This is a genomic window from Saccharospirillum sp. (assembly GCF_039982735.1).
Taxonomy (GTDB): domain Bacteria; phylum Pseudomonadota; class Gammaproteobacteria; order Pseudomonadales; family Natronospirillaceae; genus Saccharospirillum.
In genome coordinates, this window is record NZ_JBDWXV010000022.1 from 1 (window position 1) to 56523 (window position 56523).

52 protein-coding genes, 1 tRNA gene and 1 rRNA gene (1 of these 54 only partly in view) are annotated in these 56523 nt (G+C 57.2%); 31 read left to right on the plus strand and 23 right to left on the minus strand.

Annotated elements, in window-relative coordinates; genetic code table 11:
* Window positions 1–14 precede the first annotated feature (14 nt).
* Window positions 15–130 (plus strand): 5S ribosomal RNA (rrf, locus tag ABJT94_RS18430).
* A 205-nt stretch (window positions 131–335) separates the two neighbouring features.
* Here rrf and ABJT94_RS18435 read toward each other — a convergent pair.
* The 6 genes from ABJT94_RS18435 to ABJT94_RS18460 form a co-directional block, all read right to left on the minus strand.
* A complete protein-coding gene (locus ABJT94_RS18435) occupies window positions 336–2507 on the minus strand; it encodes a LemA family protein (RefSeq protein ID WP_348477824.1) in 2172 nt (723 codons plus the stop codon).
* A 137-nt stretch (window positions 2508–2644) separates the two neighbouring features.
* Complete coding sequence (locus ABJT94_RS18440; protein ID WP_348477825.1) at window positions 2645–3862, minus strand: extracellular solute-binding protein; 1218 nt, start codon at window positions 3860–3862, stop codon at window positions 2645–2647.
* Window positions 3863–4005: 143 nt separating this feature from the next.
* Entirely contained in the window at window positions 4006–6111 is a 2106-nt protein-coding gene (locus tag ABJT94_RS18445; RefSeq protein ID WP_348477826.1) for an alpha-galactosidase, read from the minus strand.
* 2 nt (window positions 6112–6113) lie between these two features.
* On the minus strand, window positions 6114–6965 hold the full coding sequence (locus ABJT94_RS18450) for a carbohydrate ABC transporter permease (protein ID WP_127554786.1): 852 nt from the start codon (window positions 6963–6965) through the stop codon (window positions 6114–6116).
* A gap of 3 nt (window positions 6966–6968) precedes the next feature.
* Window positions 6969–7796, minus strand: coding sequence for a sugar ABC transporter permease (locus ABJT94_RS18455; RefSeq protein ID WP_127556194.1), 828 nt, complete (start codon window positions 7794–7796; stop codon window positions 6969–6971).
* Between the two features lie 492 nt (window positions 7797–8288).
* Window positions 8289–8741, minus strand: a complete 453-nt coding sequence (locus ABJT94_RS18460) for a deaminase (RefSeq protein ID WP_213678511.1) — start codon at window positions 8739–8741, stop codon at window positions 8289–8291.
* Window positions 8742–8891: 150 nt separating this feature from the next.
* Between ABJT94_RS18460 and ABJT94_RS18465 the strand changes: the two genes are divergently transcribed.
* Window positions 8892–9911, plus strand: coding sequence for an asparaginase (locus tag ABJT94_RS18465; protein WP_348477827.1), 1020 nt, complete (start codon window positions 8892–8894; stop codon window positions 9909–9911).
* Between the two features lie 5 nt (window positions 9912–9916).
* Here ABJT94_RS18465 and ABJT94_RS18470 read toward each other — a convergent pair whose 3' ends face one another.
* Together ABJT94_RS18470 and ABJT94_RS18475 are read right to left on the minus strand one after the other, a co-directional pair.
* On the minus strand, window positions 9917–10528 hold the full coding sequence (locus tag ABJT94_RS18470) for an HAD-IA family hydrolase (RefSeq protein WP_348477828.1): 612 nt from the start codon (window positions 10526–10528) through the stop codon (window positions 9917–9919).
* Between the two features lie 90 nt (window positions 10529–10618).
* Window positions 10619–11506, minus strand: coding sequence for a TIGR01777 family oxidoreductase (locus ABJT94_RS18475; protein WP_348477829.1), 888 nt, complete (start codon window positions 11504–11506; stop codon window positions 10619–10621).
* Window positions 11507–11673: 167 nt separating this feature from the next.
* Between ABJT94_RS18475 and ABJT94_RS18480 the strand changes: the two genes are divergently transcribed.
* From ABJT94_RS18480 to queF, 3 genes are read left to right on the plus strand one after another with little or no spacing between them, the layout of a single operon-like run.
* Window positions 11674–12606, plus strand: a complete 933-nt coding sequence (locus ABJT94_RS18480; protein WP_348477830.1) for an ABC transporter ATP-binding protein — start codon at window positions 11674–11676, stop codon at window positions 12604–12606.
* The gene (locus ABJT94_RS18485; RefSeq protein WP_348477831.1) at window positions 12603–13373 is read left to right on the plus strand and encodes an ABC transporter permease; all 771 of its coding nucleotides are present in this window, start codon (window positions 12603–12605) and stop codon (window positions 13371–13373) included. Before ABJT94_RS18480 ends, ABJT94_RS18485 begins: the two co-directional genes overlap by 4 nt.
* 24 nt (window positions 13374–13397) lie before the next feature.
* Window positions 13398–14228 carry an NADPH-dependent 7-cyano-7-deazaguanine reductase QueF gene (gene queF, locus ABJT94_RS18490; RefSeq protein ID WP_348477832.1) on the plus strand — a complete coding sequence of 277 codons (831 nt, stop codon included), beginning with the start codon at window positions 13398–13400 and terminating at the stop codon, window positions 14226–14228.
* Between the two features lie 378 nt (window positions 14229–14606).
* Here the strand turns inward: queF and ABJT94_RS18495 are convergent.
* Together ABJT94_RS18495 and ABJT94_RS18500 are read right to left on the minus strand one after the other, a co-directional pair.
* A tRNA-Ser gene (locus tag ABJT94_RS18495) sits at window positions 14607–14694 on the minus strand.
* A gap of 137 nt (window positions 14695–14831) precedes the next feature.
* Window positions 14832–15425: a nitroreductase gene (locus ABJT94_RS18500; protein WP_348477833.1), complete on the minus strand. Its 594-nt coding sequence runs from the start codon at window positions 15423–15425 to the stop codon at window positions 14832–14834.
* Window positions 15426–15532: 107 nt separating this feature from the next.
* Here ABJT94_RS18500 and ABJT94_RS18505 point away from each other — a divergent pair, with 107 nt between their 5' ends.
* Together ABJT94_RS18505 and ABJT94_RS18510 are read left to right on the plus strand one after the other, a co-directional pair.
* Window positions 15533–17029: an adenylate/guanylate cyclase domain-containing protein gene (locus ABJT94_RS18505; protein ID WP_348477834.1), complete on the plus strand. Its 1497-nt coding sequence runs from the start codon at window positions 15533–15535 to the stop codon at window positions 17027–17029.
* 49 nt (window positions 17030–17078) lie between these two features.
* The gene (locus ABJT94_RS18510) at window positions 17079–18410 is read left to right on the plus strand and encodes an amidase family protein (protein WP_348477835.1); all 1332 of its coding nucleotides are present in this window, start codon (window positions 17079–17081) and stop codon (window positions 18408–18410) included.
* Window positions 18411–18425: 15 nt separating this feature from the next.
* Here the strand turns inward: ABJT94_RS18510 and ABJT94_RS18515 are convergent, their stop codons facing one another.
* Window positions 18426–19466: a GGDEF domain-containing protein gene (locus ABJT94_RS18515; protein WP_348477836.1), complete on the minus strand. Its 1041-nt coding sequence runs from the start codon at window positions 19464–19466 to the stop codon at window positions 18426–18428.
* 228 nt (window positions 19467–19694) lie between these two features.
* Between ABJT94_RS18515 and ABJT94_RS18520 the strand changes: the two genes are divergently transcribed.
* The gene (locus ABJT94_RS18520) at window positions 19695–20663 is read left to right on the plus strand and encodes a DnaJ C-terminal domain-containing protein (RefSeq protein WP_348477837.1); all 969 of its coding nucleotides are present in this window, start codon (window positions 19695–19697) and stop codon (window positions 20661–20663) included.
* The gene (locus ABJT94_RS18525; protein WP_348477838.1) at window positions 20660–20995 is read left to right on the plus strand and encodes a chaperone modulator CbpM; all 336 of its coding nucleotides are present in this window, start codon (window positions 20660–20662) and stop codon (window positions 20993–20995) included. Before ABJT94_RS18520 ends, ABJT94_RS18525 begins: the two co-directional genes overlap by 4 nt.
* A gap of 5 nt (window positions 20996–21000) precedes the next feature.
* On the opposite strand, the gene ABJT94_RS18530 is transcribed toward ABJT94_RS18525, so the two are convergent.
* Window positions 21001–22239 (minus strand): MFS transporter, encoded by a 1239-nt coding sequence (locus ABJT94_RS18530; protein WP_348477839.1) that lies wholly within the window; start codon window positions 22237–22239, stop codon window positions 21001–21003.
* Window positions 22240–22549: 310 nt separating this feature from the next.
* Between ABJT94_RS18530 and ABJT94_RS18535 the strand changes: the two genes are divergently transcribed.
* Window positions 22550–23995 carry a diguanylate cyclase gene (locus tag ABJT94_RS18535; RefSeq protein WP_348477840.1) on the plus strand — a complete coding sequence of 482 codons (1446 nt, stop codon included), beginning with the start codon at window positions 22550–22552 and terminating at the stop codon, window positions 23993–23995.
* 4 nt (window positions 23996–23999) lie between these two features.
* Here ABJT94_RS18535 and ABJT94_RS18540 read toward each other — a convergent pair whose 3' ends face one another.
* Window positions 24000–24662 (minus strand): hypothetical protein, encoded by a 663-nt coding sequence (locus ABJT94_RS18540; protein ID WP_348477841.1) that lies wholly within the window; start codon window positions 24660–24662, stop codon window positions 24000–24002.
* A 199-nt stretch (window positions 24663–24861) separates the two neighbouring features.
* Here ABJT94_RS18540 and ABJT94_RS18545 point away from each other — a divergent pair, with 199 nt between their 5' ends.
* The 5 genes from ABJT94_RS18545 to ABJT94_RS18565 all read left to right on the plus strand — a co-directional run bounded on the left by ABJT94_RS18545 (window position 24862) and on the right by ABJT94_RS18565 (window position 30219).
* The gene (locus tag ABJT94_RS18545) at window positions 24862–25521 is read left to right on the plus strand and encodes a GntR family transcriptional regulator (RefSeq protein ID WP_348477842.1); all 660 of its coding nucleotides are present in this window, start codon (window positions 24862–24864) and stop codon (window positions 25519–25521) included.
* Window positions 25518–26408 (plus strand): methylisocitrate lyase, encoded by an 891-nt coding sequence (gene prpB, locus ABJT94_RS18550; RefSeq protein WP_348477843.1) that lies wholly within the window; start codon window positions 25518–25520, stop codon window positions 26406–26408. The genes ABJT94_RS18545 and prpB overlap by 4 nt, the downstream gene beginning before the upstream one ends.
* 102 nt (window positions 26409–26510) lie before the next feature.
* Window positions 26511–27635 (plus strand): 2-methylcitrate synthase, encoded by a 1125-nt coding sequence (gene prpC, locus ABJT94_RS18555; protein WP_348477844.1) that lies wholly within the window; start codon window positions 26511–26513, stop codon window positions 27633–27635.
* Window positions 27636–27709: 74 nt separating this feature from the next.
* Window positions 27710–29194, plus strand: coding sequence for a 2-methylcitrate dehydratase (gene prpD, locus ABJT94_RS18560; protein ID WP_348477845.1), 1485 nt, complete (start codon window positions 27710–27712; stop codon window positions 29192–29194).
* A 161-nt stretch (window positions 29195–29355) separates the two neighbouring features.
* Complete coding sequence (locus ABJT94_RS18565; RefSeq protein ID WP_348477846.1) at window positions 29356–30219, plus strand: alpha/beta hydrolase; 864 nt, start codon at window positions 29356–29358, stop codon at window positions 30217–30219.
* Between the two features lie 25 nt (window positions 30220–30244).
* Here ABJT94_RS18565 and ABJT94_RS18570 read toward each other — a convergent pair whose 3' ends face one another.
* Window positions 30245–31006, minus strand: a complete 762-nt coding sequence (locus tag ABJT94_RS18570; protein WP_348477847.1) for a sulfite exporter TauE/SafE family protein — start codon at window positions 31004–31006, stop codon at window positions 30245–30247.
* Between the two features lie 197 nt (window positions 31007–31203).
* Between ABJT94_RS18570 and ABJT94_RS18575 the strand changes: the two genes are divergently transcribed.
* Genes ABJT94_RS18575 through ABJT94_RS18585 form a run of 3 tightly spaced genes read left to right on the plus strand, consistent with a single transcriptional unit; the run spans window position 31204 to window position 33092 of the window.
* Window positions 31204–31902 carry an ABC transporter ATP-binding protein gene (locus ABJT94_RS18575; RefSeq protein ID WP_348477848.1) on the plus strand — a complete coding sequence of 233 codons (699 nt, stop codon included), beginning with the start codon at window positions 31204–31206 and terminating at the stop codon, window positions 31900–31902.
* Window positions 31899–32531, plus strand: a complete 633-nt coding sequence (locus ABJT94_RS18580) for an energy-coupling factor transporter transmembrane protein EcfT (RefSeq protein WP_348477849.1) — start codon at window positions 31899–31901, stop codon at window positions 32529–32531. The genes ABJT94_RS18575 and ABJT94_RS18580 overlap by 4 nt, the downstream gene beginning before the upstream one ends.
* 9 nt (window positions 32532–32540) lie before the next feature.
* Window positions 32541–33092: a biotin transporter BioY gene (locus tag ABJT94_RS18585; protein WP_348477850.1), complete on the plus strand. Its 552-nt coding sequence runs from the start codon at window positions 32541–32543 to the stop codon at window positions 33090–33092.
* Window positions 33093–33325: 233 nt separating this feature from the next.
* Here the strand turns inward: ABJT94_RS18585 and glp are convergent, their stop codons facing one another.
* The 3 genes from glp to ABJT94_RS18600 all read right to left on the minus strand — a co-directional run bounded on the left by glp (window position 33326) and on the right by ABJT94_RS18600 (window position 36102).
* Complete coding sequence (gene glp / locus ABJT94_RS18590) at window positions 33326–34558, minus strand: gephyrin-like molybdotransferase Glp (RefSeq protein ID WP_348477851.1); 1233 nt, start codon at window positions 34556–34558, stop codon at window positions 33326–33328.
* 81 nt (window positions 34559–34639) lie between these two features.
* Complete coding sequence (locus ABJT94_RS18595) at window positions 34640–35071, minus strand: YchJ family metal-binding protein (protein WP_348477852.1); 432 nt, start codon at window positions 35069–35071, stop codon at window positions 34640–34642.
* On the minus strand, window positions 35068–36102 hold the full coding sequence (locus ABJT94_RS18600; protein WP_348477853.1) for a DUF3549 family protein: 1035 nt from the start codon (window positions 36100–36102) through the stop codon (window positions 35068–35070). Before ABJT94_RS18600 ends, ABJT94_RS18595 begins: the two co-directional genes overlap by 4 nt.
* 432 nt (window positions 36103–36534) lie before the next feature.
* Here ABJT94_RS18600 and ABJT94_RS18605 point away from each other — a divergent pair, with 432 nt between their 5' ends.
* Complete coding sequence (locus tag ABJT94_RS18605; RefSeq protein ID WP_348477854.1) at window positions 36535–36849, plus strand: YqcC family protein; 315 nt, start codon at window positions 36535–36537, stop codon at window positions 36847–36849.
* An 82-nt stretch (window positions 36850–36931) separates the two neighbouring features.
* On the opposite strand, the gene ABJT94_RS18610 is transcribed toward ABJT94_RS18605, so the two are convergent.
* Window positions 36932–37513, minus strand: a complete 582-nt coding sequence (locus tag ABJT94_RS18610; protein WP_348477855.1) for a Fe-Mn family superoxide dismutase — start codon at window positions 37511–37513, stop codon at window positions 36932–36934.
* A gap of 198 nt (window positions 37514–37711) precedes the next feature.
* On the opposite strand from ABJT94_RS18610, the gene ABJT94_RS18615 reads away from it, so the two are divergent.
* Entirely contained in the window at window positions 37712–38602 is an 891-nt protein-coding gene (locus ABJT94_RS18615) for a hypothetical protein (protein WP_348477856.1), read from the plus strand.
* 6 nt (window positions 38603–38608) lie between these two features.
* Window positions 38609–39397 carry a DeoR/GlpR family transcriptional regulator gene (locus ABJT94_RS18620; RefSeq protein ID WP_348477857.1) on the plus strand — a complete coding sequence of 263 codons (789 nt, stop codon included), beginning with the start codon at window positions 38609–38611 and terminating at the stop codon, window positions 39395–39397.
* 107 nt (window positions 39398–39504) lie between these two features.
* Here the strand turns inward: ABJT94_RS18620 and dapD are convergent, their stop codons facing one another.
* From dapD to map, 5 genes are all read right to left on the minus strand, one after another.
* The gene (dapD, locus tag ABJT94_RS18625) at window positions 39505–40536 is read right to left on the minus strand and encodes a 2,3,4,5-tetrahydropyridine-2,6-dicarboxylate N-succinyltransferase (RefSeq protein ID WP_348477858.1); all 1032 of its coding nucleotides are present in this window, start codon (window positions 40534–40536) and stop codon (window positions 39505–39507) included.
* Window positions 40537–40575: 39 nt separating this feature from the next.
* On the minus strand, window positions 40576–40929 hold the full coding sequence (locus ABJT94_RS18630) for an arsenate reductase (RefSeq protein ID WP_348477859.1): 354 nt from the start codon (window positions 40927–40929) through the stop codon (window positions 40576–40578).
* Window positions 40930–40970: 41 nt separating this feature from the next.
* On the minus strand, window positions 40971–42158 hold the full coding sequence (gene dapC / locus ABJT94_RS18635; protein WP_348477860.1) for a succinyldiaminopimelate transaminase: 1188 nt from the start codon (window positions 42156–42158) through the stop codon (window positions 40971–40973).
* Entirely contained in the window at window positions 42155–44836 is a 2682-nt protein-coding gene (glnD, locus tag ABJT94_RS18640; RefSeq protein WP_348477861.1) for a [protein-PII] uridylyltransferase, read from the minus strand. Before glnD ends, dapC begins: the two co-directional genes overlap by 4 nt.
* Window positions 44837–44912: 76 nt before the next feature.
* Window positions 44913–45689 carry a type I methionyl aminopeptidase gene (gene map / locus ABJT94_RS18645; protein WP_348477862.1) on the minus strand — a complete coding sequence of 259 codons (777 nt, stop codon included), beginning with the start codon at window positions 45687–45689 and terminating at the stop codon, window positions 44913–44915.
* 352 nt (window positions 45690–46041) lie between these two features.
* On the opposite strand from map, the gene rpsB reads away from it, so the two are divergent.
* From rpsB to ABJT94_RS18695, 10 genes are all read left to right on the plus strand, one after another.
* Window positions 46042–46788 (plus strand): 30S ribosomal protein S2, encoded by a 747-nt coding sequence (rpsB, locus tag ABJT94_RS18650; RefSeq protein WP_028670173.1) that lies wholly within the window; start codon window positions 46042–46044, stop codon window positions 46786–46788.
* 169 nt (window positions 46789–46957) lie between these two features.
* Entirely contained in the window at window positions 46958–47824 is an 867-nt protein-coding gene (gene tsf, locus ABJT94_RS18655) for a translation elongation factor Ts (RefSeq protein WP_348477863.1), read from the plus strand.
* A 207-nt stretch (window positions 47825–48031) separates the two neighbouring features.
* Window positions 48032–48772: a UMP kinase gene (pyrH, locus tag ABJT94_RS18660; RefSeq protein ID WP_181952696.1), complete on the plus strand. Its 741-nt coding sequence runs from the start codon at window positions 48032–48034 to the stop codon at window positions 48770–48772.
* Window positions 48769–49326, plus strand: a complete 558-nt coding sequence (gene frr, locus ABJT94_RS18665) for a ribosome recycling factor (protein WP_348477864.1) — start codon at window positions 48769–48771, stop codon at window positions 49324–49326. The genes pyrH and frr overlap by 4 nt, the downstream gene beginning before the upstream one ends.
* Window positions 49327–49507: 181 nt before the next feature.
* On the plus strand, window positions 49508–50263 hold the full coding sequence (gene uppS / locus ABJT94_RS18670; protein ID WP_213678422.1) for a polyprenyl diphosphate synthase: 756 nt from the start codon (window positions 49508–49510) through the stop codon (window positions 50261–50263).
* Between the two features lie 2 nt (window positions 50264–50265).
* On the plus strand, window positions 50266–51090 hold the full coding sequence (locus tag ABJT94_RS18675; RefSeq protein ID WP_348477865.1) for a phosphatidate cytidylyltransferase: 825 nt from the start codon (window positions 50266–50268) through the stop codon (window positions 51088–51090).
* Between the two features lie 2 nt (window positions 51091–51092).
* Complete coding sequence (gene ispC, locus ABJT94_RS18680; RefSeq protein WP_348477866.1) at window positions 51093–52295, plus strand: 1-deoxy-D-xylulose-5-phosphate reductoisomerase; 1203 nt, start codon at window positions 51093–51095, stop codon at window positions 52293–52295.
* The gene (gene rseP / locus ABJT94_RS18685) at window positions 52292–53641 is read left to right on the plus strand and encodes an RIP metalloprotease RseP (RefSeq protein WP_348477867.1); all 1350 of its coding nucleotides are present in this window, start codon (window positions 52292–52294) and stop codon (window positions 53639–53641) included. The genes ispC and rseP overlap by 4 nt, the downstream gene beginning before the upstream one ends.
* Window positions 53642–53715: 74 nt before the next feature.
* Window positions 53716–56058, plus strand: a complete 2343-nt coding sequence (bamA, locus tag ABJT94_RS18690) for an outer membrane protein assembly factor BamA (protein WP_348477868.1) — start codon at window positions 53716–53718, stop codon at window positions 56056–56058.
* A 122-nt stretch (window positions 56059–56180) separates the two neighbouring features.
* On the plus strand, window positions 56181–56523 hold the 5' portion of the coding sequence (locus ABJT94_RS18695; protein ID WP_348477869.1) for an OmpH family outer membrane protein. The gene runs 230 nt beyond the window's last position; the window shows 343 of its 573 coding nt (coding positions 1–343); it begins with the start codon at window positions 56181–56183; the stop codon falls past the right edge of the window.

Consider the following 56523-nt stretch of genomic DNA (forward strand, 5'->3'; position numbering starts at 1 on the left):
GACCAACCAGTTTGCTTGACGACGATAGAGCTGTGGAACCACCTGATCCCTTGCCGAACTCAGAAGTGAAACGCAGCCTCGCCGATGGTAGTGTGGGGTCTCCCCATGTGAGAGTAGGTCATCGTCAAGCTTTTAATACCACCCCAGGCCAGCAATGGTCTGGGGTTTTTTATGCGTGTAGCTTTGGTTCGACAGACGATAGCCGACTCTCATGAGAGCACCGGTGCGTAGCGGGGGCGCGGAACGCGTCGCGCAGCGATGACGGGCACTGCTCGGCACCCCGAGTAGGTCATCCCAACCACCGAATAATCCTCTCTAACTATCCCAGACCATAGTTACTGCCTAAACAAAGCCTTCTCCTCAAACCCAAATGCCTTGGCCAATAAGAGGTCGGGAAAAGAATGAATTTGTGTGTTGTAGAGCTCAACGGCATCGTTATAGCCATTACGCAGCAACGCCAGATAATTCTCGGTGGTTTCGACCTGCTCCATAAACTCTGCTACCAGGGTGTTGGCCTTTAACTCCGGATACGCTTCCGACCGGACAATCAGCTGTAGATTGAGTGCCTTTACCTGATCGTTGTATTGATCAATCTGATCAGGGCTGTCACCTATCTCGGGGTTAGCTGTTCGAAGGTTTGCGAGTGCGGTCTGCAATTCCTGTTCATGCTTCATATAACCCTGCAAAACCTGATTAAGGCGTGGTATCAAATCGTGTCTTTTCTGCAGAACGGTGCGAATGTCTGCTTTCGTTTTGTCGCATCGATTGCGCAGAAAGATCAGGTCGTTGTAGTGAAGTACCAGGATATACAGGAACACAAACACCGGAATGAGCAAGGCGGTCAGCAGCAGGTCGGCTGGCGTCAGCGAGCCAGCGTACGCCAGTAGTATCAGGAACGCACTGAGCAGCAGGCCAAGACTGACGGAGGTAAACAGAAAGCCCTGGGCGCCTTTGCGTTGGATGAGGCGTTGCTCATCGAGTGTACTCACAATATAAGGTTGTTCGTTTTCATGCTGCAACGCCAGTCGGTCTGACCGGTTTGCATCGAGCCCGGCAAAACCCAGACAATAGAGCCTGGCATCGGGCGGTAACCAGGATTCTTTGTAACGGCGTCTGCCCTGGCGGCGAGTTACCGTATCCGAATAATGCATGGTGGCTTTTTCAGGGTATACCCAGACGCTGCCCGATTCATCGGTCAGCTCAAAGGGTAGGCGACGGTCAATCTCTTCCAGAGTGACCCAGCGGGACTTTTTGCCCGAGCCGCGTTTCTCTTCTTCCAGGTAGTGGAAGGCAACACAGGGGTTTTCGGTCAGTTTCGACGTTAGTGGTTCTGCCTGCAGGTCGACCTTCCCTTTAAGTTCTGCCAGCCCATAGCTCAGCCCCGTGGTAGCAGCGGTAGGCAAATGCTCAATTAGGCGCTTAAGCCTGATGCGCCTGATACCCAGCCACAGCAGTAAGATTGAAAAGCCTGCGCCGCCAATACTGGCTAGCAGAGTCACCCAGCCATTGTCGAAATGATTGCCTGGATAATTCGCCATGCGCTCTGCAACAGCCTGTCGCCGGGTTGAATCCAGACCCTCCGGCGCTGGAAAATAATCGGACGCCAGTTGTTGGAAGAACAGCCGGTCTGGCCAGGGTTCGGCGCCACGGGCTATTAACAATCGCATCGCCAGCAGGTCTGTTCGTTGTTCCAGGGTGGGTGATGAGCCGAGTGCCGTCATGCGGGTCTGGTACAGAGAGGCGGCGCGTTGCCAGTCCTGTTCGAGCTGATACAGGCCCTGGCCCCAGAGATAGACGATCATGATCACGGTCATGGCGCTGACGTAGAGAATAAAGCGGTGAACGCCCAGGCCGATCAGTACCAGGGCGATGCCGACAGATACCAGGCCGGCAGCCAGAGAGATGATCAGGGCCGCACGCAACAGGCTTTGCCCACCGGCAGCTTGCAAGCTGGAGTCGGTAATGGTCGCGGGCAAGTTAAAATTTAGAGTGTTGAATACCAGAGTCTGGTTCGAAGGCTGGAAGCGACCCAGCAGTTCGACTTGTTGCCCTTCGCTCAGGGTCCATTCCGAGTAGATCAGGTCGCCCTGGCGTTCTCGGTAGGTTCGTTGCACTGCCCAGTTGATGTTGCCGGTCGACAAGGTCGGGTCGATGCTCACATTGCCGCTATCGTCCGCCAACCTGAAACGGGTACTGCGTTGCCCAATATCGAGGGTTCGGGTGCGCAGGTCTCCGTCTGAATCCCGGTATTCTTCTTCCAGCAAGTACCGGACATACAAGACAGTTTGCCCGGAGTAGGGCGCCGTCAAGACGTTCGATTCGCGTTCTGTGCGACCGGCCACGGCGTAGGGGCCGTTGGCAAGAACAGCAATGGGTGACTGTGGTAGTCGCTCCATCTGCCGTGATTCGCTGAGAGTGGTAAAGCCCCAGTTGAAGCAGAGTGTTGCCAATAGCAGGCTGAGTGCACCCAGTACCAGTGCCAGCAAGCGTTTTAGCCAATAACCCATAGTCCATCCCTGTGATTCTCTGTTTCAGAATCATGGTAAAACAAGTGTTACTGATTATACACCGCTGCCTGCCGCGGAAAATCCGGGCATAAAAAAGGCGACCCGCAGGTCGCCTAATTGTGTGACAGTGAACGAACTTAGCGGAAGACGCGCTGACGAACCCGTTCCAGGTTGGTCAGAATGGCGTCCAGACGATCCGGGTTAACCATAAATTCCTGGAACCCTTTCATACCTTCAGCGGCCATGGCCGGATCGGTATCACGATCGTAGAACTGTGCCGTACCATCTGCTTCTGACAGCATTTCCAAACCCTGCTGCAGGAAGGTGTTGTCACCGGCTTCAGCGCTGGCATTAGGCGGCAGCTGGTTCAGACCCAGGTTGAGCTTGGTTTGCACGTCTGCCTGCGCAACGTAAGCCAGAAAACGCTTGGCGTCTTCCTTGTTACTCGCACGAGCAGGAATGTGCACGGTATCGGTCGGTGCATCTTCAAACATGCCGACGCTTGGATCGATCTGCGGGAACTGGAAGAAGTCGAAGTTAGAACCTTCCGGGAAGCTCGGCGTCAGGAAGTTACCCATCAGGTACATGCCCGCTTCGCCATTAAGCAGGGGAGCTTGCGCTTCCTGCCAGCTATAAGAAGCGTGGTTTTCCAGGAAGTAGCCCGCATCAATCAGTTGGCGCCAGTTTTCGAAGGTCGCACGGACACGCTCATCGGTGTAGGGGATTTTTCCGTCCATCAGGTCGATGTGGAAATCCAGACCGTTGGTGCGCAGGTTCAGGTAGTCAAACCAGCCGGCGGCCGTCCACAGAAATTTGGTGCCGATGGTGATTGGGGTGTAGCCGTTGTCCTTGAGCGTCTGGTTGACGTTCATGAACTCGTCCCAGGTTTGCGGTTCGCTGAGGCCCAGTTCATCAAAAATATCGGCGTTGTAGTAAATGCCCCATTGATAGTAGGTGGCCGGAACACCGTATTGCTCGCCTTCAACGCTCATGGATGCCCGAGTGGAGGCAAAAGTGCGATCCATGTTGTTGTCGGCCCAGACGTCTGAAACAGGTTCAAACAGACCACGGTCGACAAAATACTTCATCCGGTTGCCGGCGAACCAGAACACGATATCCGGTGGGGAGGTTACCAGCCAGTTGCGAATCGCGCTTTTGTAGCCCTCGTGGTCGTATTCGTTTAGCCGCACCTCGATATCCGGGTTGGCGGCTTCGAAATCGGCAATGATTTCTCCCCAGGCGGCCTTGGGCGCCGGGTCAGACTGGTTGGAGTTGATGACTAGCGTACCAGCACTGGCCTGGGTCATGAATAAGGCCCCGATGGCACTGGCTGTCAGTAAGGTTTTCAGTTTCATAGCCTCGTCCTTCTTTTTTGTTGTGATACATCTGGGGCGAGCCCCATTTCAATGTGTCACCGGTATGCCGGTGACACGGTTCTTCGCGCTTAAGCGCTTTCTTTTGCGTCGCTGGCCGGGGCCAGCGCATCAAATCGAGTTAACTAATCTTCAGTCAGAGCCAGCACCAGCAAACTGTCGGGGTCCATAACTGGCAATGGCAGTCCCACTTTCATCAGGCTCTCACCGTTTATCCTTACTTTATCGTGGGTCATCCAGGCTGGGCGTGTTTTCATCAAGTGGCCTGTTTTTACGGACTGAAGGATGATCGAGAGTCGATAATGTTTTTCGGGCTGTAGTTCTAAAAGTTGCAGTGATCCCGGAACCGACAACTCGGGCATGTCTTGCTGAAACACACTGATCAGGTGATGCGGTGCAGCAGCGGCCTGAAAGGCGATCTGATTCGGATCTACAGGCTGCAGGGAACGGCGAATTCCGCTGTGGATAACCGGTCGCCATTCCTTGTGCAGGGCAATGGCATTTGTCAGTGCTTGTCGGTCTGCATCGTTGAGATGACGAACATCCCATTCGATGCCCATGTGTCCGAACAGGGCGGTACCCGCTCGAACTTCTGTCGTGTGCTGACGGCCGGTGGTGTGGCTGTGCGGTGGACCAATGTGGCTGCCGAGCACTTCGGCCGGAAAAAACAGGGCGGCCCATTGCTGCATGCGTTGCCGCTCGTGCGCGTCGTTGCAGTCGCTCAGCCAGAATCGATGAGTATGCTGCAGAATGCCGTAATCCATTCGGGCACCGCCGGACGCACAGGATTCAATTTCGACGTCCGGATGCGCATTACGCAATTTTGCGAGCAAGGCATAGAGGGCTTCTGTCTGGCGGAAGGTCGCAGCCTGGCCCCGAGCATCAGCTGCCTGTACCAGGTCGCGATTCATGTCCCACTTAAGGTAGGTAATGGGGTATTCGCTGAGCAAAGCGCTCAGGTGTTCAAACAGGTAGGTTTGAACCTCCGCCCGAGTCAGATCCAATACCCGCTGCTGACGCGCCAGAGGCTGATGCTGACCATTGATGGCGAGCACCCATTCCGGGTGATTGCGATACAGGTTGGAATCCGGATTTACCATTTCAGGCTCAACCCAGAGACCGAACTCAAGACCGGTGCGTTGCAGGGTTGCTGCAAGAGGGTGCAGTTTTTCCGGGTAGATGCTTTCGTCGACCGTCCAGTCGCCAAGCCCCGACGTATCGTCGCGACGCCCCTGAAACCAGCCATCGTCGAGTACGTAACGCTCAGCACCAACGGCAGCGGCGGTCTCGGCCAGGTCATCCAGCGCCTGCTGGGTATGATCGAAGTAAATCGCTTCCCAGGTATTGATATGAACCGGGCGTGGACCGTTGCCGGGCCAGTTCAGGAGGTTACTGCGTACAAATTGCTGGAAATTAGCAGCGATACCATTGAAGCCGGATGACGATCGGGTGGCGTAGAGTACCGGCGCGGTAAAGTGCGCGCCGGGCTCGAGCCGCATTTCACCGGGCAGCAAGTGCGCTCCGGCCTGAAACTGGGTGTGGCCTTGCTGATTTCGTTCAACGCGTAGGCGGTGGTTGCCGCTCCAGCCCAGGTGAAATGCACAGACGTCGCCCTGTTCCGACGTAAACCCCGGAGTCCCGGTGAGCAGACCTGGAAAGTGGTCGTGCGAGGTACGGCCTTTGAGGTTGGTCAGTTCCAGTGCGCCAATGGGCAGTGCTTGACGGCGCGGCTGAAATTCGTTGACCCAGCGGCCTGTAAACGACAGAACGTCGTTGTGCTCACGAGGCAGTGGCCAGGTGGTTAGCCACTGCTCCAGGGCGAGCTCGGCATCGCTCTGGTTGGTCAGGGTAGTATGGATAGACAGTACATCGGTCGCTGTATCCAGGGTGACCTTCCAGTTGAGCCGGACCAGGCCTGAACGACTGACGAGCACGAAGGCCAGTTCAGCATCTGTTGCCTGAGTGGCGGTCAATTGCCACTGCTCGGCCCAGCCCCGGCCATGCTGATGCGAACGCAATGCGGGTTCCAGAAAGGTACCGTCGGCCAATGTCGGCGCGATACTCAGTGGCCGGACTTCATCCAAACCAGCCTGGGGCAGCGCCGGTTGCCACAATACAGGATCCGGCGACTGATGCAGTCGGGCGCCCCAGTAGCGAACGACAGGCGCATCGTCAGGCTGTGCCTCGATCAGCAGGGTAGACCGCTCTGAATGCAGTACGTGAACCGTCATGTTTACCCCTTGGTTGCGCCCAGCGTCAGGCCGGCAATGAAGTGGCGTTGCATGGCGAAAAACAGAATTACTGGTGGCAGTGCAGCCACAATGGAGCCCGCTGAAATCAGTTGCCAGGAAGCCAGCCATTGGCCTCGCAACGCACTGATGCCTGCGGTTATTGGCCTGACCTCATCGCTTTGAACCAGCACCAGCGCCCAGAAGTAGTCGTTCCAGATGAAGGTGAAAATCAGCACCGAGAGGGCCGCCAGTGCTGGCCGAACCAGCGGCAACACGATCTTGGTGAAAATCTGCCATTCACTGGCGCCCTCAAGGCGGCAGGATTCAAACAATTCATCCGGTAAGCCGACGATAAAATTACGCATAAACAGCGTGCAAAAGCCGGTCTGGAATGCGGTGTGGAAGATAATCAGTGCCCAGATGGTGTCGTACAGGCCGGTTTGAATGGTGAGGTCGCGAACCGGGATCATCAGAATCTGGAACGGAACAAAGTTCCCCCCGATAAAGACGGCAAAGATGGCGATGCGCCCCCGGAATTTGTACTTGGCCAGGGCAAAGCCAGCCATGGTGGCCAGACCGACCGAAAAGATCATGACTGGTACTGTGATCAGCACGCTGTTCAGCAGGTAGCGACCCATGTTGGTCCGGGCGAAGACTTCGGTGTAGTTCTCGATCAGCATCCACTGCTCGGGCCAGCCCCAGTAGTTGCCGGCATTGATGTCGGCAATGGAGCGCACCGAGGTCATCATGATGGCGGCCAGTGGCAGCAGCCAGATCAGTATGGTCAGCGGCAGTGCGACCTTGTAGCTGATCTGGGTAAAGCGGGACGTTTGTTGTATGGGAGTCGGAAACATGTTTTATCCTCGTTCCGCACGCAGCATGCGCCACAGGAAAAATGCGATGTACACCAGCATCAGCAGGAACAAAACGGTCGCGATGGCGGCACCGTACCCCATGCGGTAACTGAAGATGGACTGCTCGTACATAAAGAAGGCCAATACCGTGGTACTGCCATAGGGGCCACCCCCGGTCATTGTGGCGACCAGGTCAAAGGAGCGCAGCGCACCGATGACGGTAACCACCACGGCAATGAAGGTCGCCGGGCGCAATTGCGGAATGATGACTTTCCACAGCATGCTCCAGCCGTGGGCACCGTCCATGCGGGCTGCTTCGATCTGGTCCGGGCTCAGGTTGTTCAGGCCGGTGAGGTAGAGAATCATGGTGTAGGCGATTTGCGGCCAGAGACCGGCGGCAATGATGCCGTAAGTGGCCATTGATTCGCTGGCAAGAATGGGCAGGGGTTCGAACCCAAAGATGCCAATAATGTCTTGCAGCAGGCCGGAACTCGGGTCGTAAAACCAGGAGAAGACCACCCCGACGATGACCTGGGAGATGACAAAGGGAAAGAAAAACAACGATTTGACGGCGCGTATGCCCAGCACCTGCTGGTTCAGGAAGAGAGCGACGCCCAGACCGATGGGAACGGCCAGCATAAAGAAGAGCAGCCAGAGGACGTTGTTCCACAGGGCTGTCCAGAACTGGGGGTCGTCCATCAGTTCTGCGTAGTTGCCAAAACCGATGAAGACTTTATCGCCAATGCCGTCCCAGTCGAAAAAACTGATCCAGATGCTTTGAAAGATAGGAATGATGACATAAACAGCGAACAGCAACATGGCAGGCAACATAAACAGCCATGGCGTCAGTGCATGCCATCTGCTTTGACCAGATGTCTCCTGCACGTGCAATACCTCGTTTACTTTCTTGTGGTTATTTTTAGCGACTGTGACCGACGCTTTTAATTCTAGATTGGAAGAGAGTATGAGCACGCTTGGTAACGTTTTCAAGAAAATTTTTTAAGAAAGTGATCAAGCTTGAAGAACAAGGCTGATAGCCCCGCATAGTGCAGGATGGGGAATTGGAGCTGATGGCTGAAATCGTTTTCTTGGAGGGAAAGTGTTGTCGTCTCAGCTGTACCAGCAGGAGTCTGTTACCGGTAGCCACAGCCGGTGCGCTGATGCCTGAGATGAGGGATGCAAGGCTGATATTGAGGTGCCAGGACAAAGGCTGATCTGGCGGAAACTCGCTGCTTTCGGGGAGCGGCACCTCTGCGTGGCAGCCGGGGAAAAGCACCGATCATTCGCCGGTGCTGACCGACCGGCTATTGACTGGCCGATTCGTCAGGCAGGTTGTCCAGCCAGTGGTTCCTTGACCCAGTGTACCTGGACTCCGGCTTCTTCAAACATGGATTCACTGATGGTGATTTTTTCTCCCCAGCGCGACAGAAAGTCTTCGGTCTGAACCGGGCAGTGCACCATGGTAATGCCGGTTTGAATGATCTTGGCGGCGCAATTTGGGCAGGGGAAGTGCGTGACCCAGATTTCACAGTTGGCCAGATCCCGCTTGGCAAAAAGGATGGCATTTTCTTCGGCGTGAATGGTTTTGGCGTATTTCATCTCGCGGTCATCGGTGTCGGCACGGTCTGACACACCGTGCGGGTAACCGTTGAAGCCCAGCGACACGACCCGGTTGCCCTGTGTTATCACCGCACCTACCTGCGTAGACGGGTCTTTGCTCCAGGAGCCGACCAGCTCCGCCATCTGGAAAAACCGCTGTGCCCACTTGCTCGCCATACGTTGCTCCTTTTTGCCGGGAAAGTACCGTGAATCAGTTTACCGGTGTGGCGCGATGCTGTCCCGTTGGATCCGGTAATTCGTACTCGTCTCTGCCGAATTTTGGTACTGTGACCGTCCTTTCGTTGTTAGTCGCTGGAGTTCAAATTCATGTCAGCCAACCCTGTTCTGGTCGAAGTGGTTCGTGGTGATGCCGTTGAAAGTACCCATCGCGGGCGGGCAGTAATCGTGCGCAGCAGCGGTGAGACGCTGTGGTCCCTGGGGGATGTGAATGCGCTGACGTATCCGCGCTCGTCGATTAAGGCATTCCAGGCCTTACCCATGGTGGCCAGTGGTGCCGCCAAAGCCTTTGGCTTTACGCCAGCGGAACTGGCGCTGACCTGCGCCTCGCATAATGGCGAGGCGCTTCACACGAACACGGCCCTGGCGATGTTGGAAAAGCTGGAATTGTCCGAGCCGGCGCTGGAATGTGGGGCACACTGGCCCATGCAACAGCAGGCGCTGATCGACCTGGCCTGGGATCGGCAAATGCCGGGAGCCAGACACAACAACTGCTCTGGCAAGCATGCCGGCATGTTGGCCATGGCCCGTCATATGGGCTGGGACATCGAGGGCTATATTGAAGTGGATCATCCGGTGCAAATCGCCATTCGCGAGTGCATTGAAACCTGTTGTGATGTCCGTCTCGAAGGGGCGCCTGTGGCGCCAGATGGCTGCAGCGTTCCTACCTGGGCCATGCCACTGAAAAACCTGGCCCTCGGATTTGCCCGCTTTGGCGACCCGGATCAGCTGCCAGGCATGTATCAGCAGTCAGCCCTGCAACTGTACGACGCGGCCGTCAGCGAACCGGTGATGGTGGCCGGTACCGGTCGTTATTGCAGTGAAGTGATGGCGGAATTGAATGGCAGAGCGTTTCTTAAAGTGGGTGCCGAAGGGGTCTACATCGCGGCTATTCCGGAATTGAATGCCGGCATCGCCCTGAAAATGGATACTGGATCATCGCCAGCGGCCGAAACCGCCCTCACGGCTATACTGGCCCGGCTCGGGCTGCCCGTCAGTGAAATGCGAATGGCGCCGGAAATCCGTAACTGGAACCAGCGTCTGACCGGTTACTGGCGACCGGTCGACACGAGTTTTTCCAGTCTGTCACCGCTTTCCCGGCGGGCATAGAGTCATCAGCCGGCCAGGAAATAGTCGTTGATGAACTGAAACTCAGTACGTACGTCCACCGCTCTCATGCCAGCAGCCCTGGCGGCTTCAAGCCCGAGATCTGCATCTTCAAAGACGACACAGTCGCCCGGTTCGCATCCCAGGTGTGCAGCACAGGCCAGAAAGGTATCCGCTGCAGGCTTGGGGTGCGTTACCTGATCGGCACCGACGACGATGTCGAATAGCGCTAAAATACCGCAGTGCTTCAGGATTCCACGCGCTTCGGCGGTGTAGGCACCCGTTCCCACGGCCATGGGCAAGACCCCAAACTGCTGGCGGGCCAGCTCTGCCAGTGGTGTGGCCTTAACGTAGCGGGGGGCCAAATCGGCGACCAAAGCCTCCTTGAAGGCGTTCATTTCCTCCACCGGGGCACTCAGCGGATGCCCGGTTTCCGCAGCTACCCGCAGCAAGGTTTCACGCGTGGGAACGCCGGCCAGGCTATGCATCAGTCGGGCATTTACCGGAAGATTGTACTTGGCTAACGTTTCCCGCCAGGCGATTTCATGCAACGGGCCGCTTTCGACCAGGGTGCCATCCATATCAAAAACAAGGCCGCGAAACGGCGTGACATCAAACATTGTGTGTTCCTGAACGACGTGGTGGCCCGGTTTATTAACAGTCAGCCGGGCTGTTGAAGGGCGGGAGTATACGGCAAATCGGAACGCTAATCAGTGCGCGCCAAACAGATCGTGCAAGGCCGATTCCAGATCCGGAAATGCAAAGTTAAAGCCTTGCTCCTTTAACCGGGCGGGGATCACCCATTGGCCATTTAGCACCAGGTCAGCCAGTTCGCCCATACCCAAGCGCAAAGTCGCTGCTGGTACTTTCAGCCAATAAGGGCGGTGCAACTGCCGGGCCAGTGTGCGGCTGAACGTATCCTGTGATACCGGCCCGGGTGCCGTTAGATTGAAAGCTCCGGTATGGCGCTGTTCCTGCAACCAGATGACCGCTGCGAGCCAGTCGGCTTCATGAACCCAGGATTGACCCTGATTCCCCTTGCCCAGTCTGGCCGCCAGACCCAACCGGGCAGGCAGCGCCAGCTGTTTCAACAACCCGCCCCGGTTGCTGAGCACCAGACCGGTTCTGATCAGGGTGATGTTGTCTATGTGCGCCTGGCTTGCCAGAGCACTGTCTTCCCAGTCAGCCACCATGCGGGCGGAAAAATCTGACCCGGCTGATGACTGTTCCGTAACTGTCTCAGTGGTGGAACCGTAGTAACCAATGGCGGAGCCGCTAATAAGGTGGTCTATGCGGTATTGTGCGGCCGATAGCGGAGCGAGCAGGGAGTTGGTGAAGCCGATGCGCGAGTCTCGTAATAGTTGCTTGCGTTTGGCCGACCATCGCCCTCCGGCAATACTGGCCCCGGCGAGATTGATGGCCAGGTCAAAATCTCCGGTCAGTTCACTGGGCGCCCGAATCTGGGTTAAGTGCCTGGCCAGATCACTGGGTACGGGAGTGCTGTGTACCAGTCCCCAGACCTCGTGTCCGTGTTGGGAATAATGCCGCGCGAGTTGCGAGCCCAGCAGGCCAGTGACACCGGTAATCAGGACTTTCATCTTGGCTCCATTGAAATAATGACTTTAGCAACCACTTATACGCACCACATTGCCGGTCAGGTTGCCTGATCACCCAGCATAGCAGCAAAGATTCATTCGCCGTGCCACCAAGATCACCCTTCTGATCCGGGCGCCGCGTGGCGACTGACTACCAGAACAGGACTTTCATGACTAAAGCGCTCGAAATCCAACAGCTTCGCAAGGTCTATGACAATGGTTTTGTCGCCCTGAAGGGCATCGACCTGAGCGTTGAAGAGGGCGATTTCTTTGCCCTGCTCGGCCCTAACGGGGCCGGTAAATCCACCACCCTGGGCATCGTGTCCTCCCTCGTTAATAAAGGCGAAGGCACTGTGAAGGTGTGTGGCTTTGATCTGTCGACCGAGCGAGAAGCCGTAAAGCGCAGCCTCGGTGTCGTGCCTCAGGAATTCAACTTCAACTCCTTCGAAAAAGTGCAGGACATCATCATCCAGCAAGCGGGCTACTATGGTCTCAAGCGAAAGCTGGCTGAAGCCCGGTCTGAAACCTACCTGAAACAGCTGGATTTGTGGGACAAGCGCGACGTGCCGGCGCGCATGCTCTCCGGAGGCATGAAACGACGCCTGATGATTGCCCGGGCGCTGGTGCATGAGCCCCGCATGCTGATTCTGGATGAACCGACCGCTGGCGTCGATATCGAGATTCGCCGGTCCATGTGGGCGTTTCTAAAGCGGCTGAACAAGCAAGGTACAACCATTATTCTGACGACCCACTATCTTGAAGAAGCGGAAAGCCTCTGCCGCAACATCGCCATCATCGATAACGGCGAAATCGTGGCGCAGGCACCAACAAAAATCCTGTTGAAAGGCAAGCAACGTTCAACCTATGTCGTCGATGTGCGGGGCACTTTGACCATTGCCCCTGAACTGGATGGTTTCAGCAGCCGGCTGTTGGACGAACACAGCATCGAGTTCGATCTGAGTCGTGAGCAAACTCTGAATGAGGTGTTTTCCCAATTGGAAGCCAAGGGGTTGGAAGTTGTCAGCATTCGGCCGAAGACGAACCGGCTAGAAGAGCTCTTTGTTGACCTGACCACCCACAGTAAACAGGAGGCCGACGCGTGAATCATCCGTACTGGGTCGCTTTTTCGGCCATTGTTTATAAAGAAGTTCGCCGTTTTACCCGTATCTGGATGCAAACCCTGTTGCCACCGGCTATTACCATGGTGTTGTACTTCATTATATTCGGCAATCTGATTGGTAGCCGCATCGGTACCATGGACGGTTACGATTACATGCAGTTCATCGTCCCCGGCCTGATCATGATGACCGTTATCACCAACAGTTACGGTAACGTCAGTTCCAGCTTTTTCTCGAACAAATTTCAAAAATCCATTGAAGAACTGATGGTGGCACCGGTTCCGAACTGGGTCATTATGCTCGGCTTCGTGGTCGGCGGTGTTGCTCGTGGGTTGGCCTGTGGCTTTATTGTGACACTACTGAGCCTGTGGTTTACCGACCTGCAAGTGCACAACGCCTTTGTCACGATCAGTGTTATTTTGCTGACGGCTGTTGTCTTCTCAACCGCCGGTCTCATCAACGCAATTTTTGCCACCAAGTTCGATGATGTCACCATCGTGCCCACCTTCATTCTGACGCCACTGACGTATTTGGGAGGTGTGTTTTACTCGGTGTCACTGTTGCCCGACTTCTGGCAATGGGTCAGCAAGCTCAACCCGATTCTGTACATGGTAAACACCTTCAGATATGGCATTATCGGGCACAGCGACATACCGGTGCTGGCGGCCTATGGAATGTTGATGATGTTTGTTGCCCTGCTGATGAGCTGGGCACTCTACCTGTTGCACACCGGGCGAGGCCTGCGCAGCTAATATGTTTGACGACGGAGACTGACCATGGCTACCCCTGAAGCTTCACCGCTGGGAAAGACCAGCGACTACATCGATCACTACGATGCGAGCCTGCTGTTTCCGATAGAGCGACAGGGCAAGCGTGATGAAATCGGCATCGACTCGCAACAGCTTCCCTTTCGTGGCGTTGACGTGTGGAATGCGTATGAGTTGTCCTGGTTGAACAATCGCGGCAAGCCACTGGTGGCTATGGGTGAGGTATTTATACCGGCGGAGTCTCCGCGGCTGATTGAGTCCAAATCGTTCAAGCTGTATCTGAATTCGTTTAACCAGACCCGGTTTGACAGCGTGCGCGCCGTGGCCGAGCTTATGGAGCGTGATCTGTCGGCAGCCGCAGGAGCACCGGTGCGGGTAACACTGGTACCCCTGAATCAGATGGGCCACAGCGCAGACATCACCACGTTGCCTGGTGATTGCCTGGATGAACTCGACATCGAGATTGAACACTACCAGACCAAGCCCGATTTGTTGCAAGCAGACGCAACCCGGGATGTCGAGGAAGTGCTGCACAGCCATCTGCTGAAATCCAATTGCCTGGTAACAGGCCAGCCAGATTGGGGCAGTGTGGTCATTGATTACCGCGGCCCGCGCATCGATCGTGAATCATTGCTGAAGTATCTGATTTCGTTTCGCCAGCACAATGAGTTTCATGAACAATGCGTTGAGCGGATCTTTCAGGATTTGAGCCAGCATTGTGGCTGTGAACGTTTGACCGTTTATGCGCGTTATGTTCGGCGGGGTGGATTGGATATTAATCCGTACCGGTCGAATGATGATTCGTTTGTGGTGGATAACAGGCGGTTGGTGCGGCAGTAAGCGTATCATTGGTTAGGGCTGTAACGGGAAGGATTGGCCGGGGCACATCCATATGCCCCGCACTGCGTGCGCCTGCGGCGGCCCTGAAGACTCCTGGCATTCAGTTGAACCGGAGGGTTCGTCCACACCGCCCGCACGGCTGGGATTCCACAAAAAAGCCCCCACTCCTTGCGGATGTGAATTGACTCGATAGCGGAGGCTGACCCGGTAGGGATTGGCCGTGGCACATCCCTGTGCCCCGCACTGCGTGCGCCTGCGGCGGCCCTGAACGCTTCTTGCGTTCAGTCGAACCGGAGGGTTCGTCCACACCGCCCGCACGGCCGAGATTCCACAAAAAAGCCCCCGATCCTTACGGAGCGGGGGCTTTTTTGTGGAATCTGGCGGTGAGGGAGGGATTCGAACCCTCGATACGTTTCCGTATACACACTTTCCAGGCGTGCGCCTTCAGCCACTCGGCCACCTCACCAACATGGTTGTTTGCACAGTGGCAAACAACGGCGGCGAAGGTTATAGGATGGCTGGTCGTTTTGCAAGTTTTTGAGGTAAAACAACCAGTTAGGTCTGAAGTAGCGCGGTCCCTGTGACCGCGCTGTGCGGGGTTGCTCAGGTCGGGAGTGGGCTGATGAAATCGGCGGGGTCCAGGGCCGGAACGGGCTTGTCTTCGCCTGAAGGCGTGCCGAGGTAGATGAAGCCGACTATGTGGTCGGTTGCCGTCAGTCCGAGAGTCTGCTTGAGCGCGGGGCTGTAGGCAGGTGCGCCGGTGCGCCAGACGGCACCTATACCGAGGGCGTGGGCGGCGTTGATCAGGTTGGTAACGGCGGCGCCGGTGGCAAGTACCTGCTCGATCGCTGGGACTTTTGGGTGTTCGCTTATCTTTGCCCAGGCGATCAGCACGAGGGGAGCCCGCAGAGGGCTATTGAGGAGTTTCTGATATTGCTTGTCGGCCAGGTCGGGGTCGTCTTGCCGGGCGCTGTGGGCCATGTGCTCACCCAGGCGGGTGCGGTCGTCGCCGCTGACTTCAATGAACCGCCAGGGGCGCAGCCAGGCGTGGTCTGGTGCGCGCATCGCTGCCCGGTATAGGTCGGCAAGTTGGGCCTGGCTGGGCCCGGGTTCGGTCAGCCGCGGGTGTGAAACCCGCTGTTGAAGCAAGGCCAGTGCCGGGTGTATTGAGGTATTGGTATTAGGGCTTTGGGTCATGGTCCACTCAGTGATTTAACGCACATTTTCAGTTATCGTACCCATCTGATTTGTTTAACATAAGCCCTTGAGCCTACTGGGGTTGCTACTGGATGCAGAAACGGCACATGGCCACTGACAATAAAAAGAATGGCACACCCAAGCCGTCGGCCCCCATTCGAGGGCGTCGGGCAACAGACCCGAAAGGCAAGGTGCCCACCCGGAGCACAGATAGCCAATCGGTTGCTGACATTGAACTGACCGATGATTTTACCGTGCTTCCGATCTCGGCCGAGTTCAATTCCCGCTCGCTGATCTACCTGACTCTGGCCGGCACCCTGGTCAGTATTTTGTATGCGGGTCAGATTTCCAATCAGTTCTCGATCATTGTCGGGTTCTGTTTGCTGTACCCAACCCTGATCCGCTTTCTCAGCCTTCCCATGCGCCGGCGCTTCCCGAAGCATGTCGGTTATACGCTGATGTTGTTCGATGCGTTTTTTATCGGTGCCATCCTGGTTGCCATGGGGTCACCGCTGGTGCCGACCATGCTGTTGCTGATCATGGCCAATGCCAGTTTCATCTGTGTGGGGCGAACCTCGTCGTACGTGCTGTGTTTGCTGTTTGTGGCGCTGGGCGCGGGGGTGATGTACTTAATTGAACCGCAGCCTATCTTCACTGAAACCACGGTGCTAACCAATGTGATTGCGGCCTTCGGCGCTGGCCTGCATGTCAGTGTGAATGCCTACTACACGGCGCAGCAAGCCCGTTACCTGAAAATGACGCGACAGGAGCTTCAGCGCCAGAGCCAGCAATACCGGGGGCTGTCTCAAAAGTTGTCGAAATACCTGTCGCCGCAAGTCTGGGAGACCATTTTCCGGGGCAAGCGAGATGTGAAACTGGAAACCCAGCGCAAGCGGCTGGTGGTATTTTTCTCCGACATCAAAGGATTTTCCGAGATCTCGGAAATGATGGAAGCCGAAGCGCTGACCGAACTGATCAACACCTACCTCACCGAAATGAGTCGTGTCGTCATGAAATACGGCGGCACCATCGACAAGTTTATTGGCGATGCCATCATGGTGTTCTTTGGCGACCCGGAATCCAAGGGGGTTCGCAAGGATGCCCTGGCGTGCGTGTCCATGGCGATCGAAATGCGCAAGCTGATGCGAATATTGCGACAGCGCTGGCGGGCGCAGGGTATCCAGCACCCGCTGGAAATTCGCATGGGCATTAACAGTGGTTATTGTACCGTGGGCAACTTTGGTGCCGAGACCCGGATGGATTACACCATTCTCGGCAAGGAGGTTAACCTGGCCTCCAGGCTCGAATCTTCTGCAGAGCCTGGTGAAATTCTGGTTTCCTATGAAACCTATGCGCTGATAAAAGACACCATTCTGTGCCGCGAGAAAGGCCGGATAAATGCCAAGGGGTTTTCCCGTCCCGTGCCGGTCTATCAGGTCGTCGATTTCCGCAAGGACCTGGGCGCCCGTCACAGTTACACCGAAGTGGATCTGGAAGGGTTTTCGCTGTCGATGGACGTTGAAAAAGTGCGCAACTATGACCGAGACCGCATTATGGATGCCATCGACAAAGTCAAACAATCACTCAACAATCTTACGCCCTGAGCGGGGCAACCGGCGTTCTGCTCCGGTCGCCTGACCCTGGAGCCCTCTCATGTCAATTCAGTTTCCAACTGCACTCCAACTCGGTGAAGCCATCGCACAAGGCGAGGTGAGCCCGGTCGAGTTGGCCGAACAAGCGCTCCAACAGGCAGACCAATACCCCGCCATTTATTTGAAGGTTCTGCATGACCGGGCTCGCCGCGAAGCGGAGCAATCGGCGTGGCGACAAGCGCATCGTTGTCGTCTGGGCCCTCTGGATGGCGTGCCGATCGCCTGGAAGGATTTGTTCGATGTGGCCGGTGAAGTCACCACCGCCGGGGGGCGGGTGTTCAGTGAACCGGCGTCGAGGGATGCCGATGTTGTGCACCGGGCCGGCCAGGCAGGCCTGGTGAGCATCGGCAAGACGAATCTGACAGAACTGGCATTTTCCGGTTTGGGCATGAACCCGCACTACGGCACACCGGATGCAACGCCTGGCAGCGGTGAACCCCGCGTACCCGGCGGCTCCAGCAGCGGCTCGGCCGTTGCCGTTGCCAAGGGTCTGGTTCCGGTCGCGGCGGGTACCGATACCGCCGGTTCGCTGCGCATACCCGCGGCTTTTAATGGATTGGTGTCCTACCGGCCGACGACTGGCCAACACTCGACCCGCGGCGTGGTGCCCCTGGGGCGCAGCCTGGATACGCCGGGCGTCATTGCACGAACGCTGGACGACTGCCTGGCGGTGGACGACGCCTTTCGCGGCCAGGGCACTGAGCCTCGCCGGCCTCTGGCATCCGACCAGGTAACCGTCGTGCTGGATGAACAGGCACTGGACGATGACCGTCTGGATGAGGCAGTCCGGTTGGCAATACGAGAGTACGCCGATCAGCTGGAATCGAAGGGCATCCGAGTGGTGCGCAAGGCAGTGCCGGTTGTCGGGCAATGTCATCAGCTAACCGCCCGGTATGGCTGGCTGGGGGGGTACGAAGCTCTGGCTGAATATAAGGAATTGCTCGAAAGGGTACCGGCAGACCGGTTTGACCCGCGCGTCAGGGACCGGATTCTGGCGTTTGAGCAGCGTTCTCCGGCCGATGTGGTGTGTTTGTATCGTGAACGGCGCGCTCTGCAGCAGGCATTAAAAGAGCAGTTGGGTTCGGCTGTGTTGCTGTCACCGACGGTGGCGCAAACGGCCCCTATACTGGCGCCGTTGTTACAGGATGATGAAGCCTACCGGGCGGCCAATACTGCCTGCCTGCGATTAAGCATGGTCGCCAGTTTGCTCGACAGCCCGGCTATTACTTTACCCGCCGGGGTGGACTCGAATGGGCAGCACATGGGCGTTCAGTTGACGGGGCTGGCGGGTCAGGATGAGCATCTAAAACGAGCTGTGCTGGCTTGCCAGTAGAGGAGAATCAATCAGTCAGTGGTCACTCTCGCCCGAGACCAAACGGTTGCGCCCACTGGATTTGGCTTGATACACCCGCTGGTCAGCGAGTTTCAGCGCGCGTTTGAATTCGGATTCGCCGTTGAAGGCCGCCAGCCCAGCGCTGAAGGTCAGGCCGATGGTGTGCTCGTCGAACTGAAACTGGCGACTGGCGATGAGTTTGCGCAGTTCGTCGACGATGGGCAGCGCTTCTGCTTCAGTCAGGCTATTCATCACCAGCACAAACTCTTCACCCCCCCAACGGCAGACGCTGTCTGATTCCTTCAGGTTATTGCGCAAAACTCGGGCAAAGGTGGAGAGCACCCGGTCTCCCACGTCGTGGCCATAGCGATCATTGACGGCTTTGAAATGGTCGATGTCGATCAGTGCAACAACGGCCGGCTGATCAGTCTGTTCCCATTTTAACAGTTGCCGCTCGAGACCAAGCCGGTTCATCAGGCCAGTGAGCGGATCGGTCAGGGAGTTTTTCCGGTGCATGTCAGCCGTGTGTTTTATCGCCAGGTAAGATTGCACGTGGGTCCATTCGATGAGCAGGCTCAGCAACACAATAAACAGCGTAGCAGCGATCAGGCGGGGCACGGCTTCCAGGGTATAGGGGTACAGCCAGGGCCAGTCGACCAGAATGGCGGCGATCAGCATCAGCGTGTACAGGCCACCCAGTATCTGGCCCCATCGCCAGCCTGAAATGACGATCATCATCGGGATTAGCGTAAAGGCAAAGTAGACGCCCGTGCCATCCTGGCCGCCAGAGACAGTCAGATAGAGGGCGAACAGGCACAGCACGATGCCCAGTGCGACTCTGGCGAGGCGTGTCTGCTGGCGAACATGGGCGGTCACGACCAGGGTGGTGATCACGCAAATGACCAGCAACAGAATCCAGAACCGGATCCAGATGCCCTGCCAGATTGCCAGCAAGGCGAAGGGTACCATGATCAAATTGCCGGATACCGCGAAAAAGCGCATCAGCACCAGTGTGCGCCTTAACTCGATCTGTTCTGGTGTACTACCCAATTGCACGCTGGAAAGGTCTCAGGCTCTGTTTCGTAAACAATAGCATTCCAGCGGCTAATTGACAGTCGTGCTGCAGGGCGGGGCTTTTTCACAATCCAGCCCGGGCATTGCTGTTTTTGCCTTCAGAGGCTTAACTGTGGGGACTTATTCATAGTATCCCGGCATTTAAATTCAGAGTGTCCCGGTATTTCATTCGTTCGGTGGGTTCGATGATTCAGGAGCGTTGCTCAGATTATGGAATTTAAAGACTACTACAAGGTGCTGGGCGTTGCGGACAAGGCGACCCAGGCAGAGGTCAAACAGGCCTATCGCAAGCTGGCCAGAAAATACCACCCCGATGTCAGCAAGGAAAAGGACGCCGAAGCGAAGTTCAAGGAAGTCGGAGAGGCTTACGAAGTACTCAGCGATGCCGAAAAGCGAGCGGAATACGATCAAATCAGGGCTTTGCGGGCTGCCGGAGGTGGCCGCCACTCTGCAGGCACCGGTGCCGGCATGAGTGACGACGAAGCCAGCCGGCAATTCAGTGACTTTTTCAGGTCTGTATTTGGCGGTGGCATGGCGGGAGAGGGTATGGCTGGCAGCGGGTTTCGTCAGGCGGGTGCCAGCGATTGGGGGCGTTCTTTCAGTCATCGCGGGCAGGACATGCACCACCGGTTGGCCCTGTTTCTGGAAGAGGCGGTGCAAGGGGTACAGCGCACCCTGAAGCTTGACATGCCTGCAGCCGATTCACGAGGGCAGATGGTTCACAAAACCAAAACGCTGAATGTGAAAATACCGGCCGGCGTCGTTGCCGGACAGCGTATCCGCCTGGCCGGACAGGGTGGCCCCGGGCACAGCGGGGGTGCCGCCGGCGATCTGTTTCTGGAGATAGAGCTGGCGCCACACCCATTGTTCGCGGTCGACGGACGTGATCTGTTGTTGACGCTCCCTCTAGCCCCCTGGGAAGCTGCGTTGGGCGCAAAGGTAGAAGTCCCGACGCTCACCGGGTCGGTCAACCTGACCATACCCAAAGGCTCGGTGGCCGGTAAAAAGCTGCGCCTGAAAGGAAGGGGCCTGGGCCGAAACCCGACCGGAGACCTGATCGTTACTGTGCAGGTGACCTTGCCTGCTCATCACTCGACCAGGTCGGAAGCCTTGTACCGGGAACTGGCTGAAGCGGAAGCGGGGTTTAACCCCAGAAAATCGCTGGAGAAAGGGTTATGAGCAAAGACATCACCACAGTCATTATCGATGAACATCAGTTGCATGAATCCGGGGTCTGGCTGAGCTTGAACGACCTATGCGAACGCTGCGGTCTCAAGCAGACTCTGGTGGTTGAGTTGGTGGAGCTGGGGCTAATTGCGCCAGAAACCGTTACCGCTGACCGCTGGCAATTTCAGGTGTCGGTGGTGCCAACCCTGCATCAGGCGGTTCGCCTCAAACGGGAGCTGGATCTCGACTGGCAAGGGGTGGCGGTGGCGATGGACCTGCTTGAAGAGTTGCAGGCTCTGCGACAGCAGGTGCACTCCCTGGAGCGGCAGTTGGGTGTCAGGTAGCCTGATCAGACATCGACAAACCGCCGGCGTTGCCGGGTAAGGTTCAGGCTGAAAGTCAGAGCCAGGGCAGCCAAACTGACCAGGGTGGGCACCAGGCCGAACCATTCCGACAGGCTCCCGATTACCAGGGCACCGATGGCCGGGCTACCCATGCTGACCACCGTCCAGATGCTCATAACCCGACCCCGGTACTGGTCATCAATCATCATCTGTATCAACGCCTGGCAACCGGTGCCGATGACCGTCATGGCCAGGCTACACAGGCAGATAATGCCGATCAGCCACACCAGACTGTTCAGCTTGAGCAAGGGCAGTATGGCCGCCGAACTGATCACCAGGCCCATCAGCACCAGTCGGCTGATACGGGCAAGGTCGCCTCGCTGGCGCGAGACAATAACGCCGCCAATGATGGAGCCGGCACCAGCGACCCCAGTCAGCACGGCCAGGTTCTGCGCGCTGCCGCTGGTCAGTTCACCGGAAATGGCGGGCAAAAGTTCCAGTACGGAGCGACCAACCAGGCCGTTGGTTAGTGTCATCAGCAATACCAGTCGCACCAGCGGCGCCTGACGGATGAAGCGAAAGCCGGCCAGAAGATCACCCAGCAGGCTGATACTGCGGTCCCTGGCGGCCGGGGCGACCCGTGGCACGCGCAACAGAAACGTCAGGGTTCCGGAAAAACACAGGGCCGAGAGGGCAAAGGCAACCCCGACATTGGCAATGCTGATGATGCCAGCGCCCAGCGCCGGGCCGATAATCCGCGAGACATTGAAGACAATGGCCGTCATTCCGATGCCGCTGGGCAACAGGTGTCGGCTCAGAATTTTGGGCACCAGGGCCAGGCGCATTGGATGATGGGCTGCGGTGACACACCCAAACGCCAGAGCGGAGGTCAGCAACGCAACGAGATTGACCGCTTCCAGGAAAAACAGCAGGGCAATGGCAACGCAAATCAGGGTGTTGAGTAATGCTGTGATAACCACGCCACCGCGCGGATCAATGCGATCGGAAATCACCCCGAAAATGGGCGACAACAGAAAGGTCGGGGCCAGTAGGATGGCGCTGGTTACACCGACCCATAAGGGAGACAGCGTGACTTCCCAGACGCTCCAGCCGATCAGGAAGCGGGCTATCCAGATCCCCAGGGTGGCGAAACTGGTGGCAATGAAATAGTCCCGGAAAATGGGGGACGAGAGTGCCGAACGCGACGGTGGTTGCTTGGCAGTGCCGCCCGGATTACTTGTCATGGGTAGGATTAGGCTGGTGCACAATGGTTCCCGAGGTTTACATGGATGCAATGTGTGGCCCGCTTGCCCCGGCCTGGTGCATGGACCACACTGTATTCATCAGTATAACGCAGACGGGCCCTGCCAGGGATGCAACGTAGCGTCTTCACAGGGCCACCTTTTGTTGGGGCCGGGCCTCAATGGCTGGTGTGTTAGGGCACGGAAGGCTAAGTAGCGATTCGTCACTGGAGATTTCACTCTGCCTACGTCTATTGCTTCAGCAACTCAGTATCGGCTGCCCAGGCTTACAAGGGTCAACTATACCCCGAGGGTGCTGGGGTTTGGTGCCACCTTTGTTGCCATTGCCTGGCTGACATTGGAGCGAGGCTGGTCGCACTGGAATCTGCCGGTCGCCGCACTTTATTTTCTGGTTTACCCCCACCTTGTGTATTGGAATGACCGCTGGCGCCAGGCAAGCGTTAGCAGTGAACGCCGCGCCATGATGTTTGACGGATTGGTGCTGGGTGCCTGGTGTGCCCACATCAATTTTTCTGGCTGGATCTCCTTTACCTTGTTAGCGGCTGTGATTCTTAACAATACCATGACGGGTGGTATACGTCAGTGCGCCCGAGCACTGGGTTTTTTTGTGCTGGGTATCGCTCTGATAGCCTTTTCTTCAGAAGTCGCGTGGTCTCCGGAGGCTCCGTTGGGGATCAATGTGCTGACCATGGTTTCGCTTCAACTCTATATATTCAGCATCGCCTGGGTGTTTTATATCCAGAAATCGCGGCTGGTTGGCACTAAAAAGAACGCCGAGCAAAAGAACGTGATTTTTAGCGCCATGCTGGAACTGAGTGATTTGAATGATCAGGTGGATTCCTTCGAGTCACTGGTATCCGCCGCACTGGATGTTTTGCAACGACTGTATCCGGACCAGTCGTTCGGCTTTGTGTTGAAAGACCCGCGGGAACACGATGACCTCTATTTTGCTGTCTTCACGCCGGACCTGGATGATGAACAGCAGACCATTCTCAAGCGTCGCCTGGCCCGAACCAGAGAACACCTGCCGCAAGGGTACTTTCTGAATACCACCGATCAGCACACCGGTAGTTTCGTGTTTCCTATGCGCGAACGCTTCGACCGGTTTCAGGGCTTGCTGTTAATACAGGGAGCCACCTTGTCCGAACAGGAACGTCAGGCACTGCAACTGCTGATCAAGCAGCTGGGTACGGCGGTTGCCAACAAACTGTTGACGCTGGAACTCAAGGCAGCTGCGGAGCGCGATGCGCTGACCGGAATATACAATCGAGGACACCTTGAATCGGAACTGACAGAAGCGCAGAACCGCCTGAAAACCGATGCCAATGACCACTTTTCCGTGATTCTGATCGATCTGATCGGCCTGAAATCGGTCAACGACCAGTATGGGCATGCAGCCGGAGACGAGCTGATACGCTTTGTCGCCGATGCGCTCAAAAGCATCTGCCGCGATCAGGATCAGGTTTTCCGATACGGGGGCGATGAGTTTGTGATTCTTTGTCGCAGTGAAGATGAGAGCGGAGCAGCGGCGCTGATGCAGCGTATTGATCGACAGGTAAAACAAAAAAACATCAGCCTGACCACTGATGACGGTGCTCAGGTAAAAACCCCCATTCAAATGAGTGTCGGCCTTGCCAGTTCCGATCAGGTGCCGCCGGAAGACGTATTGAAACTGGCCGATGAGAGAATGTATGCCGACAAGGAACGCTGGTACCGCGAGCGCAGTCGGTATCGCTGAGTCGCTATTCCAGCTTCAAATGCGAAATATCCGGGGGAGGTGGTGGCGCAGTCCGATCGTTGTCGACCAGTGTGACGCCGGGTTCATCCAGCGACAAAGCGGACAGGTCGACCTGGACCGGTGCCGGCCGTTCCGGGTTTTCCACCAGAGTGACCCCGGGTTCATCCAGTGACAGGCCGGAAATATCGACCTGAACAGGGGTAGGGCGCTCCGGGTGTTCAACCAGGGTGGCGCCCGTCTGCGCAAGGCTGAAGTTTGTAGTATCGACCGATACCGGTTGGATGTCCCGGTGTTCGCCGATGTCGCTGCCCGCTGGCAGGACTGTCCAGTCGGGCTCTGTTACCGGCTGGTTAACAGGCCCGGCGTCGGAACCCTGCTGTTGCGATGTTGACGCGGATGCCTCAGGGCGCGCGGCTCCTGCCGGTATGGCTTCCCCCATGGGCACAATAATCGGCTTGGCCCCGATCTTCTCAAGCGCGGCCTTGTATTTGGCCGCCGTCGGCCGGTCTACCTTCAGTTTGACCGGTTGCGGCTTTCCTGAAAAAAAAGCCTCCAGTCGGGCGGGGTCTGTCTTGAACAGCTGCGCCATATCCGCTTTCACGAAGTCGGTATAAAACCCCTCGAGCAGATCGCCCCGGAAATAGATGTCGTAACGCGCCTCGCTCATGGTGATGGTCCTGTCGCTGGGAGCCTTTGGGCAGTATAGAGGATTACAGGTTTTGGTGTCAGTGACCCCGGCCACAGACTCTTCAGTACTCAGCGGGCGATGGAGGGTCGTCCATTGGTCTCATTGTTTACAATTAAGGTTGAAAATACGACGTTATATCCGTTTAATAGGTCAATTATCGTATCATTGTAGACAATATATGGAAGCACGGACTCAGGTTGACCGCATTTACCAGCAACTGCTGGAGGCCATCGTGCGTGGCGATATCGCGCCCAATGAAAGGTTGCGCGAGTCGGAGTTATCGACTGAACTGGGCATTAGCCGGGGCCCGCTGCGTGAGGCGCTGCATCGTCTGGAAAGCCGTCGGCTGGTGCGCAAAGTGCCGCACGTCGGAGCCCAGGTGGTCGGCGTGGATCGTCAGGAGCTGATCGAGCTGTATCAGATTCGGGAAAACCTCGAGTCGCTTGCCTGCGAGCTGGCGGCGAAGAATATGACCGACGAGGCTCTGCAGGAACTGGGCGCGGTACTCGCCCGGCACGAACGCTACCTGGATGACCAGAACGACCAGTTTTACATACAACAAGAAGGGGATCTGGACTTTCATTTCAACATCATTCAGGCAAGTGGTAACCGCTGGCTGATCAGCCTGTTGTGTGACGAGCTTTACCAGCGAGTACGCATGTTCCGGTTTCAGTCTGCACACCGCCGCGGGCGACCCCGCCAGGCGTTGGAGGAACACCAGCGCATCTTTGAAGCACTGCAGCAACGCGATGGCGAACTGGCCTCGTTGCTGATGAAACGACACATTCGCTCGGCACGCCGGGTACTCGAACAAACGACTGAGGAGACTCTGCTATGAAGGCTGCAACCACGGCCGGCCGCCGCTTCCGCGATGCTCTGGCGGCACAAACCCCCTTGCCGATCGTTGGCACCATCAATGCCTACACGGCCATGCTGGCAGAGCGGGCCGGTCATTCGGCGATTTATTTGTCGGGTGGTGGGGTGGCCAATGCCTCCTTTGGCTTGCCCGACCTGGGTGTCACTACCCTGAATGATGTTCTGGAAGATGCGCGGCGCATTACCGGCGCCTGTGACCTGCCCCTGCTGGTGGATATCGACACCGGGTTCGGCGGTGCCTTTAACATTGCCCGCTGCATTCGCGAGATGGAACGGGCCGGGGTGGCGGCCATTCATATCGAAGACCAGGTGATGCAGAAACGCTGCGGTCACCGGCCCAACAAAGCCATCGTTAGCCAGGTGGAAATGGCTGACCGTATCAAGGCCTGTGTGGATGCGCGTCAGGACGATGACTTCTTTGTCATGGCCCGCACCGATGCCTTTGCCCAGGAAGGCCTGCAAGCGGCCATCGACCGGGCCAGAGCCTGTGTCGACGCCGGTGCAGACGGCATTTTCGCTGAAGCCGTGCACACCCTGGATGACTACAAGGCATTCGCCGATGCCATGGATGTGCCCATTCTGGCGAACATTACCGAGTTCGGGCAAACCCCCCTGTTTAACCAGAAAGAGCTGGCTGGCACTGGCGTTGCCATGGTGCTGTACCCGTTGAGTGCTTTCCGCGCAATGAGCCTGGCGGCACTGGAGGTGTATCAGAGCATTAAAGTAGAGGGTGACCAGAAAGCCGTGGTCGACATGATGCAAACCCGCATGGATTTGTACGATGTGCTGAACTATCACGATTTTGAAGCGAAGCTCGATGCCCTGTTCAACGAAGGCAGCGCTCGCTAGCAGAGGCGTTTAGTATTCCGCGAGCCTCTATGGTGAAGGCTCAAAACGGAATCAGAACTCAATATAAAACACAGACATTACGATACGTACAGGAGGCTGATCATGGTGGATAAACCCGTATCCGGGGCCGGATTGCGCGGCCAGGTGGCCGGAGAAACCCGGCTGTGCACGGTCGGTAAAGAAGGCAGCGGCCTGACCTACCTGGGCTACGATATTCAAAGCCTGGCCGACAATGCCCAGTTCGAAGAGGTCGCCTATTTGCTGCAGTTTGGTGAATTGCCAACGGCTGAACAACTGAGAGATTACGCCAGCAGTCTGAAAGAAAAACGCGAACTGCCGCAGGCTTTGCTCGAGACGCTGGAGCGCATTCCGGCCAGTGCTCACCCAATGGACGTGATGCGTACCGGTTGTTCCATGCTGGGTGTGCTGGAACCCGAACACAGTTTCGATGAACAGGATGCCGAGATCGTACGCATGCTGGCCGCTTTTCCGGGAATCATCTGCTACTGGTATCACTTTTCGCATTTCAACCGTCGTATTGAAACCGACAGCGATGCCGACAGCATTGCCGAGCATTTTCTGACGTTACTGCATCAGAAAATACCCGATCCGGTGCACGTCGCGGTCATGCATGCGTCGCTGATTCTGTATGCCGAGCACGAATTCAATGCCTCAACCTTTGCTGCCCGCGTTGCCGCCAGTACCCTGACGGATATCTACAGCGCGGTGACCGGTGCCATCGGTACCTTGCGAGGGCCTTTGCACGGCGGAGCCAACGAAGCGGCGATGGCGATGATCGAAGGGTTCAAGGACCCGGACGATGCCGAGCAACAATTGCAGGGCATGCTCTCGCGCAAGGAAAAAATCATGGGCTTTGGGCATGCGGTTTATCGCACCAGCGATCCGCGCAATGCCATTATCAAAGCCTGGGCGAAACGCCTTGCCGAACAAAGTGGCGACAGTCATTTATACGACATTGCCGAGCGGTGCGAGACGGTCATGTGGAACGAGAAAAAACTCTTTCCGAATGCTGACTTTTTCCACGCACCGGCCTATCACGCCCTGGGAATTCCAACGCCCTTGTTCACGCCCATTTTTGTAATGGCTCGCGTCAGTGGCTGGACGGCGCACATAAAAGAGCAGCGCGCCAAAAACCGGATTATCCGGCCCAATGCGGATTACGTCGGCCCGGAAATGCGTGATTTTGTGCCGTTGGAAAAGCGCTAACTGATCTCAGCAGAAACGTGAACTGTTAGCCTCATTTCTTATTTGTATATTGTTATTTGAAACAGGACCCGACCATGAGTTCCAACGTAGACCTGAACAACCGCCCCGAATACGACGACGTCTTGCAAGCTATTGCCGATTACGTACTCGACTACAAAATCGACAGCAATGAAGCCTGGGATACCGCCCGTAACTGCCTGATGGACACGCTCGGTTGTGGCCTGCTGGCGTTGCGTTTCCCTGAATGCACCAAACACCTGGGGCCTATTGTTGAAGGCACCGTTGTGCCTAATGGCGCGCGCGTACCGGGCACACAACTGCGGCTCGATCCAGTGAAAGCGGCCTGGGATATCGGCGCTATTGTGCGTTGGCTCGATTACAACGATACCTGGCTGGCCGCCGAATGGGGCCACCCCTCTGATAACCTGGGCGGCATTCTGGCCGTAGCCGATCACCTGTCGCAGGTTCGGGTCAGTCAGGGTGAAGCGCCGTTGACCATGGACGCTTTACTCGAAGCCATGATTAAGGCGCATGAAATCCAGGGTGTGCTGGCTCTGGAGAATTCGTTTAACCGTGTGGGTCTGGACCATGTGGTGCTGGTAAAAGTCGCCTCTACGGCAGTGGTAGCCAAACTGATGGGTGCCAACCGCGAGCAATTGCTCAGTGCGCTGTCTCATGCCTGGGTTGATGGTCAGGCGCTGCGCACCTACCGCCATGCCCCCAATGCCGGTTCACGCAAGAGCTGGGCAGCGGGTGATGCCACCAGCCGGGCAGTACGTTTGGTCGACATCGCTCTGCGTGGCGAGATGGGCATCCCCGGTGCGCTGACCGCGCCACAGTGGGGGTTTTACGACGTGCTGTTCAGCAAGACCAACAAAGACCAGCAAGTTAAGCCCGAAGCCGACCGGTCGTTCAAGTTTCAGCGCGATTACGGCAGCTATGTGATGGAGCAGATTCTGTTCAAGATCAGCTTCCCGGCTGAGTTTCATGCTCAGACTGCTGCCGAGGCTGCCGTTACACTGCACCCGCAGGTGAAAGACCGCATTGATGAGATCGACCGCATTGTGATCACCACGCACGAGTCAGCGATTCGCATCATCAGCAAGGTCGGCCCGCTGGCGAACGCCGCCGACCGTGACCACTGCTTGCAGTACATGGCGGCGGTGCCCCTGTTGTTTGGAAACCTGGTGGCCGAGCAGTATGAAGATGATTTTCACGCGGCTCATCCGGACATTGATGCGTTGCGCGAGAAAATGGAAATCGTTGAAGACAAGCGCTACAGCGCCGAGTACCACGCGCCGGACAAGCGTTCCATTGCCAACGCCATACAGGTCTTTTTCAAAGATGGCAGCAGTACCGAGCAGGTCGCCGTGGAATACCCCATCGGCCACCGTCGCCGCCGTGCCGAGGGCATTCCATTGCTGGAGCAGAAATTCCGGGCCAATCTGGCCACCCGTTTTCCGGCAAGCCGCACCGCAGAAATCTTCGAGTTGTGCAAAGATGCCGAACGCCTGCAGAAAACCCCAGTGCACCGCTTTATGGACTTGATGGTGATTTAACGAGAGTTCGACGTTCGGGACGGTTTTGGCAGGAGACCGCACCGGCCGCCGCTTGCTATGCAAGCGAACTCTTAAGCTTGAAATTTAGCCACGCTAGTACGCATCCGGATTCGTCCGCAGAGCGTAGAATAGATTAGATACGCAATTTCAGGTTCCTCTCGATGTTTCTGCATGATCTGGCCGGTACCTGGCGGTACCGGCCTTTTTTTTGGCTGATACCGCTGACGCTCTTGCTGAGCGGGTGTGCCTTGCCTGCACTTAATCTGATCACGCCTCACGACGGCTATGAGCGCTCCACCGACATTGCCTATGGCGGCCAGCCTCGCCAGAGGCTGGATCTGTACCTGCCGACGGAACCGGAAGCCGGCGCCCCTACGCTAATATTCTTCTATGGCGGTTCCTGGCAGGAAGGTTACAAAGGAGGTTATCGATTTGTGGCTCAGGCGCTGGCCGATGCGGGGTATCGTGTTGTTGTGCCGGATTATCGGCTGTATCCGGAGGTGACGTTTCCAGCCTTTGTTGAAGATGGTGCGCAGGCCGTTGCCTGGACGGTGAACGAAGGCCTGGCTGATGACGGACTGGTGCTGATGGGGCATTCGGCGGGGGCGCATATTGCCGCCATGCTGTCTCTGGACGAGCAGTATTTGAACACTGCCGGTGTTGACCGTTCGAGGGTTCTGGCCTGGGTGGGGTTATCCGGCCCGTATGATTTTTTGCCGCTGACGGATCCGGATTTAATAGACCTATTCGGCGGGGCGGACGGTATTCCCCAAACGCAACCGATTACCTTTGTCAGTGCCGACGACCCGCCGGCCCTGCTGATCGACGGGTTCGATGACACCATTGTTCGCCCGCGCAATTTACCTAATCTGGCGGAAGCCTACCGTCACAATGGTGTGCCGGTGCAGACGCACCGCTATGAAGGCGTCAATCACAACGATACGGTCGCCTCGTTTTCGGTGCGCTTGCGTGACCGGTCCCCGGGTTTTGACGATACGTTAACCTATCTGCGGCAGCTTCGGTGACAAGCCCGAAACGGGTGGCTGCCTTTTACAGCCAGACAGCCGCCGCGCTGGCGGCCAGTGTCATGATCAGCAGAAACCACTTCATGGTGCGCTGACTGACGTTGATCGCCAGGTGCACGCCGAGCTGGGCGCCGATCATGGTGCCGACCGCCAGCACCAGGCCTGGCACCCAGGCGACCTGACCCCGGGCGATAAAGATCACCAGCGACACCGTGGTGAAGGCGATGGTGCCGAGCAGTTTATAGGCATTTGCCTTGACCAGGTCATAGCGCAGGGCGCCTGCCACTGCCGCGATCAGTAAAAAACCAACGCCCGCCTGAACAAAGCCCCCATAGACACCGGTTAAAAACAGCCCCCAGCGTGCTCTGGGGCGTTGTTTGACGGTGTAGGGCTGTTCATCGGGGCCGGGAATCACAATGCTGGGTCGCACCAGCATGATCACCGCCAGGGTAATCATGGTGATCAGCAAAATGGGTTTGAGCAGGGTGTTGGGCAGAAAGGAGGCGCAGGCTGCTCCGACGGCACCGCCGGCCATCATCGGAATCAGAATGGCCTTACTGTCGTCGGTATCGAGCCTGCCCTTGGCGTGAAAGCCGCGCAACCCGACGATGCCCTGCAGGAAAACCCCGACTCTGTTGGTGGCGTTGGCTACATCGGCGGGCATGCCCATCGCCATCAGCGCGGGCAGGGTGAGGTTGGAGCCGCCGCCCGCCATCACGTTGATGATGCCAGCCAGTAAGCCCGTCGAAAGCAGCAGGGCAATGAAAAAGGGGGTGAGTTCGTACATCGGTCGTCGCGTCCCAAAGAGTGGTGCACAGTGTACCGTATTGGTGCACGGACGCAGTGCCTGCTTTGGCAACGCAGTGTTGTTCAGCGCATTAAGGTGTGATTAGGTTAAATAGTGATCACTTGATAAATGCCGGGGTTATATTATTTTTCAGTTTGGTATGCTCCGCTTCAAATTTGAACCAGGCCCGACACGGCATGACCCTGACCATTGAGCTGAACCAGGTGACTCTGAAGCGCGACGATCAAACCGTGCTGAGTGATCTCAATCTGACGCTGAGCGAGCGCCGCATCGGCCTGATCGGCAACAATGGCTCGGGTAAGAGCTCACTGGTGCGCCTGTTCAATGGCTTGTTACAACCCAGTCAGGGCCACTTGCAGGTGCGGGGCCATAACCCGGCCGAGGGGCCTGAAGCCATGGCCGATCAGGTTGGCTTTATCTTTCAGAACCCGGACCACCAACTGATTTTCCCCACCGTGATTGAAGAGTTGATGTTCGGGCTGCGCAACCAGGGCCTGAGCAAGTCGGATGCGCGCGAACGTGCCGAGCACTGCTTGCGGGAACACCACCGGCTCGATTGGGCTGACAGGCCGGTGCACTCCCTATCGGAAGGGCAAAAGCAGTGGGTCTGCATCATGGCGGTGCTGGTCATGAACCCGGCCGTGCTGATTCTGGACGAACCCTTTTCGGCACTGGATCTGCCCACCCGTCAATTTCTGACCGACTGGCTGCTGGGCTTGCCACAACAACTGATCATGATCAGCCACGATCTCGACGTGCTGGCCGCGTTTGACCGTGTGCTCTGGCTGGAGCAGGGCCAGGTTCGGGGGGATGGCAGCCCAGAGACCGTCATTGCCGACTACCGGGCCGCTTGTAACAGGGCGTTCAGCTTATGATGACGCTCTATGTGCACCGGCAATCCTGGCTGCACCGGCAGCCAGCCGGGCTAAAATTACTGGTGCTGATGGTAACCAGCGTTGCGCTCTACGCGCTGGCGTCACTGTGGACTGCCGGGGCTGTGCTGATCGCAGTCATTCTCGCATACCGGAGTCTGGGGCCGGCCGGCTGGTCATACCTCTGGGTGGTCAAACCGCTCTTGCCAATGTTCATTCTGATTTTCGTGGTGCAGAGCTGGAGTCAGTCTGTCAGTGCCGCCATTCTGATGCTGCTGCGCATGCTGACGCTGATCTGGCTGGCCAATCTGGTCACTCTCACCACGCGGATGGACGCCATGATGGATGCGGTGATGCCCTTGCTGTCGCCCCTCAGGCGGGTCGGTGTGGCGCCACACCGCATTGCCTTTACCGTGGCGTTGTTCGTGCGTTTTGTACCGGTATTGATGGCGGTGCTGAACAGTCTGCTTGAGGCCTGGAAGTCGCGTGGCGGTGGCCGCGCGGTCTGGCGCCTGGCAATCCCCATGCTGATCAATGCCATTCGCATGTCCGACCACGTTGTCCAGGCCCTCGCCGCCCGGGGCGGTGTGCGATCACCCGAAACCCCTGTTTCAATGGTTCAACATCAATAGGAGATAGCAGTGAAAGACCAAGCCCTTGTGCAAATGGCCTTGTACGCCGCCCTCGTCGCGGCCCTTGGCCTGATTCCGCCTGTGCCTTTTGTGACCGGCATTCCCATTACCGCACAAACGCTGGGCGTGATGCTGGCCGGGGTGATGCTCGGCCCGTGGCGCGGCTTTCTGTCGATGTTGTTGTTTGTGGGTGTTGTGGCTCTGGGTGCCCCTTTGCTGTCGGGTGGCCGTGGTGGACTGGGTGTCTTTGCCAGCCCTACGGCGGGATTTATCGTCGGGTTCCCGGTGGCGGCACTGGTGGCCGGCTATGTGGCCCGCCTGCTGCAGCGTCAGTCGATTCTAATCGCGGCCGGTATTGGCGCGTTCGTGGGCGGGATACTGGTGCTCTACGTCTTTGGCATCGTCGGGTTCAAGTGGGTGACGGGCAGTGAGTGGTTGCGTTCGGTACAGGTGATGGCCGTCTATGTACCCGGTGACAGCGTCAAAGTCGTGTTAACAGCACTAGTGGCTCAAGCAGTTTATAAAGGGCTGCCCGGGGCAGTGGCTACCCGACAGGCTTAATACTCACGTTTCAAAGTTCGGGTTGGTTGGGTGGCATTGGTCCGCGTCGGATACCGGGTGTGCCCCTGTGGTGTCGGGCGGGATGCCGCCCACTCAATCCATCCATGGCGGTCCGACGTCTCGGGCCTAGACCGCAGCATCCCTGATGCGGACTACCCCACAGGGGCACACCCGGCACCCGCCGCCTGTCTCCTCAGCGAACTCCAAAACGTGAGCTTGGCAATCAAAGCGGTTCAAGCCATCACATCATCAAACAACCAGAGTGTCACCGTCTCGCCAGGTTCAACCGGCCCGCGGTTCTGCTCTAGCGCAATATAACAATTGGCCCCGGTCATGGAGCTCAGTTGGTGTGAGCCCTGGCCGGAGCCGGTACAACGCACCTGAACCGTGCCATCCTGCAGATCCCAGTATCCTCGCTGAAAATCCATGCGCCCGGGCGTTTTGTGCAAGGGTTCCCGTGTGATGGCCTTCAGTTGTGCGAGCGGTTGGTGGGGCATGCCCATCAGGCAGCGAAGGGCAGGCACTGTAATCAGGTGAAAGGTCACCAGCGAGGAGACCGGGTTGCCCGGCAGGCCGACAAACCAGGCTTGGCTTAGGTGGCCAAAGGCCAGGGGTTTGCCGGGCTTGATCGCGAGCTTCCAGAATTCGATATCGCCTTCTTCGTCCAGAATGTCCCGGGTAAAGTCGGCTTCGCCCACGCTGACGCCCCCACTGCTGATTACCAAATCGCAGGATTTATTGGCGGTTTTGAAGGCCTGGCGCAGGGCATCTGGGTCGTCGGGGATGACGCCGAGATCCAATACCTCGACACCGAGTTTGACGAGCAGGGCATGCAGGCCCGGTCTGTTGGAGTCGTATATTTGACCTGGTGCGAGCCTGGTGCTGGCCGGTTTCAGTTCATCACCACTGGCAAAGACGGCGACTTTTAAGCGTCTGCGTACAGTTACGTCGGCCAGGCCAACGCTGGTTAGCAGGGCCACATCGATGGGGCGCAGTCGATGACCCGCAGGCAAGACGACGTCATCGGCGAGCAGGTCGGTGCCGTTGAGACGAACATTGGCGCCTTGCTCCGGCAGTGGATCAAACGACACGCCCTGTTCCGTAACCCGAGCATTTTCCTGCATTACCACGGTATCGCACCCTTCCGGCAAGGGGGCTCCAGTCATGATGCGCACGCAATGGTCCGGTTTTAACCGTTCATTCAGCGTTTCGCCCGCCAGGACCCGGCCCTGAACCGGCAGCGGTTTGCCATTTACGGCATCCTGGTGTCGCAGTCCGTAGCCATCCATCGCTGAGTTATCAAACACAGGCAGGTTGACTTGTGCCCGCACGGCTTGGGCAGTTACACGACCGACCGCCTCGGTAATCGTCAGCGTCTCAACACCTTCAACGGGCGTTAACTGGCCCAGCATCCGCGTTAGCGCCTGGTCAAAAGGCAAGAGTCCGGGCAGGTCGTAACAGCTCATATCAGGCTCCGTCGACGGATAAATCGTTATGTGGCATTGGGGTATTGTGGCCGGGTGGCCGGCGAAAAACCACTCCCGGGCCTAGTCGCCGGGCCAGCTTTCCAGTTCCGAATGGTAGACCCAGCGACCTTTCACTTTGCGGAATTCCGAGATCTCGTGCAGGTGTTCAGGCTTGTCTTGTTCGTCCACATAGTGGGCAATGAATTCCACCCAGCCTTTCTTCAATCCCGCCTTGCTGCGGATAACCTGAAGCCGTTGCCAGTCGGTGCCTTCGAGGTGGTCAGCGGTCAGCGCCGGGCAGGTGTCGGGATGCCAGGTCCTGATCAGATAATTCAGTCGTTGCAGCCGGTAGGCAGTGAACCGACTGCGCATCAGCGTTTCCGGATCACGCGGGTAGGCACCGGCTTCAAGAAAACGACCGCAGCAGCTGAGATAGGGTTCTGTCTGGCCACAATGACAATGGGTGGAGCCAGGGTCTGAAACGGAGGTTGTTTTGTTGGAAGCGTCGCTCATTGTACCGTCCGGGTGCTATTGATCAGCTGGCCGATGGCACTTGCCAGCGCGTCAGAGCGATGCGGGTGGCGCAATGCCTGTAAAATCAGGCCCGACAAGCCGGGCTGCAAGGCGAGCCCCTGAACGACCCGGTTAAACCCGTCTGTATCGGCCAGTTCGGCCAGTCGGTCCAGTGCCACCAGCGCCAGGTCGGTATTGGCCAGCAGGCCGGGGTGCCGGCTGAGCACGGCCAGTACCACATCCAGTTCGTCGCTAAAGTGGTTCAGCGAGTCGCTGACGAAGGCGTCTACCAGGCCTGTGGCAGGGCTTTGAGACAGGGCGCGCAGCGACGCGACACGTGTGGCGACGTCCTGATGCTCGTGTCCCAGTTCGATAATGCGTTCAGTCAGGGCGACGCCCGGTTTGTGGTGTTCGAGGGCGTTCAGCACCTGGTGGCGTGCGAAGTCGGGTATCTCGGGCAATTGGCGGGTGAGTGCTTGCTCATCGGCGGGGCTTCTCCGCTCCAGCACGTCGAACAGGCCTTGCAGGCCAATATTGGCCCAGTCTTCCGACGCGCCCTCCATTGTCAGCAGTCGTTGGGCATCGGTGTAAAAGGCACTGGGTGGCGCGCCCAGAATGCGGCTGGCACGGGCGTGCAGTGCGGCCATTTTGTTGTCCGGAGGCGTAAACTGATAGGGGTGGTCGGTCAGCAGGCGCTGGCGCTCTTTGGGGTCAGCCGTAGCGAGCGAGCGGTACAGCCGGTCAAGAACATCCGTCATGACGGCGGCGGGCATCCCACCTTGTTCGTCCAGTGGCAGTTTCATAAACCAGATGCTGTGTTGCTCGCGCTGCTCGGGGTTCCACAGCAGCAGTATCAGCCAGGCATGACTCAGATGCGGGTAGGGGTAGGGCTGCCCCTGGTCGAACCGGGCAAACTGGTCCTTGCTGAGGTTGCGTAGCTGACTGCCCAGATCAAAGGCCCGGTAACGGGCGCCGCTACGCTCGAGAAAATCAACAAGTCCGGGTGTGGTCTGGGTATTTGAGGTGCTCATGCAGCGGCTCTGGTATTGGTCATGGGTGGCGCAGTGTACCGGATATGAGTCTTCTTATTAATCCCGGAGGTTGAACCATTTGGTGGGCTTTTCTGCCTTGAGTTCGTGCTGACCACCGGGTATGCCTCTACGGGTGGTGCGACACATCGCTCGGCGTGAACCCGTCCATGGGGCCAAGGCTTCGGGATATGAATCCCTTCCATGGGATTCACCCTTTGGGCTCGCTTCGCTCGTTCTAAAACGCTCCAGGCGTTTTAGTCCATGCCTCAGACTTCCCGGCGAGGCATACCCGGTGGCCAGCACTCGGATTGTTGCCCTTTTGTTACTAAATGCTGCTCAGGTTTTAGTGATGCTTTGCTTCACCTGATCAGGCGTCTACACTGCGCGTTTTTTATTAATCCGCCAGAGTTTCGCGGAACGGGAGGAAGGTTTTTGTCTGAATTGTCGACGCTGTTGGACGAACTGGAAACGGAGCTGAGAGAGCAGGGTTTCTGGAGTGATGTACCGCCGTCGCCCGAGGCGCTGGCAAGTGCCCAGCCGTTTGCGGTGGATACGCTAACCTTGCCGGAATGGCTACAGTGGATTTATTTGCAGCGCTTGCGTGCGTTGATTGAGGCTGATTTGCCGCTGCCTACGGGAGCGCAGGTAAGGCCTTATGCGGAAGAGGCGCTGAAGTTTGAGAAGCGATCGACTCAGCAGTTACTGGTGATTATTGACCGGATTGATGGCTGTCTGGGCAAGCCCTGATATCAAAAAAGGTGGCCGAAGCCACCTTTCAGGGCCCGTACCCGCAAGGCGGGCCGGGGAGGACGGTTCGCTGAACGTCGCCTTATTTGGCGAAGTTTTCTGCTGCGAAGTCCCAGTTTGCCAGTTTCCAGAACGCTTCCAGGTATTTGGGGCGCAGGTTACGGTAGTCGATGTAGTAGGCGTGTTCCCACAGGTCGACGGTGATGATCGGCGTCTGGCCTTCGGTGATGGGGGTGCCGGCGTTGCTGGTGTTAACGATTTCCAGTGAGCCATCGCTGTTCTTGACCAGCCAGGTCCAGCTTGAACCGAAGTTGTTGACGGCTTTTTCGTCAAATTCCTTCTGGAAGGCTTCGAATGAACCCCATTTGGCATTGATGGCTTCACCCAGGGCGCCAGTAGGAGCACCACCGCCATTCGGGCTCAGGCTGTGCCAGTAGAAGGTGTGGTTCCAGATTTGAGCGGAGTTGTTGAACACGCCGCCGGAGGAGGACTTGATGATGTCTTCCAGGCTCTTGCCTTCAAACTCGGTGCCCGGAATCAGGCCATTCAGCTTGGTCACATAGGTGTTGTGATGCTTGCCGTGGTGGTATTCCAGGGTTTCCTGGGAAATATGGGGTTCAAGTGCGTTGATGGCGTACGGCAGTTCTGGCAGTTCAAAAGCCATGGTGTTCTCCCTCTGTCTTTTCGATGGGTGTATTAGCACGTTGTCATTCGTGACTGTACTATCTGGTCGGTTGGGGCCGGTTTCAAGTGCGACCGGGCGGCTATTTTAATGTGATTGGGCACAATTACCGAGCCTCTCTTGTTCATCGGGGGGCTGTCCCTATAATGACCCTACTTATTTAATACACAGGTTGTTTCAATGTCGGACTCCAAACCGGGCAGTGACCTGCCCAAAATGGTACCAGACCGTGATCAGATCCGCGGTCGTCAGTCGACGACCGCCTCGTCCACACCACGCAACACGGCGTCTGCGGGGCGTTCAGAGCCGTCAGCGCGCAGTGGTAGCGGCAATACGCCAACACTGCTGTGGGTGCTGGTTCTGGTGTTGTTTGCCATCAGCGCGGGTCTTGGGCTAATGGCCTACAGCCAGCAACAGACGCTGGCGATGTTTGATGAGCGGCTGCAACTGGCGGACGACCGCATCGTATCGGTGCAGCGTTCAATGACCGAGACCGATGAATCGGTGGTGATGAATGAAACGGCCATTAACAATCAGTTTCGGGCCATCAAGGCTGAAACCGATATGCAGATGAGCGAAATTCGCAAACTCTGGGCGGTCGCCAATGAGCGCAACCGGGAGTGGATTGAAACCAATCAGCAGAATATTGCGCAACTGCAGTCCAGCGTACAAACTCAGATTGAGGCGCGTGAACAGGCGCTCACAGCGCTATCCACCCGGCTAGAGGAGCAGGCGGCGGCCAATGGTTCCCAGTCGGAGTCGCTGGCTGCGTTGCAAACTGAACTGAACCAGACATCTGAAGCCTTTGGCGAGTTGCAGTCGAGCCTGGAGAACCTGAACCCGGCCAGTCTGGAAGAGCGATTGCTGTCGCTGACGCTGACACAGGAAAACCTGCTGGTCGAGCAGGGCACGGCGACCATGAACCAGCAGTTACTGCAAGATGAAGTCGATGAACTCAATGAGGTTCTGCGCTCTATCGACGCGGGCAGGCTGGAAGCCAATCGCCGGCTGGTCGCTGTCAGCGAGCGGGTGGATGCGCTGGAAGACCGTATGCCCGGGGGGGTGCAATAAGCTCGCATGACACTACGTGATGCCCGACTGGACAAACCGCTGAATCCAAGACAATCCGCTATAGTGCGGCGTGTTGAGAAAGAGGGTCATGCGACCATCGACGATCTGGTCGAGGACTTTGGCGTAACGCCTCAGACGATCCGCCGGGATCTGACGTTACTGGAGGACAGCGGGTTCATCGTACGGTTTCATGGCGGAGCCAGCCCGGTTAATTCCACGGAGAACCTGCCGTATTTCGACCGGCAGATTCTGAATCAGTCTGCCAAGGACCGCATCGCACGCACACTGGCAGACCAGATTCCGGACCATGCCAGCCTGTTCATCAACATTGGTACGACAACTGAGACCATCGCCCATGCCCTTATGCACCATAAGGGTCTGCAAATTGTGACCAACAATCTGCACGTGGCGACGCTGATGAGCGGTAAGGAAGATTTTCGGGTCATTGTGGCCAGCGGTGAGGTGCGTGCCCGCGACGGCGGCATCGTCGGTGAGTCGACACTGGATTTCATTCGCCAGTTCAAACTCGACTACGGCATCATCGGCATCAGTGGCATCGACGACGACGGTTCCCTGCTGGATTACGATTACCGGGAAGTCCGCGTTGCCCAGACCATTATCGAGCATAGCCGCCAGGTGTTACTGGCAGCCGACCACAGCAAGTTTGGTCGCCAGGCCATGGTTCGTCTGGGCAGCATTGCCCAGGCCGATGCCTTTTACACCGACAGCCCACCCCCAAAAGTCTTCCAGGATCTGCTCACCGAGCATCAGGTCAGACTGTTTGTCTGCGACTAGTTAACTCTTGGGGTATGCCTTTCTGCCTCGAGTCCGTACCACCTGCCGGATAGGCACACCCGGCAGCTGGTACTCATCACTTGGTTGCGAATCTCAAGAATTCTCTCTCAATTATTGCTGTGTAATTCGCTGTTCAACTCAATCGCCGTTTTGTTCGACAGACATTCCACCCGCCCGGTTTCGGCATTACGCCAGAACAGCAAATCAGACTGACCCGCCAGTTCCCGCGCTTTAACCGTTTTGACCAGCTGTTTCTTGTTGTCGAGCATGGCCACCTTGGTGCCAGCGGTGACATACAAGCCAGCTTCGACGGTGCAGCGATCACCCAGCGGGATGCCAATGCCGGAGTTCGCGCCGAGCAGGCAGTTCTTGCCCAATGAAATGACGACTTTACCGCCACCTGACAGGGTGCCCATGATCGATGACCCGCCCCCGACGTCAGAGCCGTCCCCAACCATGACACCAGCGGTAATGCGCCCTTCGACCATGGATACCGCTTCGGTACCGGCATTGAAGTTCACAAAGCCTTCGTGCATAACGGTGGTACCTTCACCTATGTGCGCGCCTAACCGGACCCGGCTGGTATCGGCAATGCGAATGCCTTTGGGCACGACGTAGTTGGTCATTTTCGGGAACTTGTCGACGCACTGCACATCCAGGGTACGGCCTGAAAGCCGGGCTTCCATTTGCCGGTCGGCGAGTTCTGGCAAGTCGATCGGGCCTTCGTTAGTCCATGCGATGTTGTGCAACAGGCCGAACAAACCGTCCAGTGAACAGCCGTGGGGTTTGATCAGGCGGTGCGACAGCAGGTGCAGCTTCAGGTAGCCTTCGGCGACAGACACCGGTGCGGCATCAGATTCCAGTACGGTCAGTACGATAGTCTGGCGGCTGCTTTCTGCAGCGCGGCAGAACTGGGCGCTTTCGCGGTAGCCGGCTTTGTCGAAGCCATCAGCCAGGGGGCTCATCAGGGCGCTCTCGACCACCAGCGCTTCATTGCCGCCGTTGAGCTTGGCGACCTGGCTGAGCGTGGTGATCAGGTCGTCAGACGGGGCCAGAATCGGTTGGGGGTACCAGGCTTCGATGATCTTGCCGTCTTTGTTTCGGGTGGCGGTGCCGATCGCCACTGCAAAATAGCTCATGGGTTTTCCTCTCAATGTCGTTTTAGCGTTTTATAGGTGTCAGCGAGCCTGAGCGACCAGGCGTGTGAAGTGCGCTTCATCAAAACCCACACTCACAGAGCCCTGATAATCAACCAGTGGCCGTTTTATCAACGACGGGTTGGCGATCATCTGTTCGATGGCACCGGCCTCGGTCAGGGTGTCGCGCTGTTCCTCCGGCAGTTTGCGCCAGGTCGTCCCGCGTTTGTTGACCAGTTGTTCCCAGTCGAGCTGAGTTAGCCAGGTGCGCAGCAGCGCTTCGTCCGGCGGGGTTTTCTTGTAGTCGATGAACTCAATCTCTAGCCGCTGGTCTGCAAACCAGGCCAGTGTCTTCTTGATGGTGTCGCAGTTGCGAATGCCGTAAATGCGGATCATGGCGGTTCGGTTTCCTCTCGTGCAAGGGTGTGGTCTGCGAGTCAGAGCAGGCGGCGCAGGCGTTCGGCGGCGTCGATACAGGCATCCAGTTCGGCGACCAGAGCAATGCGAACGTGCCCATACCCCGGGGTTACGCCGTCGATGGTCCGGCACAGGTACTGACCCGGCAAGACCCGGATGTTGGCTTGTTCCAGCCAGTCACAGGCAACCTGAGTGTCGTCGCGCTCCAGGTTGGGCCAGAGGTAGAAGCTGGCCTCGGGAATGCGCACCGGCATCTTATCGGACAGGATGTCGTGCAGCGCCTGGTACTTCTGGTTGTACAGCGCGCGATTGGCAGCAACGTGGCTTTCATCCTGCCAGGCAGCGATGGAAACCTGCTGGTGCGGCAGTGGCATGGCGCAGCCGTGATAGGTTCGGTAGCGCAGAAATTCGGCGATCAGGCGGGCATCGCCAGCCACGAAACCGCTGCGCAAGCCGGGCAGGTTGCTACGCTTGCTCAGGCTGTGAAAGACCAGGCAGTTGCGATAGTCGGTGTGACCCATGGCCGCTGCAGCCTGTAACAGCCCGGGCGGCGGGTTTGCTTCATCCCGGTACAGTTCGCTATAGCATTCATCGCTGATCAGCAGAACATCATGGTCGATGGCCTTGCGGATCAGGTGTTGCAACTGCGTGAGAGGTAAGGGCTGGCCAGAGGGGTTCCCCGGGGTGCACAGAAACAGCATCTGGCAGTTGTCCCAGTCGGCGTCGGTCAGGCCGCTGAAGTCGGGCAGGTAGTCGGTTTCGGCCAGGCACGGCAGGTAGCGCGGTTCTCCACCGGCCAGGTAGGTAGCGCCTTCGTAGATCTGGTAAAAGGGGTTTGGCATCCAAACGTCGCGTTTGGCGGAGCTGGCATCGAACAGGGCCTGCACCACCGAAAACAGCGCTTCGCGAGTGCCGGTGACCGGCAGTACGTTTTTGTCGGCGGTTAGACTGCCATCGGGCAATTGGAAGCGGCGCTGGCACCATTGGCTGATGGTTTCACGCAATGCTGGCAATCCGTTGGTGGCCGGGTATTGGGAAAAGCCCCCCAGGTTCTGGTTCAACACAGAGCTTAGAAACTCCGGCGCAGTGTGTTTGGGCTCGCCGATGGACCAGGCGACCTCGGGCAGACTGGCCGGTGTGATGTTGGCTGTCAGCTGTTTGAGTTTCTCGAAGGGGTACGGCATCAGCCGTGCCATTAACGGATTCATGGGTGTTGTCCCTGGTCGATGGTCTCGGTCAGTTGTTTCTGCAATTCAGCCACGCGGTGGGAGTCGTGCAGTGGTTCATTCTGGTTGTCGACCACAAAGAAAACGTCTTCCACCCGTTCGCCCAGCGTTGAGATGCGGGCGCTTTGCATGCGCAGATCAAGGCGTTTGAAGGCCCGGCCTATGTCGGCCAGCAGACCGGGGCGGTCCGAGGTGATCACCTCGACCACGGTGCGGTGGTTGGCCGGGTCGTTGCTGACGGTAATGATGGGCGCAATGCTGAAATGTTTAAGGCGGCGCGACAGTCGCCGGTTCGGCGTTGCGGTGTCCTCCGGGTCCTGAATGGCGAGCAGCAGGCGGTGCTGTACATCGCGCAGGCGAGCCGGGTTGTTGCCGATGCTGTGGCCCTCTTCATCGAGCACGATAAAGGTATCGAGACTGAAATCCGAGGCGGAGGACGTCATGATGCGGGCGTCCTGAATGTCCAGTTCACAGCTGTCGAGGCAGGCGGCGATGTCGGCAAACAGGTGAGGCCGGTCTGGTGCATAGATGAATATCTGGGTGGCGCCGGCGAAGCTGTGTTCGTCGGTTTCGCGAATCAGCACCAGCGGCACATTAAGACCATGGTTAGCGATGGCGCGCGTGTGCCAGGCGATGTTCTCCGGGCTTTCGCGCAGAAAATAGTCATCCCCCGGGTTGTCCCAGAGCTGCAGGATCTCGGCCTCGGTAAAGCCATCGTCGCGCAGCATGGTCATGGCGGCCGACTGAACATCGCGAATGCGTTCTTCCTTGTCTATGGGGTTTTCCAGCCCGCGTCGCAGGGCGGCCAAGGCTTCATGGTAGAGTTTTTTCAACAGGGAAGCGCGCCAGCTGTTCCAGAGGTTGGGGTTGGTGGCGTAGATGTCGGCAACGGTTAATACGTACAGGTAGTTGAGCCGGTGGATGTCGCCGACCTGCTGGGTGAAGTGGTTAATCACTTCGGGGTCGGAAATGTCGAGCCGCTGGGCGGTGATAGACATCAGCAGGTGGTTGCGCACCAGCCAGACTACCAGGTCGCTCTCCCAAGCCGTCATGCGGTGGCGCAGCGCGAAACGGCGGACTTCTTCGGCGCCTTCGACTGAATGATCGGTGCCGCGGCCCTTGCCAATGTCGTGATAAAGCGCGGCGATGTAGGCCAGTTCCACTTTGGGTAGCTGGTGAATCACCTTGGTGGCGATGGGGAATTCAACGGTGTTGTTGGCGTGGCGAAAACGGCGCAGGTTGCGAATGGTCAGCAGGGTATGGGCGTCGACGGTGAAGACATGGAAAAGGTCGTACTGCATCTGCCCGACTATCAGCCCGAACTCGGGCAAATAACGCCCCAGTATGCCGTACTGGTTCATCCGCATAAGGTTGGTGGAGACCCCGGCCGGGCTGCGCAGCAGCTCCATGAAGAAGGTGATGTTGCGCAGATCCTGGCGGAACTTGCCGTTGATGCGATGCCGGTTGGCGAAGATCTGACGAATGGTTGAGGCGCGAATGCCCTTGGTATCCGGGCGCTGTGCACAGAGCACAAAGATTTCCAGCAAAGCTGATGGCGTGCGGATGAACACCGTGTCGTTCAGCGTCTCTATATAGCCGTTACGGACCTGAAACCGGGAGTTGATTGGAATCAGCTGGTCGTCTTCGTTCTGGTGCAGAATGGCTTCGTCGAACAGTTGCAGCAACATGATGTTCAGGGCACGCAGCTTGAATACCTGGCGGAAATAATCCTGCATCAGGTGTTCGACCGCCAACTGGCCTTCGCGATCCTGGTAGCCGAACTGCTCGGCGACTTTTTCCTGCAGATCAAACAACAGGCGGTCTTCTTCGCGCCCGCTGAAATGGTGCAGGGCATAGCGGATGCGCCAGAGGTAGTCCTGTCCGTCGATCAGGGCCTGGTATTCGGCATCGGTCAGAAAGCCACGCTCGACCAGTTCGGCCAGATCGGTATCGCCGAAATGCCGTTTTGCTACCCAGGCGATGGTCTGAATGTCGCGGAGCCCGCCCGGGCCGGCTTTGACATTTGGCTCCAGGTTATATTCGGTCTCGTTGTATTTCTGGTGGCGGTGGGTCTGTTCGTTCAGCTTGGCTTTGTAGAAGTCGTCACTGGGCCAGATGTGGGCCTGGCTGATCAGCCCGGAAACGCGTTGGCGCAGCGTCGGATTGCCGCTCAGGGTGCGGCTTTCCATCAGATTTGTGGTGATGGTGACGTCGCCCCGGGCTTCTTCCTGGCAGGCCTCCAGCGTACGGACACTGTGACCAATATCGAGTTTCAGATCCCACATCAGGGTCAGAAACGCCTGTATTGAGTCAACATTGGCGTCGATGTCGGCTTCGGTATCGAACAGCAAGAGCAGGTCAATGTCGGATTTGGGCAGCAACTCTCCGCGCCCGTAACCACCGACAGCAATCAGGGCGATGCTCTGTTCGTTAAGCCAGTCGAAATGGTGCCAGGCGGCTGTCAGAATCTGATCCATGGCCCAGGTGCGACCGAACACCAGAGTACGTATGGGCTCGCCTTGCAGGAAGCGGCGATCCAGCGTCTGATAGAGGTGATCCAGGGCCTGGCGCAACGCCTGCATCGGCGGGGCTTGGGTCGTTACCTGCGTCAGGCTGTCCGCATCAATCAGGTCAGCATCGGCATAATCATTCAGATTCATGCACTCATCCTAAAGAGACGACATCACGGTGCGTTAACAAAAGGGTCCGCTTGAGGGTTCTGGGTACTGTTCCGGTTTAAAAGGACTCTTCCTGGCGGCGGGTCAGTACTTCAACGCCAGTGGCGGTTACCAGCAGGGTGTGCTCCCACTGGGCCGAGGCTTTGCGGTCTCGGGTCACCACAGTCCACTGGTCACCGAGCAGTTTCGATTGCGGTTTGCCAGCATTGACCATGGGTTCAATTGTAAAGGTCATGCCTTCCTTTAATTCCATGCCAGTGCCGGGGCGTCCGTAGTGCAGCACCTGTGGTTCTTCGTGAAAGACAGCGCCAATACCATGACCGCAGTACTCACGAACAATCGAGTAATAGTTGGCTTCCGCATGTTGCTGAATCACATGGCCGATGTCGCCCAGGCGAGTGCCGGGTCGCACCAGTTCGATGCCTTTGTACAGGCATTCCTGGGTGATGCGGACCAAACGCTCCAGGTGTGGTTGCGGCTCACCGACGAAGTACATCTTGCTGGTGTCGCCATGGTAGCCGTCTTTAATGACGGTCACGTCGATATTGACGATGTCGCCTTTTTTCAGAATCTTGTCATCGCTGGGTATGCCGTGACAGATAACGTGATTGACTGAGGTGCAGATCGACTTGGGAAAGGGCGGGTTGCCGTAGTTGAGTGGCGCCGGAATGCCCCCCTGAACCTCGACAATGTGATTATGGCAGATGCGGTCCAGTTCCCCGGTGCTGACACCCGGCTGAACATACTCGCCAATCATTTCCAGTACTTCAGCGGCGAGCCGGCCCGCCACGCGCATTTTTTCGATTTCTTCGGCGGTCTTGATGGTTACAGACATGAGTTTCCCAGGCGAACATGAATAATGGCGCATCATTCTAAAGCTTTTGGCTGCGACTTGCAGCACCGCTGCTGCAAACCCGCCCGGGGCTTGCCCTGAGAGGTGCTTTTGACGGGGCTGGGGTGCCCCGGGATGGTGTCAAAAAACTTTGAATCAGCCTTCGTTTATGGTATAAAGCGCGCCGCTTTGGACGGACTGTTCAAAGGAATGCCGCCTGAATCGACAAAGATCCGGGCGGTGTCTATTAACTCTCACATGCACCGGCACATGATTTCGGGTGCCTTTGGTCAGGTTTGGTCAGGGGTTGAATCATGGGGTGTGTGGAGGCTTAACCCGAACCAGTGAGGATATTATGGCTACTGTTTCTATGCGTGACCTGCTCAAAGCAGGTGTTCACTTTGGTCACCAGACCCGTTACTGGAACCCGAAGATGGGTAAATACATCTTTGGTGCCCGTAACAAGATTCACATCATTAACCTTGAACATACCGTTCCGGCCCTGAACAAGGCGCTGGTGCAGATCGGTGAGTTGGCAGCGGCCAAGAACAAAGTGTTGTTCGTTGGTACCAAGCGTTCTGCCAGCAACATCATTCGTGAAGAAGCAACCCGTGCTGGCATGCCGTATGTGGCGCACCGCTGGTTGGGTGGCATGCTGACCAACTACAAGACCATCCGCCAGTCGATCAAGCGTCTGCGTGATCTGGATGCCGAAAGCAAAGACGGCACCTTCGACAAGCTGACCAAGAAAGAGCGCCTCATGCGTGAGCGCGAAATCGAGAAGCTGGAGCGGACCATCGGTGGTATCAAGGACATGGGCGGCCTGCCCGATGCCCTGTTCGTGATCGACGTAGACCACGAGCGTATTGCCATCCTGGAAGCCAACAAGCTGGGCATTCCGGTAATCGGCGTTGTGGACAGTAACTCCAACCCCGACGGTGTGGACATTGTAATCCCGGGTAACGATGACGCCATTCGCGCCATTGAAATCTACGCCAGCTCAGTCGCTAACGCTGTTCTGGAAGCCAAGGCGGCCAACGCCACCCAGGCTGACGAATTTGTTGAAGTCGCTGACGCGGTTGTAGACACCCCGGCCGAGTAATCGGCGCACGGCTCAGGCAAGTGAAAAAGGGGCCTCGGCCCCTTTTTGCTATACAGACGCCCGCTTGCGATGCACCTGTCACTGGCCGTGAAACGAATTGTAGGGACTGTCGGATGCCGCAGGCGCCCGGCGAGTGAACCGAATCCATTTAATGAGTGAGGAATACACTATGGCTAACATCACAGCAGCCCTGGTAAAAGAACTGCGTGAGCGTACCGGTCTTGGCATGATGGAGTGCAAAAAGGCTCTGGTTGAATCGAATGGCGATATCGAAGCAGCCATCGACACCATGCGCAAGGAATCCGGTCTTAAGGCGGCCAAGAAAGCTGGCCGAACGGCTGCCGAAGGCATCATCGTTACTCGTCAGTCCGCTGACAACAGCCGCGCCATGCTGCTGGAAGTAAACAGTGAAACGGACTTTGTTGCCCGTGACGACAACTTCCTCGAGTTTGCCAATACCGTAGCCGATAAAGCCTTTGCTGATCAGCAAAGCGATGTTGCCGCCCTGATGGCCGGTGAACTGGAGTCTGCACGTGAAGCCCTGGTGCAGAAAATCGGTGAGAACATCTCTGTGCGCCGTGTCGTGCTGCTCGGTGGCGAAGGCAAAACAGTGGCAACCTATGTTCACGGTGGCCGCATTGGCGTAGCTGTTGAAATGAACGGTGGCAATGAAGAGCTGGGTCGTGATGTTGCCATGCACATTGCTGCGATCAATCCGCAGTTCGTATCGGCCGACCAGGTACCTCAGGAAGTGCTGGACCGCGAGAAAGAAGTGGTTTCCGCCCAGGCCGAGAACTCCGGCAAGCCAGCCGAAATCATCGAGAAGATGGTTCAGGGCCGCCTGAAAAAGTTTGTTGCTGAAATTTCTTTGCTGGAACAGCCTTTTGTTAAGGATCCGGACACCAAGGTCGGAACCCTGGCGAAGAACGCGGATGCCGAAATTCTCAGCTTCCTGCGTCTGGAAGTGGGCGAGGGCATTGAGCGCGAAGAAGTCGACTTCGCTGCTGAAGTCGCTGCTGCTGCCAAAGGCAACTGATCGAAAGTTTGAACAAAGGGCAGTCTGACTGCCCTTTTTTTTGTCTGCACGGCGAGCCAGCGCCGACAGCGCGTAGCCCCAGGGTTTCCACGTCGAGCCTGTTTACGCGAATCCCGCTTGCACCGGCGACGTTCGCGTCGCACAGTAGCGGCGCGGAGTTAACGTCCCCCGGTAGCCGATACCAGCGACCCAGTTTAGGAGATGACCATGCCCACGAAAGACCCCCACCCGCGCCATAAGCGCATTCTACTCAAACTCAGTGGCGAAGCGCTTTCCGGCGAACAGGGCTTCGGGATTGACCCCAAAGTGCTGGACCGCATGGCATTGGAGATCGGTCAGCTGGTGGGGATAGGGGTGCAGGTCGGGCTGGTGATCGGCGGCGGCAATCTGTTTCGCGGCAAGGCCCTGAATGAAGCCGGGCTGGACCGGGTAACCGGCGACCATATGGGCATGCTGGCTACGGTAATGAACGCGCTGGCCATGCGGGATGCGCTGGAGCGCTCCAATATTCGCAGCCGGGTGATGTCGGCCATTCCCATGTCAGGGATTGTAGAGCACTACGACCGGCGCAGCGCCATTCGTTATCTGACCCAGGGGGATGTCGTTATTTTTGCCGCTGGCACGGGCAACCCCTTCTTCACCACCGATTCGGCGGCCTGTCTGCGCGGTATCGAAATCGAAGCAGATCTGGTACTCAAGGCAACGAATGTCGACGGCGTGTATAATGATGATCCCCGAACCAATCCGGATGCGGTAAAATATGACCGTCTGACGTATGACGAGGCACTGGAGAAACAGCTGGGTGTGATGGATTTGACCGCTGTTTGTCTGGTGCGGGACCATAAAATGCCGGTCCGGGTCTTTAATATGAACAAACCGGGAGCGTTGATATCGCTGATGGTAGGCGGTAATGAAGGAACGCTGATGGTAGAGGATATAACTGCATGATCGAAGACATAAAGAAAGAGGTTGAAGCGCACAACCGCCGGGCGATTGGCGCGCTGGACGACGGCTTCAACAAAATTCGCACCGGCCGGGCCAACCCTGCCATTCTCGACAGCGTCATGGTCAACTACTACGGTACGCCCACCCAACTGAAGCAGGTGGCGAACATCAACGTTGAAGATGGTCGTACCCTGGCGATTGTGCCCTGGGAGAAAAATCTGGTGCCGGAAATCGAACGTGGCATCATGAAGGCCGACCTGGGGCTGAACCCGGCGACGTCCGGCGATAAGATTCGTGTGGTCATGCCCGCGCTGACAGAAGAGTCACGCAAGGACATGATCAAGGTAGCCCGCTCTGAAGCCGAGAAAGCACGCGTGTCGATCCGCAGCGGTCGCCGCGATGCCAACGCCACCATCAAGGAATTGGTTAAAGAGAAAGAGCTGTCCGAAGATGAAGGCCGCGGCGCCGAAGATGACATCCAGAAGCTGACGGATGCCGCGACCGCTCAGGTCGAGGCGCATCTGGCCAGCAAGGAAAAGGAACTGATGACGGTTTAAAACCGTTACGGGACCTTGACTCAGGCAGCATGGGAACCCCATGTTGCCTTTGTTTTTTGTAGGGACGGCGTAGCACAAACAAAAAAGAGTGCCGTCGCCGCTGAAATGAACAGCCAGGCTCAGGGTGGTTGCTCGCGAATCGACATTCGCAGACGCTGCCCTGATTCAGTAAAGGACAATTATGACCACAGCACACTCAGCAGGAGACAGTTCTGTTCCTCGCCATGTGGCCATTATCATGGATGGAAACAATCGCTGGGCAAAAAAGCGATTGCTGGGCGGTATTTCAGGGCATAAAGCCGGAGCCAAGGCGGTGAGAACCGTTGTTGAGCACAGTGCCAGAGCGGGTGTTGAAGTGTTGACCCTGTACGCCTTTAGCTCTGAGAACTGGCGCCGCCCCCGAGACGAGGTAAACGCCCTGATGGAGCTGTTCCTGATGGCGTTGAACCGTGAAGTAAAGAAACTGCACGAGAATAATTTGAAATTACGCATCATTGGCGACAAGACCGGCTTCAGCGCGGCCATTCAAGCGGCCATTGCCCGCTCGGAGGCACTGACCGTCAACAATACCGGCATGACGCTGGTGATTGCCGCCAACTACGGCGGGCACTGGGACATTACCCAGGCCGCCAGAAGTCTGGCCCGCGATGTGGCCTGTGGCAGGCTGACGCCAGATGACGTGACCGAAGCGGCCATGCAGGCCCGGGTCGCCCTGGGTGATTTGCCACCTCCCGATCTGTGCATTCGCACGGCGGGTGAGCAGCGCATCTCGAACTTCCTGCTTTGGCAGTTCGCCTATACCGAATTCTATTTCACCGATGAGTTCTGGCCGGACTTCAATAAAGAATCGTTGCAGCGAGCCTTCGCCAGTTTTGCCGGCCGGGTGCGCCGTTTTGGCCGAACTGACGAGCAACTGGAACAAAGAGTGACTTCCTGATTATGCTGATCACACGCGTGTTGACTGCGCTGGTACTGGCCCCGCTGATGCTGGCCTGCATTTACTGGCTGCCGGAGACCGGATTTGCCGCCTTCATTGGCGCCATTGTTGTTTTGGGGGCCTGGGAATGGGCCAATCTGGCCGGTTTTCAGCGGGTGACCACCCGTCTGGGCATGGCGGCATTGACGGCGGCAGCGCTCGGCTTGCTGTGGTGGCTGCAGACCCGAACCGCCCTGACCTGGCTGCAGCTGACTTTATGGTCTCTGCTGTGGTGGCTGTTTGCACTGGTCATGGTGGTGCGCTACCCGGCCAGCCAGAACTGGATTCAGCACCGCTGGGTACGCCTGTTGATGGCGCTGCCGGTGTTGCTGCCGCTCTGGCTTGGGTTGAATGTGCTGAAAGGTCAGCCGAACGCCAATCTGGTGCTGACCTGGCTGATGCTGCTGGTCTGGGGCGCAGACATCGGTGCTTTTTTTGCCGGCAAGGCATTCGGCAATCGCAAGCTGGCGCCCTCGGTAAGTCCGGGTAAAACCTGGGCCGGTGTCTACGGCGGCATGGCCACCTCGGTTGTACTGTCTGCCGCAATGGCGCTTATTTTTCTGCCCAGCCTGACACCGGTGCAATGGCTGCTCTTGCTGGTCATCAGCGCGCTGGTGGTGGCAATATCCGTTTTGGGTGATCTGTTCGAAAGCCTGCTCAAGCGCTACCGGGGCATTAAAGACAGCTCTGGCCTGTTGCCGGGGCATGGTGGAATTCTGGACCGGATCGACAGTCTTTGTGCTGCCACACCGATGTTTTGCGTGCTCTTGCTGGCGGTGATCCTCTAGCCATGACCATCTCAAGCGGTGTCTCAGAACCCAATCCTGCGCCCCGTCAATGGGTGACCGTGCTCGGATCCACCGGGTCCATTGGCTGCAATACCCTGGATGTTATCGCCCGCCACCCGGATCGTTTTGGGGTCTTTGCGCTGTCCGGTCATCGCAACATCGAGCTACTGGCGCGACAAATTGAACAGCATCGGCCACGTTACGCCGTAGTGGCTGATAGTAGTGGCCGGCAAGCGCTGATGGCGCGCCTGACTGATACCCGTACTGAAATACTGGTCGGTACTGCCGCGCTGGAAGCCATGGCTGAACATCCGGATGTTCAGGTGGTGATGGCGGCCATTGTCGGTTCCGCCGGTTTGTTGTCGTCACTGGCGGCAGCTCGGGCTGGCAAGCGATTGCTGCTGGCCAATAAAGAGAGCCTGGTGGTGGCTGGCGACCTGCTGATGTCGGCAGTGAAGCGGTCTGGTGCCGAATTGCTGCCGATCGACAGCGAACACAATGCCATTTTCCAGTGCATGCCCGGTGAGCACCGGCGCCAGGGTGTTTCATCCGTATTGCTGACGGCCTCCGGCGGCCCCTTTTTGAACTTTACCGCCGGGCAGCTGGAACAGGTAACGCCCGAACAGGCGGTGGCTCATCCAAACTGGTCCATGGGCCAGAAAATTTCGGTCGATTCTGCCACTCTGATGAACAAGGGACTGGAACTGATAGAGGCTTGCTGGTTGTTCGACTTGCAGCCGGCTGATGTTGAGGTCGTGGTACACCCACAGAGCGTCATTCACTCCATGGTACGTTACATCGACGGCTCGGTGATCGCACAACTGGGATCGCCTGACATGCGTACCCCCATAGCGTTCGGGCTGGCCTATCCGGATCGCATTGACAGCGGCAGTGCCGCCCTCGAGTTTACTGCCCAGCTGGGGCTTAGTTTTGATCAGCCCGACCGGGCCCGGTTTCCCTGCCTGCGCCTGGCTGAAGAGGCCATCGCCGTCGGCGGAACGTGCCCGGCGGTGTTGAATGCCGCCAATGAGATCAGCGTTGAAGCCTTCTTGCAACGGCGCCTGTCATTTCCCCAAATTGCCCACATTAATGAACAGGTGCTCAACCAGCTGGCACACGAACCCGCTGAGTCAGTTGAGCAATTGCTGGGTATTGACGCGCGCGCCAGAACACTGGCGAAGGCCGCGATAGAGGCACGAACATGATGGCGATTCTGACCAATATTCTCGGTATTCTGGTGGCTCTGGGTATTCTGGTGACCGTGCATGAATACGGCCATTTCTGGGTGGCCCGTCGCAATGGCATTCGGGTATTGCGCTTTTCAGTGGGGTTTGGTCAGCCGTTGTACCGCTGGTACGACCGCCATGGCACCGAATTTGTTATCGCCTGGATTCCGCTGGGCGGCTACGTGAAAATGCTTGATGAACGGGAAGGTCCGGTGGATGAGGCCGAACTCGACCAGGCTTTTACCCGTAAAACGCCAGCCCAGCGCATTGCGGTCGCATCGGCCGGGCCAATCGCCAACTTTCTGTTTGCCATTCTTGCCTTTGCACTGTTGTACAGCATTGGTGTCCAGGGGCTGGCCCCCTGGGCTGATACGCCGCCAGCGCAAACTCCCGCGGCAGAAGCCGGTGTCCAACGTGGTGATGTTATTGAGCAGGTTGACGGCCGAAACGTTGACGACTGGACCGATATCAACCTCGCGCTGGCTCGGCGTGTTGGCGACACTGGCATCATTGAGCTGACCGTGCGCCGGGACGGGCAACTGCAAGAGCTGGCGGTGCCGATTAATCAGTGGATGGCCCGCGACAGCGAACCCAACCCCATGGCCAGCCTGGGGCTGTATCCGAGCCGCCCTGAAACGCAGGCATTGATTGGCCAGGTGGTTCCGGGCGGAGCGGCGGAGGCTGCGGGTTTGCAAGCAGGGGACCGGATTATTTCGGTCAATGGTCAAATGATTGAAAATTGGGTGGACTGGGTCGCTATTATTCAGCCCAATGGCGGCCGGCCGCTGTCCGTCGTGCTGGAGCGTGATCAGGCCCGGCAAACACTGACCGTCACGCCAGCTGAGCGTGACGTTGAAGGCCAAAGCCAGGGCTACATTGGCGCTATCGCTGCGCCCACTCCCTGGCCGGAAGAACAGATTATCGTCCAGCGCGAATGGCCCTGGACCGGCATCTGGCTTGGCCTGCAGGATACCGCTGAAATGGTCGGGCTCAGCTTTGCAATGCTCGGCAAGATGGTGACGGGCCTGGTGTCGGTAGAGCAGATTGGTGGCCCCATTTCCATGGCGCAGATGGCCGGTGATTCGGTTCAGGGCGGCGCCGAAAGCTTTATTCGCTTTCTGGCGTTCATCAGCATCAGTCTTGGGGTGGTCAATTTACTACCTATCCCGATTTTGGATGGTGGGCATATTGTGATGTATGCGGTCGAGTGGATGCGCGGCAAGCCCTTATCGGAGCGTTTGCAGGTGATAGGGTCTCAAATTGGCCTGATGCTGATTGTCGGGTTGATGGTATTGGCGTTTGTAAATGATATCGGCCGGTTATAACGGTCAGTGATCGGTCGACGTGCCTGTCCCGGCTGCTGCCCCGACAGTCCCGATTTTAACGAACAGGAGTAACTATGAGATTTGTTGTCGCGGCAGCCCTGACGCTGATGTTCAGTGCAAGTGCCATGGCGGAACCGTTTCGGGTTGATGCCCTGACCGTCAACGGCCTGCAGCGGGTATCGCTGGGGTCGGTATTGCAGGCGCTACCCATTCAGGAAGGCGATCAGGTTGATTCCGACGCTGCCGACGACTGGTTACGTGCGGTATACAGTACCGGCTATTTCAGTGATGTGCAGGTGCTGCGCGATGGCGGCATCCTGGTTTTTGAAGTGACCGAACGTCCGGCGATCAACAGTGTCGATTTTTCTGGCAACAAGGTGATTCCGACTGAGACGCTGGAGCGCGTCATGTCGAACGTCGGATTGGAAGAAGGTGAGATTTTCAACCAGTCATTGCTTGAGGGCATTGAGCTGGAGTTGGAGCGTCAGTACAGCATTCAGGGCCGTTACAACGCCACGGTAGTGCCTGAGGTGACGCCGCTGTCACTAAACCGTGTCGACGTTGAGCTGGTCATCAGCGAAGGGCCGGTGGCGAAGATCAACCATATTGAAATTACCGGCAACTCAGTTTTCACCGACGACGAGTTGCAGGCCGCACTGCGCCTGCGTGAAACCAGTAAGCGATACCCGTTTCAGTTTATTGCTCGCCGTAATCGTTTTGGTCAGGCTCAGTTGACGGGCGATCTGGCGCGCCTGGAAGATTATTATCTTGATCGGGGGTACCTGGATTTCCGGCTGGAGTCTCATCAGGTTTCAATCTCCGACAACAAAGCCGACATCACCCTGGTTCTCAACGTCTTTGAAGGTGAACCCTACCAGGTGTCGGGGCTGTCACTGACCGGCGATCTGGTTGATCTGGGCGATGAGCTTGAAGCCCTGATCGATGTCCGTGAGGGGGACGTCTATTCCCGCGTTGAGATCAGCGATCTGTCGTCGCGAATGAACGACGTGCTCGGTGACAAGGGCTATGCCTTCGCCGAGGTCAATAGCGAACTCGATCCCGACCGTGAAGCCCGAACGGTGGATATCACGCTCAGCGTCATTCCGGGTAAACCGGTGTATGTGAATCGAATTGAGATTCGAGGCAACTCGGAAACCAATGACGAAGTCATCCGCCGTGAAATGCGCCAACTGGAACGCGCACTGGTCATAAACAGCAATATTCGGCGGTCGCGCCAGCGCCTCGAACGCCTGGGTTATTTCAGTCAGGTCGATATCCGGACCCAGCGCATCGAAGGCCGGGATGACCTGGTAGACCTGATCGTGACCGTTGAAGAAACCACCAATAGCCAGATAACCGGTTCTATTGGTTACTCGGATCAGAGCGGCTTTTTTACCGAAGCCAAGGTTGAGCAAAAGAACTTTCAGGGCAAAGGCTACGACTTTTCAGCCTCGGTAACGGTGAACAACGCCGAGCAGAATTATAACCTCTCGTTCGAAGACCCGTACTTCACGATTTACGGGGTCAGTCGCGGTATCGATCTGTATTACCGCCGTACCGACTTCAGTGAGCAAACCTTCAGGACCTATGCGACCAATACCGCCGGTGGCCGGTTGCGATTGGGCTACCCGCTGTCTGAAAACCAGCGTATCACTTACGGTGTTGGCTACAGTCAGGATGAGTTGTTTCTCAGTGATAGCGCTCCTCAGGAAATGACGGATTTCCGGGACAGCAACGGCAGTGACTATGAAATCATCGACACCCGTCTGACCTGGAACCTCAACAGCCTGAACGGCACCTTCAAGGCTAACCGGGGTCGCCAACTGACTTTGTCGGGTGAAGTAGCCACGCCATTGGGTGATCTGACCTATTACCGTTTGACGGGCAGTGCGGAACAGTACTTCCCGGTCAACGATCAGTACAGTATTCGTCTACACTCGGACGTTGGCTACGGCAGCGGTTACGGCGATGCGGACCGATTGCCCTTTTACAAGCACTTTTATTCCGGAGGTGTCCGATCGGTACGCGGCTATCAGTATGGGTCGCTGGGGCCGCTGAGCACCCCCAATCTGGATGGCAATAATGATCCGCTGGACGACCCATCGCCCATCGGTGGAAACATAAAGATCGAATACGGCGCCGAATTGCTGATACCCATGCCGTTTGTACAGAACCAGGATGCCTTCAGAGCGTCGTTGTTTATTGACGGTGGCAATGTCTATTCCGATGACTGTCGCGCCGGCAATGCAAACTGCACCAATGGTGTGGATCTGTCCGACCTGCGTTACGCCGCGGGTGTTGATATCACCTGGATTACGCCGATCGCGCCGTTGAGCTTCAGTTATGCCTGGCCTCTGAATGCACGCGATGGGGATCTGGAAAAGAACTTCGCCTTTACAATTGGTATCGGATACTGAGGTCGGGCTGGTTGAAAAGGCAAGCGGTTGGGCCCACTACTCAGGCTTGGCCGTACACATTAGAATGACCTGTCTGGCACGTGGCAGGCAGGTACAGCATCACTCGAACCGAAGGAGAAAGCATGAAGACTTCAGCACAACGCATTGCCCCGACCAACGCGACTGGCCGGTCACGGGAATCTGGCTGGCTGAGCCGAATAGCCTTCGCACTGGTTGCCATTGGCATGACCGCTTCTGTTCAGGCGACGGAAGTGGCATTGCTGGATCAGAACTATGTGTTGTTCAATAGCGATGCAGCCCAGGATGCCACCGCCGAACTGAAACGCGAGTTTGAACAGGAAGAACAGCAAGTGCAAACGCTGGGGCAGGCGATCCAGCAATTGCAGAGCCGGGCCCGGACCGATGCTGACATCATGACCGAAGATGAGTTGTCGGAACTTGAAAGTGAACTTCAACAGCGAGCAC

What these genes read in the sequence shown, in the direction of transcription:
- dapC (WP_348477860.1), bottom strand. Translation starts at nt 42,158, where the DNA reads ATGAATCCGTTAATGGCACGGCTGATGCCGTACCCCTTCGAGAAACTC.
- uppS (WP_213678422.1), top strand. Translation starts at nt 49,508, where the DNA reads ATGACCACAGCACACTCAGCAGGAGACAGTTCTGTTCCTCGCCATGTG.
- ABJT94_RS18505 (WP_348477834.1), top strand. Translation starts at nt 15,533, where the DNA reads ATGGCCACTGACAATAAAAAGAATGGCACACCCAAGCCGTCGGCCCCC.
- ABJT94_RS18540 (WP_348477841.1), bottom strand. Translation starts at nt 24,662, where the DNA reads ATGAGCGAGGCGCGTTACGACATCTATTTCCGGGGCGATCTGCTCGAG.
- ABJT94_RS18615 (WP_348477856.1), top strand. Translation starts at nt 37,712, where the DNA reads ATGTCGGACTCCAAACCGGGCAGTGACCTGCCCAAAATGGTACCAGAC.
- prpD (WP_348477845.1), top strand. Translation starts at nt 27,710, where the DNA reads ATGAGTTCCAACGTAGACCTGAACAACCGCCCCGAATACGACGACGTC.
- pyrH (WP_181952696.1), top strand. Translation starts at nt 48,032, where the DNA reads ATGCCCACGAAAGACCCCCACCCGCGCCATAAGCGCATTCTACTCAAA.
- ABJT94_RS18620 (WP_348477857.1), top strand. Translation starts at nt 38,609, where the DNA reads ATGACACTACGTGATGCCCGACTGGACAAACCGCTGAATCCAAGACAA.
- glp (WP_348477851.1), bottom strand. Translation starts at nt 34,558, where the DNA reads ATGAGCTGTTACGACCTGCCCGGACTCTTGCCTTTTGACCAGGCGCTA.
- ABJT94_RS18465 (WP_348477827.1), top strand. Translation starts at nt 8,892, where the DNA reads ATGTCAGCCAACCCTGTTCTGGTCGAAGTGGTTCGTGGTGATGCCGTT.
- ABJT94_RS18580 (WP_348477849.1), top strand. Translation starts at nt 31,899, where the DNA reads ATGATGACGCTCTATGTGCACCGGCAATCCTGGCTGCACCGGCAGCCA.
- ABJT94_RS18610 (WP_348477855.1), bottom strand. Translation starts at nt 37,513, where the DNA reads ATGGCTTTTGAACTGCCAGAACTGCCGTACGCCATCAACGCACTTGAA.
- ABJT94_RS18565 (WP_348477846.1), top strand. Translation starts at nt 29,356, where the DNA reads ATGTTTCTGCATGATCTGGCCGGTACCTGGCGGTACCGGCCTTTTTTT.
- ABJT94_RS18575 (WP_348477848.1), top strand. Translation starts at nt 31,204, where the DNA reads ATGACCCTGACCATTGAGCTGAACCAGGTGACTCTGAAGCGCGACGAT.
- ABJT94_RS18450 (WP_127554786.1), bottom strand. Translation starts at nt 6,965, where the DNA reads ATGTTTCCGACTCCCATACAACAAACGTCCCGCTTTACCCAGATCAGC.
- ABJT94_RS18470 (WP_348477828.1), bottom strand. Translation starts at nt 10,528, where the DNA reads ATGTTTGATGTCACGCCGTTTCGCGGCCTTGTTTTTGATATGGATGGC.
- ABJT94_RS18500 (WP_348477833.1), bottom strand. Translation starts at nt 15,425, where the DNA reads ATGACCCAAAGCCCTAATACCAATACCTCAATACACCCGGCACTGGCC.
- ABJT94_RS18480 (WP_348477830.1), top strand. Translation starts at nt 11,674, where the DNA reads ATGACTAAAGCGCTCGAAATCCAACAGCTTCGCAAGGTCTATGACAAT.
- ABJT94_RS18545 (WP_348477842.1), top strand. Translation starts at nt 24,862, where the DNA reads ATGGAAGCACGGACTCAGGTTGACCGCATTTACCAGCAACTGCTGGAG.
- rpsB (WP_028670173.1), top strand. Translation starts at nt 46,042, where the DNA reads ATGGCTACTGTTTCTATGCGTGACCTGCTCAAAGCAGGTGTTCACTTT.
- ABJT94_RS18510 (WP_348477835.1), top strand. Translation starts at nt 17,079, where the DNA reads ATGTCAATTCAGTTTCCAACTGCACTCCAACTCGGTGAAGCCATCGCA.
- ABJT94_RS18675 (WP_348477865.1), top strand. Translation starts at nt 50,266, where the DNA reads ATGCTGATCACACGCGTGTTGACTGCGCTGGTACTGGCCCCGCTGATG.
- bamA (WP_348477868.1), top strand. Translation starts at nt 53,716, where the DNA reads ATGAGATTTGTTGTCGCGGCAGCCCTGACGCTGATGTTCAGTGCAAGT.
- dapD (WP_348477858.1), bottom strand. Translation starts at nt 40,536, where the DNA reads ATGAGCTATTTTGCAGTGGCGATCGGCACCGCCACCCGAAACAAAGAC.
- ABJT94_RS18600 (WP_348477853.1), bottom strand. Translation starts at nt 36,102, where the DNA reads ATGAGCACCTCAAATACCCAGACCACACCCGGACTTGTTGATTTTCTC.
- queF (WP_348477832.1), top strand. Translation starts at nt 13,398, where the DNA reads ATGGCTACCCCTGAAGCTTCACCGCTGGGAAAGACCAGCGACTACATC.
- ABJT94_RS18630 (WP_348477859.1), bottom strand. Translation starts at nt 40,929, where the DNA reads ATGATCCGCATTTACGGCATTCGCAACTGCGACACCATCAAGAAGACA.
- ABJT94_RS18520 (WP_348477837.1), top strand. Translation starts at nt 19,695, where the DNA reads ATGGAATTTAAAGACTACTACAAGGTGCTGGGCGTTGCGGACAAGGCG.
- ABJT94_RS18455 (WP_127556194.1), bottom strand. Translation starts at nt 7,796, where the DNA reads ATGTTGCCTGCCATGTTGCTGTTCGCTGTTTATGTCATCATTCCTATC.
- ABJT94_RS18445 (WP_348477826.1), bottom strand. Translation starts at nt 6,111, where the DNA reads ATGACGGTTCACGTACTGCATTCAGAGCGGTCTACCCTGCTGATCGAG.
- ABJT94_RS18530 (WP_348477839.1), bottom strand. Translation starts at nt 22,239, where the DNA reads ATGACAAGTAATCCGGGCGGCACTGCCAAGCAACCACCGTCGCGTTCG.
- ABJT94_RS18475 (WP_348477829.1), bottom strand. Translation starts at nt 11,506, where the DNA reads ATGAAAGTCCTGATTACCGGTGTCACTGGCCTGCTGGGCTCGCAACTC.
- prpC (WP_348477844.1), top strand. Translation starts at nt 26,511, where the DNA reads ATGGTGGATAAACCCGTATCCGGGGCCGGATTGCGCGGCCAGGTGGCC.
- frr (WP_348477864.1), top strand. Translation starts at nt 48,769, where the DNA reads ATGATCGAAGACATAAAGAAAGAGGTTGAAGCGCACAACCGCCGGGCG.
- tsf (WP_348477863.1), top strand. Translation starts at nt 46,958, where the DNA reads ATGGCTAACATCACAGCAGCCCTGGTAAAAGAACTGCGTGAGCGTACC.
- rseP (WP_348477867.1), top strand. Translation starts at nt 52,292, where the DNA reads ATGATGGCGATTCTGACCAATATTCTCGGTATTCTGGTGGCTCTGGGT.
- ABJT94_RS18525 (WP_348477838.1), top strand. Translation starts at nt 20,660, where the DNA reads ATGAGCAAAGACATCACCACAGTCATTATCGATGAACATCAGTTGCAT.
- map (WP_348477862.1), bottom strand. Translation starts at nt 45,689, where the DNA reads ATGTCTGTAACCATCAAGACCGCCGAAGAAATCGAAAAAATGCGCGTG.
- ABJT94_RS18435 (WP_348477824.1), bottom strand. Translation starts at nt 2,507, where the DNA reads ATGGGTTATTGGCTAAAACGCTTGCTGGCACTGGTACTGGGTGCACTC.
- glnD (WP_348477861.1), bottom strand. Translation starts at nt 44,836, where the DNA reads ATGAATCTGAATGATTATGCCGATGCTGACCTGATTGATGCGGACAGC.
- ABJT94_RS18440 (WP_348477825.1), bottom strand. Translation starts at nt 3,862, where the DNA reads ATGAAACTGAAAACCTTACTGACAGCCAGTGCCATCGGGGCCTTATTC.
- ABJT94_RS18570 (WP_348477847.1), bottom strand. Translation starts at nt 31,006, where the DNA reads ATGTACGAACTCACCCCCTTTTTCATTGCCCTGCTGCTTTCGACGGGC.
- ABJT94_RS18460 (WP_213678511.1), bottom strand. Translation starts at nt 8,741, where the DNA reads ATGGCGAGCAAGTGGGCACAGCGGTTTTTCCAGATGGCGGAGCTGGTC.
- prpB (WP_348477843.1), top strand. Translation starts at nt 25,518, where the DNA reads ATGAAGGCTGCAACCACGGCCGGCCGCCGCTTCCGCGATGCTCTGGCG.
- ispC (WP_348477866.1), top strand. Translation starts at nt 51,093, where the DNA reads ATGACCATCTCAAGCGGTGTCTCAGAACCCAATCCTGCGCCCCGTCAA.
- ABJT94_RS18595 (WP_348477852.1), bottom strand. Translation starts at nt 35,071, where the DNA reads ATGAGCGACGCTTCCAACAAAACAACCTCCGTTTCAGACCCTGGCTCC.